Annotated in this window: 51 protein-coding genes and 1 riboswitch (2 of these 52 running past the window's edge); of the genes, 34 read left to right on the top strand and 17 right to left on the bottom strand. The window is 65.6% G+C overall.

Translation table 11 applies throughout. The features are described 5' to 3' along the window. Positions 1-364 carry the start of a LysR family transcriptional regulator gene (locus LDO54_RS07930; protein ID WP_224008924.1) on the bottom strand. It extends 623 nt beyond the left edge of the window, so 364 of the gene's 987 nt are visible here — the first part of the coding sequence; its start codon is at positions 362-364; its stop codon lies off the left edge, out of view. A 116-nt stretch (positions 365-480) separates the two neighbouring features. On the opposite strand from LDO54_RS07930, the gene LDO54_RS07925 reads away from it, so the two are divergent. From LDO54_RS07925 to LDO54_RS07860, 14 genes are all read left to right on the top strand, one after another. Beyond that, a complete protein-coding gene (locus LDO54_RS07925; RefSeq protein WP_224008922.1) occupies positions 481-2,142 on the top strand; it encodes a bifunctional 3-(3-hydroxy-phenyl)propionate/3-hydroxycinnamic acid hydroxylase in 1,662 nt (553 codons plus the stop codon). A gap of 25 nt (positions 2,143-2,167) precedes the next feature. Further along, complete coding sequence (locus LDO54_RS07920) at positions 2,168-3,334, top strand: VOC family protein (protein ID WP_224008920.1); 1,167 nt, start codon at positions 2,168-2,170, stop codon at positions 3,332-3,334. Positions 3,335-3,344: 10 nt separating this feature from the next. Beyond that, entirely contained in the window at positions 3,345-4,166 is an 822-nt protein-coding gene (locus LDO54_RS07915; protein ID WP_224008918.1) for an alpha/beta fold hydrolase, read from the top strand. After that, entirely contained in the window at positions 4,160-4,579 is a 420-nt protein-coding gene (locus LDO54_RS07910; RefSeq protein ID WP_224008916.1) for a GlcG/HbpS family heme-binding protein, read from the top strand. The genes LDO54_RS07915 and LDO54_RS07910 overlap by 7 nt, the downstream gene beginning before the upstream one ends. Then, the gene (locus tag LDO54_RS07905) at positions 4,576-5,430 is read left to right on the top strand and encodes a fumarylacetoacetate hydrolase family protein (protein WP_224008914.1); all 855 of its coding nucleotides are present in this window, start codon (positions 4,576-4,578) and stop codon (positions 5,428-5,430) included. Before LDO54_RS07910 ends, LDO54_RS07905 begins: the two co-directional genes overlap by 4 nt. Before the next feature lie 57 nt (positions 5,431-5,487). Next, positions 5,488-6,780: an MFS transporter gene (locus LDO54_RS07900; protein ID WP_224008912.1), complete on the top strand. Its 1,293-nt coding sequence runs from the start codon at positions 5,488-5,490 to the stop codon at positions 6,778-6,780. Between the two features lie 55 nt (positions 6,781-6,835). Next, entirely contained in the window at positions 6,836-7,435 is a 600-nt protein-coding gene (locus tag LDO54_RS07895; RefSeq protein WP_224008910.1) for a nuclear transport factor 2 family protein, read from the top strand. A 12-nt stretch (positions 7,436-7,447) separates the two neighbouring features. Beyond that, positions 7,448-8,539, top strand: a complete 1,092-nt coding sequence (locus tag LDO54_RS07890; RefSeq protein WP_224008908.1) for a maleylacetate reductase — start codon at positions 7,448-7,450, stop codon at positions 8,537-8,539. Positions 8,540-8,569: 30 nt separating this feature from the next. After that, the gene (locus LDO54_RS07885) at positions 8,570-9,442 is read left to right on the top strand and encodes an intradiol ring-cleavage dioxygenase (protein ID WP_224008906.1); all 873 of its coding nucleotides are present in this window, start codon (positions 8,570-8,572) and stop codon (positions 9,440-9,442) included. A gap of 102 nt (positions 9,443-9,544) precedes the next feature. Further along, on the top strand, positions 9,545-10,615 hold the full coding sequence (locus tag LDO54_RS07880; protein ID WP_253074383.1) for a porin: 1,071 nt from the start codon (positions 9,545-9,547) through the stop codon (positions 10,613-10,615). A gap of 288 nt (positions 10,616-10,903) precedes the next feature. Continuing rightward, the gene (locus tag LDO54_RS07875; protein ID WP_224008902.1) at positions 10,904-11,959 is read left to right on the top strand and encodes a TolB family protein; all 1,056 of its coding nucleotides are present in this window, start codon (positions 10,904-10,906) and stop codon (positions 11,957-11,959) included. Between the two features lie 576 nt (positions 11,960-12,535). Then, positions 12,536-14,098, top strand: coding sequence for a glycerol-3-phosphate dehydrogenase (gene glpD / locus LDO54_RS07870; protein ID WP_224008900.1), 1,563 nt, complete (start codon positions 12,536-12,538; stop codon positions 14,096-14,098). Between the two features lie 108 nt (positions 14,099-14,206). Then, on the top strand, positions 14,207-15,712 hold the full coding sequence (gene glpK / locus LDO54_RS07865) for a glycerol kinase GlpK (RefSeq protein ID WP_224008898.1): 1,506 nt from the start codon (positions 14,207-14,209) through the stop codon (positions 15,710-15,712). Positions 15,713-15,816: 104 nt separating this feature from the next. Next, on the top strand, positions 15,817-16,533 hold the full coding sequence (locus LDO54_RS07860) for an MIP/aquaporin family protein (RefSeq protein WP_224008896.1): 717 nt from the start codon (positions 15,817-15,819) through the stop codon (positions 16,531-16,533). A 69-nt stretch (positions 16,534-16,602) separates the two neighbouring features. Here LDO54_RS07860 and LDO54_RS07855 read toward each other — a convergent pair whose 3' ends face one another. The 5 genes from LDO54_RS07855 to LDO54_RS07835 form a co-directional block, all read right to left on the bottom strand. Further along, entirely contained in the window at positions 16,603-17,637 is a 1,035-nt protein-coding gene (locus LDO54_RS07855) for an ABC transporter substrate-binding protein (protein ID WP_224008894.1), read from the bottom strand. Next, a complete protein-coding gene (locus tag LDO54_RS07850; RefSeq protein ID WP_224008892.1) occupies positions 17,634-19,820 on the bottom strand; it encodes a TonB-dependent receptor in 2,187 nt (728 codons plus the stop codon). The genes LDO54_RS07855 and LDO54_RS07850 overlap by 4 nt, the downstream gene beginning before the upstream one ends. Then, on the bottom strand, positions 19,817-20,710 hold the full coding sequence (locus tag LDO54_RS07845; protein ID WP_224008890.1) for an ABC transporter ATP-binding protein: 894 nt from the start codon (positions 20,708-20,710) through the stop codon (positions 19,817-19,819). The genes LDO54_RS07850 and LDO54_RS07845 overlap by 4 nt, the downstream gene beginning before the upstream one ends. A gap of 15 nt (positions 20,711-20,725) precedes the next feature. After that, positions 20,726-21,796 carry a FecCD family ABC transporter permease gene (locus tag LDO54_RS07840; RefSeq protein WP_224008888.1) on the bottom strand — a complete coding sequence of 357 codons (1,071 nt, stop codon included), beginning with the start codon at positions 21,794-21,796 and terminating at the stop codon, positions 20,726-20,728. 254 nt (positions 21,797-22,050) lie between these two features. Then, entirely contained in the window at positions 22,051-22,341 is a 291-nt protein-coding gene (locus LDO54_RS07835) for a hypothetical protein (RefSeq protein ID WP_224008886.1), read from the bottom strand. A gap of 305 nt (positions 22,342-22,646) precedes the next feature. Here LDO54_RS07835 and LDO54_RS07830 point away from each other — a divergent pair, with 305 nt between their 5' ends. Beyond that, positions 22,647-24,035 (top strand): sensor histidine kinase, encoded by a 1,389-nt coding sequence (locus tag LDO54_RS07830; protein ID WP_224008884.1) that lies wholly within the window; start codon positions 22,647-22,649, stop codon positions 24,033-24,035. Positions 24,036-24,105: 70 nt separating this feature from the next. Here LDO54_RS07830 and LDO54_RS07825 read toward each other — a convergent pair whose 3' ends face one another. Both LDO54_RS07825 and LDO54_RS07820 read right to left on the bottom strand, forming a co-directional pair. Beyond that, positions 24,106-25,113, bottom strand: coding sequence for a sodium:calcium antiporter (locus LDO54_RS07825; RefSeq protein ID WP_224008882.1), 1,008 nt, complete (start codon positions 25,111-25,113; stop codon positions 24,106-24,108). A gap of 97 nt (positions 25,114-25,210) precedes the next feature. Next, positions 25,211-25,392: riboswitch (yybP-ykoY riboswitch) on the bottom strand. A gap of 152 nt (positions 25,393-25,544) precedes the next feature. Next, entirely contained in the window at positions 25,545-26,717 is a 1,173-nt protein-coding gene (locus tag LDO54_RS07820) for a porin (protein ID WP_224008880.1), read from the bottom strand. Between the two features lie 648 nt (positions 26,718-27,365). On the opposite strand from LDO54_RS07820, the gene LDO54_RS07815 reads away from it, so the two are divergent. The 3 genes from LDO54_RS07815 (at position 27,366) to LDO54_RS07805 (ending at position 29,731) form a co-directional block, all read left to right on the top strand. Next, complete coding sequence (locus tag LDO54_RS07815; protein ID WP_224008878.1) at positions 27,366-27,638, top strand: hypothetical protein; 273 nt, start codon at positions 27,366-27,368, stop codon at positions 27,636-27,638. Positions 27,639-27,766: 128 nt separating this feature from the next. Continuing rightward, a complete protein-coding gene (locus LDO54_RS07810) occupies positions 27,767-27,922 on the top strand; it encodes a hypothetical protein (protein ID WP_167371438.1) in 156 nt (51 codons plus the stop codon). A gap of 264 nt (positions 27,923-28,186) precedes the next feature. Continuing rightward, positions 28,187-29,731, top strand: coding sequence for a methyl-accepting chemotaxis protein (locus LDO54_RS07805; protein WP_224008877.1), 1,545 nt, complete (start codon positions 28,187-28,189; stop codon positions 29,729-29,731). A gap of 70 nt (positions 29,732-29,801) precedes the next feature. Here the strand turns inward: LDO54_RS07805 and LDO54_RS07800 are convergent, their stop codons facing one another. Beyond that, positions 29,802-30,494 (bottom strand): phosphatase PAP2 family protein, encoded by a 693-nt coding sequence (locus LDO54_RS07800; RefSeq protein WP_224008875.1) that lies wholly within the window; start codon positions 30,492-30,494, stop codon positions 29,802-29,804. A 512-nt stretch (positions 30,495-31,006) separates the two neighbouring features. Between LDO54_RS07800 and LDO54_RS07795 the strand changes: the two genes are divergently transcribed. Then, positions 31,007-31,402: a VOC family protein gene (locus LDO54_RS07795; RefSeq protein WP_224008873.1), complete on the top strand. Its 396-nt coding sequence runs from the start codon at positions 31,007-31,009 to the stop codon at positions 31,400-31,402. A 22-nt stretch (positions 31,403-31,424) separates the two neighbouring features. Here the strand turns inward: LDO54_RS07795 and LDO54_RS07790 are convergent, their stop codons facing one another. Continuing rightward, a complete protein-coding gene (locus LDO54_RS07790) occupies positions 31,425-33,287 on the bottom strand; it encodes an acyl-CoA dehydrogenase (protein ID WP_224008872.1) in 1,863 nt (620 codons plus the stop codon). 161 nt (positions 33,288-33,448) lie between these two features. Here LDO54_RS07790 and LDO54_RS07785 point away from each other — a divergent pair, with 161 nt between their 5' ends. Both LDO54_RS07785 and LDO54_RS07780 read left to right on the top strand, forming a co-directional pair. Beyond that, positions 33,449-34,402, top strand: a complete 954-nt coding sequence (locus LDO54_RS07785; protein ID WP_224008870.1) for a LysR family transcriptional regulator — start codon at positions 33,449-33,451, stop codon at positions 34,400-34,402. 432 nt (positions 34,403-34,834) lie between these two features. Beyond that, entirely contained in the window at positions 34,835-36,982 is a 2,148-nt protein-coding gene (locus LDO54_RS07780) for a putative bifunctional diguanylate cyclase/phosphodiesterase (protein ID WP_224009065.1), read from the top strand. A 31-nt stretch (positions 36,983-37,013) separates the two neighbouring features. On the opposite strand, the gene LDO54_RS07775 is transcribed toward LDO54_RS07780, so the two are convergent. Genes LDO54_RS07775 through LDO54_RS07760 form a run of 4 tightly spaced genes read right to left on the bottom strand, consistent with a single transcriptional unit; the run spans position 37,014 to position 41,661 of the window. Beyond that, on the bottom strand, positions 37,014-38,024 hold the full coding sequence (locus LDO54_RS07775; protein WP_224008868.1) for a CaiB/BaiF CoA transferase family protein: 1,011 nt from the start codon (positions 38,022-38,024) through the stop codon (positions 37,014-37,016). A gap of 31 nt (positions 38,025-38,055) precedes the next feature. Beyond that, on the bottom strand, positions 38,056-39,186 hold the full coding sequence (locus LDO54_RS07770) for an acyl-CoA dehydrogenase family protein (protein ID WP_224008866.1): 1,131 nt from the start codon (positions 39,184-39,186) through the stop codon (positions 38,056-38,058). A 40-nt stretch (positions 39,187-39,226) separates the two neighbouring features. Next, positions 39,227-40,786 carry an acyl-CoA synthetase gene (locus LDO54_RS07765; RefSeq protein ID WP_224008864.1) on the bottom strand — a complete coding sequence of 520 codons (1,560 nt, stop codon included), beginning with the start codon at positions 40,784-40,786 and terminating at the stop codon, positions 39,227-39,229. Continuing rightward, positions 40,765-41,661, bottom strand: a complete 897-nt coding sequence (locus tag LDO54_RS07760) for an IclR family transcriptional regulator (protein ID WP_224008862.1) — start codon at positions 41,659-41,661, stop codon at positions 40,765-40,767. Before LDO54_RS07760 ends, LDO54_RS07765 begins: the two co-directional genes overlap by 22 nt. Positions 41,662-42,060: 399 nt before the next feature. On the opposite strand from LDO54_RS07760, the gene LDO54_RS07755 reads away from it, so the two are divergent. The 5 genes from LDO54_RS07755 to LDO54_RS07735 all read left to right on the top strand — a co-directional run bounded on the left by LDO54_RS07755 (position 42,061) and on the right by LDO54_RS07735 (position 47,542). Continuing rightward, positions 42,061-43,263 (top strand): thiolase family protein, encoded by a 1,203-nt coding sequence (locus LDO54_RS07755; protein WP_224009063.1) that lies wholly within the window; start codon positions 42,061-42,063, stop codon positions 43,261-43,263. Between the two features lie 63 nt (positions 43,264-43,326). Further along, positions 43,327-44,094, top strand: a complete 768-nt coding sequence (locus LDO54_RS07750) for an SDR family NAD(P)-dependent oxidoreductase (protein ID WP_224008860.1) — start codon at positions 43,327-43,329, stop codon at positions 44,092-44,094. Between the two features lie 243 nt (positions 44,095-44,337). Further along, positions 44,338-44,880: a cysteine hydrolase family protein gene (locus LDO54_RS07745; protein ID WP_224008858.1), complete on the top strand. Its 543-nt coding sequence runs from the start codon at positions 44,338-44,340 to the stop codon at positions 44,878-44,880. A 178-nt stretch (positions 44,881-45,058) separates the two neighbouring features. Further along, positions 45,059-45,232 carry a hypothetical protein gene (locus LDO54_RS07740; RefSeq protein ID WP_224008856.1) on the top strand — a complete coding sequence of 58 codons (174 nt, stop codon included), beginning with the start codon at positions 45,059-45,061 and terminating at the stop codon, positions 45,230-45,232. Between the two features lie 36 nt (positions 45,233-45,268). After that, positions 45,269-47,542 (top strand): phosphocholine-specific phospholipase C, encoded by a 2,274-nt coding sequence (locus LDO54_RS07735; RefSeq protein ID WP_224008854.1) that lies wholly within the window; start codon positions 45,269-45,271, stop codon positions 47,540-47,542. A 128-nt stretch (positions 47,543-47,670) separates the two neighbouring features. Here LDO54_RS07735 and LDO54_RS07730 read toward each other — a convergent pair whose 3' ends face one another. Both LDO54_RS07730 and LDO54_RS07725 read right to left on the bottom strand, forming a co-directional pair. Then, positions 47,671-48,675 carry an acyl-CoA dehydrogenase family protein gene (locus tag LDO54_RS07730; protein WP_224008852.1) on the bottom strand — a complete coding sequence of 335 codons (1,005 nt, stop codon included), beginning with the start codon at positions 48,673-48,675 and terminating at the stop codon, positions 47,671-47,673. Positions 48,676-48,857: 182 nt separating this feature from the next. Next, a complete protein-coding gene (locus tag LDO54_RS07725; RefSeq protein WP_224008850.1) occupies positions 48,858-49,046 on the bottom strand; it encodes a hypothetical protein in 189 nt (62 codons plus the stop codon). 574 nt (positions 49,047-49,620) lie between these two features. Here LDO54_RS07725 and LDO54_RS07720 point away from each other — a divergent pair. The 8 genes from LDO54_RS07720 to LDO54_RS07685 all read left to right on the top strand — a co-directional run bounded on the left by LDO54_RS07720 (position 49,621) and on the right by LDO54_RS07685 (position 57,291). Further along, positions 49,621-50,232: a hypothetical protein gene (locus LDO54_RS07720; protein WP_224008848.1), complete on the top strand. Its 612-nt coding sequence runs from the start codon at positions 49,621-49,623 to the stop codon at positions 50,230-50,232. A gap of 301 nt (positions 50,233-50,533) precedes the next feature. Beyond that, positions 50,534-51,769, top strand: coding sequence for an ABC transporter substrate-binding protein (locus LDO54_RS07715; RefSeq protein ID WP_224008846.1), 1,236 nt, complete (start codon positions 50,534-50,536; stop codon positions 51,767-51,769). Between the two features lie 134 nt (positions 51,770-51,903). Then, a complete protein-coding gene (locus LDO54_RS07710; RefSeq protein WP_224008844.1) occupies positions 51,904-53,139 on the top strand; it encodes an ABC transporter substrate-binding protein in 1,236 nt (411 codons plus the stop codon). Between the two features lie 46 nt (positions 53,140-53,185). Beyond that, entirely contained in the window at positions 53,186-54,058 is an 873-nt protein-coding gene (locus LDO54_RS07705; RefSeq protein WP_224008842.1) for a branched-chain amino acid ABC transporter permease, read from the top strand. 13 nt (positions 54,059-54,071) lie between these two features. Then, positions 54,072-55,097: a branched-chain amino acid ABC transporter permease gene (locus LDO54_RS07700; protein WP_224008840.1), complete on the top strand. Its 1,026-nt coding sequence runs from the start codon at positions 54,072-54,074 to the stop codon at positions 55,095-55,097. Then, a complete protein-coding gene (locus LDO54_RS07695) occupies positions 55,084-55,812 on the top strand; it encodes an ABC transporter ATP-binding protein (protein ID WP_224008839.1) in 729 nt (242 codons plus the stop codon). Before LDO54_RS07700 ends, LDO54_RS07695 begins: the two co-directional genes overlap by 14 nt. Position 55,813: 1 nt before the next feature. Further along, positions 55,814-56,515: an ABC transporter ATP-binding protein gene (locus LDO54_RS07690; RefSeq protein WP_224009061.1), complete on the top strand. Its 702-nt coding sequence runs from the start codon at positions 55,814-55,816 to the stop codon at positions 56,513-56,515. Positions 56,516-56,625: 110 nt separating this feature from the next. Then, positions 56,626-57,291: a M24 family metallopeptidase gene (locus LDO54_RS07685; RefSeq protein ID WP_224008837.1), complete on the top strand. Its 666-nt coding sequence runs from the start codon at positions 56,626-56,628 to the stop codon at positions 57,289-57,291. Between the two features lie 46 nt (positions 57,292-57,337). Here the strand turns inward: LDO54_RS07685 and LDO54_RS07680 are convergent, their stop codons facing one another. Next, on the bottom strand, position 57,338 holds a 1-nt sliver of the coding sequence (locus LDO54_RS07680) for an XAC2610-related protein (protein ID WP_224008835.1). The gene runs 890 nt beyond the window's last position; just 1 of its 891 coding nucleotides falls inside the window; the start codon falls outside the window, past its right edge; its stop codon straddles the right edge of the window (only 1 of its three bases is visible, at position 57,338).

Genomic DNA, 57,338 nt, shown 5'->3' with positions numbered 1-57,338 from the left:
GATCGCCCATCGAGAGGCGGAATCGCTGCGCGGTGTGCGGCGCATCGAAGTCCGTGGGCAGCACCGTATCGTAAATGTCCTCAATCGACTGATGAATCGCGGGCCATAGCGTGAGCGCGCGCGGCGTGGGATTGACGCCACGCGCCGACTTCACGAACAACTGGTCCTGAAACAGTTCGCGCAGCCGGTTCAGCGCGTTGCTCACGGACGACTGCGTGATTTCCAGTCTTTCTGCGGCCCGCGTGACGTGCCGCTCCGTCATGACGACGTCGAATACTCGCATCAAATTCAGGTCCAGGCGCATGCGCGCCGGGTCCACACTCGCGGACTGCGGACTAACCCTGGTCGCCGGTGGCGTCGTCATGTTGTGTCTCCGATCATCATTTCAAACGATGACGATTATATTGCTAACCGCTTTGATCAATGTCGTCGACGTAAATATCCTTCGTACTCGTCGTCACACACGAAGGGTGAAGGTAAGTGAATCAAAGCAAGGAGACGGTCGCCAACCTTGAGGCGATCCAAAGCGATGTCCGGTCGGAGGACTATGACGTTGCTGTCGTCGGCTACGGGCCGGCGGGTGAGGTGCTCGCGTCGACGCTCGGTGCAGCGGGCGCACGCGTGCTGGTGATCGAGCGCTGGCCGCAGCCGTATCCGCTGCCGCGTCTCACGACGCTCGATGGCGAAGTCTGCCGTGTCGTGCAGGCGACCGGCATCGACACGGACATGGCCTTCGCCGAGACCTCGGTTCAGGACGCCTGCCATTTTGTCGATGCAGCGGGCGAGCCGCTGATGGTCGTGAAATATCCGGGCCTGCTGGGCGGATGGCCGTCGCGGGTGTCGGTGTTTCAGCCCGATTTCGAGCGATCGATCGCCGCGAAGGTGGCGACGATGCTCAACGTCGAGGTGCTGCGCGGCTGGGAAGCCACCGCGCTCTCGCAAGACGACGAGGCCGTCACGCTGACGATCGCGCCGTTCACGCAGGAGTCCGGCGCGCAGCACGACGCCGCGCGCACGGTGCGCGCGAAGTATCTGGTCGGCACCGATGGCGCGCGCAGTTTCGTGCGCAGCGCGCTCGGCATCGAGATGCGCGACTACGACCTGCACGAACGCTGGCTCAATTTCGACGCGGAAATCCTGCGCCCGATTCCCGAGGAATTCTCGAAGCTGAAGATCTATATGGACCCGGCGCGCCCGCATATGTACATGCCGATCGGCAAGCGGCGCCTGCGGCTGGAATTCCGCGTGATGGAAGGCGAGACCGACGAAGCGATGACGCAGCCCGACATCGCGTGGGACTTCCTTTCGCGTCAGCACGGACTCGGCCCCGAGGACGTGCGCATCATGCGTCAGGTGGTGTATCACTATCACACGCGCGTCACCTCGCAATGGCGCACGGGCCGCGTGTTTCTCGCGGGCGACGCGGCGCATACGATGCCGCCGTACATGGGCCAGGGCGGTTGCGCGGCGATTCGTGACGGACGCAATCTCGGCTGGAAACTCGTCGAAGTGCTCGCGGGCCGCAGCAGCGACGCGTTGCTCGACGACTATGGCGTCGAACGCGAGCCGCACGTGACCACGCTGGTCATGGCCTCCGATCGTCTCTCGCGCGTCGTCAACCTCGTGGACGCGGCGCAGGCCGCCGCGCGCGATCAGGGCATGCGCGAGAAGGGCGAAGGGCATCCGCCCGAACTGCCTGCGCTGCTCGGTGGCGTACTGCATCGCGACGCGCACGGCAACGTAGTGGCAGGCAGCGGTCTCTTCACGCCGCAAGGGCGCTTGGGTCGCGACGGCATCGAGGACCGCGGCGACGAGTTCCTCGGCGGCGGCTTCCAGCTCTGGTGCCTCAAGGACCCGGCCGCGCATCTCAGCGACGAAGCACGCGCGACGCTCGATCGCCTTGGCTGCAAAGTGGGCGTGTTCGACGACGCGGCCTCCACGCACGCGTTCGAAGATATCGACGGCACGTATCGCGCGTTCCTCGACAACCTCGATGCCGAAGTCGCAATCATTCGTCCGGACTTCTATGTATTTGGCGCGGTGAAGGCGCAAGCGTTGAACGCGCTCGTGGCCGATCTCGGCGTGCGCCTGTACAGCACGAACGCTGATCAGGCCGTGGGCGCAGTCGCGTCGGCTGCATGAACACGCTAATGAAGAGGAACACAGCATGAGTTACAACGTGGGCGGCCTGACGCTCGAACAACCCTTCCGCATTCGGCGCATCGGGCACTTCGGTTATCACTCGCCGGACATCGAAGGCACGGTCGCGTTTCTGTCGCGCAGCCTCGGCCTCTCGATCAGCGATGTGGACGACTTTTCGTCGCGCGTGCCCGGTCTGCCGAAAGAACATGCGACCGGCTATTTCCTGCGCTGCAATGCCGATCATCACACGGTGGTGGTCGGCAGCCAGATGCTCGTCGATACGCGCGAGCCGAATCGCAAAGGCTCGGTCGTCGGACAGATTTCCTGGCAGGTCGGCAGTCTGCGCGAAGTCGTCGAAGGGCTGAATTTCCTCGACAAGAACGCGAAGCTGCGCCGTGTCGGCCGCGATGCGCCCGGCTCGAACTGGCACGCCTATGCCTACGATCCCGACGGCTATATCAACGAGATCTTCTACGGCATGGAGCAGGTGGGCTGGGACGGCCGCAGCAAGCCCGAGTCGATGTACGACCGCGCCTTCACGACCACGCCGCCGCTGCCGCAGATCGCCGAGTATCAGGAAGTCGATACGGCGCTCGCGCGCGGCGACACGCTCGACGGCTATCGCAACGTCGAACAACGCGAAGCGCGCTACGAAGTCGAAGGCGTGCTGATGCCGCAACCGTTCAAGCTGACGCGTCTCGCGCGCATCACGCTTTACGTCGCGGACATGGAAGCGTCGCTCGCGTTTTACCGCGATATTCTGGGGCTCAAGGTGAGCGAGCGCGTGAAGGTTCACGGCAAGGAATGCGTGTTCCTGCGCGCCGACGACGAGCACCACACGCTCGCGCTTTATCCGCGTGAATTGCGCGAGCTTTACGGCTTCGCCGCCGGTTGCGGCTTCGCAGTGGCGAGCTATCAGCAGCTCGTCGAAGCGCGACGCTTCCTGCAGGAACGTGGCGCGCGCATTCTCGATCTGCCGCGCGAACTCACGCCCGGCATTCACTACGGTTTCTGGGTCCAGGGCCCCGATCAGGTCGCGATCCAGATTTTCTACGGCATGGATCGCGTCGACCGTTCGGGTCTCGCGCCGCAACCGCCTGTATTTCCCGCTACGCCCGACCAGTGGCCGCAAAACATCGTTCACGGTGGCGCGGCCTGGTACGAACCGCCTTTCATGGGCCCGCTTGCCTGAGGATCGAATCATGCCTTTTCTTGATGTACCCGGTGCGCGTTTGCGCTATGACGTTGTCGGCGACGGGCCGCCGATGATTTTCGTTCACGGCGCTGGCGCGAACTCGACGGTGTTCTTTCAGCAGGTCGCGTATTTCCAGCACACGCGCCGCGTGATTTGTCTCGACATGCGCGGCTTCGGCGGCTCGATCTGCGACGCGTCGACGTTTCATCCGCGCCAGTTCAGCGAAGATCTCGCGCGCCTCATGGACGCCGAATTGACCGAGCCCGCCGAAGTCGTGTGCCAGTCGATGGGCGCGTGGTCGGGCCTGCCGCTCGCGGTGCGCGAGCCGCAGCGTTTCGTCGGCCTCGTACTTTCGGGCTCTCCGACGCCCGCTTACGGTCCGCATCACAAGGTGCTCGAACAGGTGTCGGAGCGCTTTCGCCGCGTGGCGGCCGGTGAAGCCGTGCCGCCGCAGGACCTCGGTTTCAGCGAGCGCTTCGTCGCGCGGCACGCCGATCTGATTGCGCTCTACCAGATGCTCGCGCGCATGAACCAGAAGGTGAATCTCGCGACCATCACCGATGAAGAACTGCGCCTCATGCCGGAGCACTTCGCGGACTATCGCTTGCCGACGCTCGTGATGGGCGGCGTGCAGAACCGCCTGATCGGCGGCGAAACGCACCTCGCGGCGGCGCGCTGCATTCCCGGCGCGCGCACGTACACGTTCACGGAGTCGGGGCATTCGTCGTATTTCGAGGAACCCGATCACTACAACCGCGTGGTCGAAGGCTTTTTCGAAGAGATCCGGCACGAGCCGACATCGGCGGACAAGGAGCAACGCGCATGCTGAACAAGCCCTCGCTGAGTCTCAAGGACGCGCAGCAACTCGTCGATCATGCCTGCGCGCGCGCCGCGGACATGTCGATGCCGGTGTCGGTGATGGTCGTGGACGTCACCACCTATCTGCAAGCGGGCGCGCGCATGGACGGCGCGCCGCTGATGAGCGCGGAAGGCGCGCTCGACAAGGCCCGCAGCGCGGCGGAAGGCGGTCACCCGACGACTTTCTTCGAAAAGCCCCTGAATGAAGGGCGTTTCTCGATGGTGAAGCTGCCGCATACGCCGATCGAAGGCGGCGTGCCGGTATTCGTGGACGGTCTGTGCGTGGGCGCCGTGGGTGTCGCGGGCGCGCCGCCGCATATCGATTCGCAACTCGCCGAGCACGCGATCGCGGCGTTTTTGAGCACTCTGAAGGAACAACGATGAAACTGTCGAGCTTTTCCCATGCCGGCCGTTCGAGCTGGGGTGTCGTCACCGAACAGGGCATTGTCGATGTCCGCGCGCTGAGCGGCAATCGCTGGCCGACGCTGCGCGACGCGCTCGACGCCGGTGCGCTTGCGCAGGTCGAGGAATGCGCGAAGGGCGCGACGCCCACGCTCAAACTCGACGACGTGACCTTCGAACCGGTCATTCCGAATCCGCCGAAGATTCTGTGTATCGGCGTGGCGTATCACGAGCATCGTCTGGAAACGGGCCGCGACGTGACCGCCAAGCCGATGGTGTTCGGCCGCTTCGCGAACTCGCAGATCGGTCACGGCCAGGCGCTGCTGCGTCCGCCCGAGTCGGAGCAACTGGACTTCGAAGGCGAGGTGGCGGTGGTGATCGGCAAGCGCGGCCGCCGTATTGCGGTGGAAGATGCGTGGGAGCACGTGGCCGGTTACTCGGCCTATTGCGACGCGACGATTCGCGACTGGCAGCGTCATACGCAGCAATGGACGCCCGGCAAGAACTTCATGGCGTCGGGCGGCTTCGGTCCGTGGATGGTCACGCGCGACGAGATCGCTGACGGCAGCGATATCAGCCTCGTGACGCGGCTCAACGGCGCGGAAGTCCAGCGCTCGAGCACCGATCTGCTGATCTTCAGCATTCCTGAAATGATCGCCTATTGCTCGACCTTCACCGAACTGGAGCCGGGCGACGTGATCGCGACGGGCACGCCCGGCGGCATCGGCGGCAAACGCAATCCGCCGCTGTGGATGAAGGACGGCGACGTGCTGGAAGTGGAAGTCGGCGGCGTGGGCGTGCTGCGGCATCCCGTGCGCAACGAGGCGGTCTAAGCCGGCGCGGGCGAGCGCCCGCGATCCGGCCATAAAACACAAGACGCGGAGACAACGATGCAACGATACGAAAACCGGCTGCTGGTGATGCTGTTCGTCACCAATGGCCTGCTGTTCTTTGACCGGCTGGCGATCAACTTCCTCACGCCCTGGCTGCATGCCGAATTCGGCTTGAGCGGCTTGCAGATCGGCGCGCTGACTGCGGCGCTGTCGCTCACCTGGGCGACGTCGGGCATCGTGGTCAGCCGGCTCGCCGATCGTCATGCGATCAAGAAACTCGTGCTCGTCGTCGCCATCGTTGTCTTTTCGCTGAGCTCGGTGAGTTCGGGGCTGGCGGCGGGCTTTCTCTCGCTGCTCGTCGCGCGCTGTGTGATGGGCGTGGCCGAAGGCCCGGTCCTGCCCGTGGTGCAGACGCTCATGATGGTCGAATCCACGCCGCGCCGCCGGGGCTTCAATATGGGCTTCATCCAGGCGGTCGCCGCCGGTGTATTCGGCTCGCTGCTGGGACCGGCGCTCATCATTCCGCTCGCGCATGAACACGGCTGGCGCGCGGCGTTCTATCTCACGGGCGTGCCGGGGCTGATACTCGCGCTCGTGCTCTGGCGCTACGTCAAGGAGCCCACGCTGGAGCGCGTGTCGGGCGCACTCCATCGCACGGACGCGGACGCAACGCCGGACGGCGCGCAGCGCCCGCTCGCCAATCGCAACGTGCTGGTGTGCGCGGCGATGGCCTGCCTCTTTCTCACCACGTTCTACAGCGTGATGGTATTCGGCCCGCTGCACCTCGTCGTGGGCCGCGGCTATAGCGACGGCCAGATGAGCGGCTTCATGATCGCGCTCGGGTTGGCCGCGGTGGTCGGCGGCGCGTTGATGCCCGCGCTGTCCGACCGTCTCGGCCGCAAGCCGACCTTGCTGCTGGGCTTTCTTCTCGCCAGCGCCGCGCCCGCCGTCGTGGCCTTCGCGCAAGCCGATTTCGCGGTCCTCTGCGCGGGCATTTTCGTCGCGTGGCTCGGCATGGGCGTGATGCCCGTGATGCTGGCGACGGTGCCCGCCGAGTCGGTCGAAGGCGCGTTCGCCAATCGCGCGATCGGTTGGGTGATCGGCATCAGCGAAGTCGTGGGCGGCTGCGTGGCGCCGATTGTGTGCGGCGCGGCCGCCGATCATCTCGGCGCGCGTGCGCCGTTCGTGATCGGCATCGTATCGGCGCTGCTGGCGGCCTTGCTCGTGGCCGCGCTGCGCGAAACCGCGCCGGGACGCGTGGGACGCGTGGGACGTATTGGACACGAGCGCGCACCGGGCGCATCGGCCGAAGGCGCGCAATCCGCGCCGACGGTATCGGGAATCTCGTAACAGGAAGCGAGCGGATTCCGCTCGCGAAGATGCAATCCCTATTCAGGAAAACAGCATGGAAAAGGAACTCGTCGAACGACTCGCCATTCGCGATCTCATCGAAAACTGGGCGGTATGGCGCGACGCGGGCGATTGGGAACGCTTCGCGACCGTCTGGCACGACGACGGCGTGATGATGGCGACGTGGTTCCAGGGCCCCGCGCGCGATTTCATTCGCGTGACGCAGGAGGGCTGGAAGAAGGGCGTGAGCATTCTGCACTTTCTCGGCGGCTCGTCGATCGATCTCGCGGGCGACCGCGCGATCGTGCAGACCAAGATGACGATTTCGCAGCGCGGCGATGTGCAGGGCGTGCTGTGCGATGTGGTCTGCACGGGCCGCTTCTACGACTTCGTCGAAAAGCGCAATGGGCGTTGGGGCGTGGTGCTGCGTCAGCCGATCTACGAAAAGGACCGCGTGGACACGGTCGATCCGGCGGCGCGGCTCGAACTCGATCAGCAGGCGCTCGCCGAATTTCCGACGGGCTATCGTCACCTCGCGTATATCCAGACGCAGATCGGCTACACCGTGAAGCGCGACATGCCGCAACTCACGGGGCCGGAAGTCGACGCGCTATATGCACGCGGCGCGCGCTGGCTCGCCGGCGAGGCGCTGTAACGCGGAGCGGCCATGCACACGTTCACTTATTCGAGCGCGCCCGCGCGCATTCTCTTCGGCGCGGGCCGCATGGCCGATCTGGCGGATGAAGTGCGGCGGCTTGGCCGCCGCGCGCTCGTCGTCACGACGCCGGAGCAGCGCGATCTCGGTGCGCAACTGGTCGATCTGCTCGGCGAGCTTTGCGCCGGATACTTCGACGGCGCGACGATGCACACGCCCACCGACGTGACCGCGCGCGCGATGGACACGCTGCGCAACAGCGGCGTCGATTGCATCGTGGCGGGCGGCGGCGGTTCCGCGATCGGCTTGTCGAAAGCGCTGGCCGTGCGAACCGGTCTGCCGCAGATCGCGATTCCGACGACTTACGCCGGTTCGGAAGTCACGCCGATTCTCGGCGAGACCGAAGACGGACGAAAGACCACGCGCCGCGCGCCGGAGATTCTTCCGCGCGTCGTGATCTACGACGTGAATCTGACGCTCTCGCTGCCGCCGACGCTCTCGGCGAGCAGCGGGCTCAACGCGATCGCCCACGCAGCGGAAGCGCTTTACGCGAAGGACTGCAATCCCATCACGTCGATGATGGCCGAAGAGGGCATTCGTGCGCTCGGCGGCAGCCTTGGCGCGATCGCGAGCGATCCGGCTAACCTGGCGGCGCGCGCAAAGGCGCAATATGGTGCCTGGTTGTGCGGCACGTGCCTCGGCGCGGTCGGGATGGCGTTGCATCACAAGATCTGTCATGTGCTCGGCGGGACGTTCGATTTGCCCCATGCGCCGACGCACGCGGTCGTGCTGCCCTATGTGCTGGCGTATAACGCAAGGGCGGCGAGCGATGCGGTCACGCGGATCGGCCGCGCGCTCGCTTCTGATCCTAATTCCGCTGCCGATGCCGATGCTTCGCGCTATCTTCACGGCATGCTCGAACAACTGTGTCTGCCGTCTTCGCTGGCCGCGCTCGGCATGCCGGCGGGGAAGCTGGATGTCGTGGCGGACCTCGTCATGCAGCAGGCCTACTGGAATCCGCGGCCTGTCGAGCGTGCCTCGCTGATGCGGATGCTCGAAGCCGCTTTCGCTGGCACGCCGCCTTCCGCTGATCTGTCGATGTAGAGGACACACCAGGACACACCAGGACACCCCATGCGCAACTTCAACGAACACAACATCACCGACGCCGTGCTCGCGCGGCTCGAAGCGAGCGGCTCGCCGCGCGTCCACGAAATCAGCGCCGCGCTGGTCCGGCACCTGCACGCCTTCGTGCGCGAGGTCCGGCCGTCTCAGGACGAGTGGCAGCAGGCGATCACCTTTCTGACGCGCACGGGGCAGATCTGCTCGGACACGCGACAGGAATTCATTCTGCTGTCCGACGCGCTGGGCGTCTCGATGCTGGTCGACGCGATCAATCATGCGTTGCCGGGCGGCGCAACGGAAACCACCGTGCTCGGGCCGTTTTACGTGGCGGATGCGCCGGAAGTGTCGTCGGGGCAAACCATCGGCAAACCGGAAGACGGGCCGGTCATGCTGATCGAAGGCCGCGTGCTCGACACCGCAGGCAAGCCCATTGCCGACGCGATCGTCGATATCTGGCACGCGGATGCCGATGGCTATTACGACGTTCAGAAGGACGCGCAGTCGTATAGCGGACGAGGCCGCGTGCGAACCGACGCGCAGGGCAATTTCTGGCTCTGGGGCAGCGTGCCCGCCGCGTATCCGATTCCCGACGATGGTCCCGTGGGTGAGATGCTGGGCTTGCAGGGGCGTCATCCGTATCGGCCTGCTCATGTGCACTTCATGATCGCCGCCGAGGGATGCGAGACGCTGGTGACGCATCTGTTCCTGGCGTCGAGCGACTATCTGGATTCTGACGTGGTGTTCGGCGTGAAGGATTCGCTGATTGAACCGGTCATTGAAGTAGGACCGGGAAAAACGCCTTATGGCGCCGACGTGGAGACGACGGTGCCCGCCATGAGGCGTGAGTTTGTTCTCGCACCGGTGAGGCAACAGCGGGAATAGCCGGAATCCGCTGAGCCAGAAGCCGGATTTCTGGCATGACGACATAACAATAAGGATTACAAAATGAATCGGAGACAAGCGGCACATAGTATGGCGGCCGTGATGACGTTGGTGACGTCGGGCGTTGCGCATGCGCAAAGCAGCGTGACGATCTACGGATTGATGGACGCGGGCGTGACGTGGGTGAGTAATCAGGGAGGGCACGGTAACGCCATTCTGGATCAGGGGATTTATTACCCGAATATTCTGGGCTTTCGCGGTGTGGAGGATCTTGGCGGTGGTGCGCGGGCCATCTTCAAGCTGGAGAATCAGTTCAATCTCGCGAACGGGCAGACGATTGGCGATTCGTCGGCGCTGTTCGGGCGCGTGGCTTATGTCGGGCTGGCGAAGGACGGGATCGGGCAGCTGACTTTCGGCAATCAGTACGATTTCATGTGGGAGAACTTGCTGAAGGCCGATGGATCGATGACCTTCGGTGGGTATTACAACTTCCGCTCGGGGCCGTATGCGGGGCTGGGCATTCCGAACAATCCGACTGGGGCGTCTGATTTTGACCGTGTGGCGGGTTCGGCCCGCGTGCCGTCGTCGGTGAAATTTGTCAGTGACCGGCTGGGCGGATTCACGTTTGGTGCGCTGTATGGGTTTGGCGGCGTGGCGGGTAACTTCGCCAAGGACCGGTCGATCAGTGTGGGTGTGAACTACCAGGGCGGACCGCTGTATGTGGGCGCTGCGTATACGGATGTGAAGTACCAGCAGATCAATAACGGCGACGACGGTATTCGTAACTGGGGTGTCGGCGGCACGTATGCGATCGGCTCAGCGTTGCTCAATGCGCTGTTCACTGAAACCTGGAATACGTTCAATGGCGCGCGGGTGTACGCCGGACAAGTAGGCGCGCTTTATAACTTCACACCGTTCCTGTCGTTCGGCGCGGATTATCAGCTGATGAAGGGTAACGCGACGCTCGATCGAATCCTGACGCAGCAGGTAACGGCCACGTTGAGTTACCGCCTCTCGAAGCGCACGAACGTCTATCTGGAAGGCGCGTATCAGCACGCCGGTAACGGCAGTGCGCCGACGTTCGCGCAGATCAACGGACTCTATGGTCAGGATGCGGCATCGTCGAGTTCGAATCAGGCGATTGCGCGCGTTGGGATTGCGCACTTGTTCTAAGCGCAAGTGAACGATTGCTGGCGGGCTGAGCGCGGTATCGACGTGCTCACCCGCAGCCTACGCTTCTCAGCCACTCTCCGGCCATTTTCGCAAAGCAGCGGGACGTGACCAACTCTTGGCCGGTCTCCACACGGCTGATTTCGCTTCGTTGGTTATCGAACAGACTCCCAGTGAACGTGGGAGCGATTCTGCTTGCCACTTCAGGGTGTTTTGGACAGCCTACGTGCGCTCAATGGGGCTAATGACATTTGCCGTTTCGGAGTTCAGCGACAAAACCACGGGGGCGATATGTCAATCACGCTGGGTATGTTCCATTCGATCGGCTCGTGCAATCGATCGCGTGTCTTGCCGGGCGTGAAGCATTGGTCATGTTGCATCGTCCTGTTGGCGTTGGCGGGATCAGTGGGGGCGTTTCCACCGATCCCGGCACACGATCTTCCCGCTATTGATGTACTTCCCGATAAAAGTCCCGTTGTGCTGGAGATGCGAAGACTCTGGGATGCACAACCGGAAAGGTTGGAGTTCGGCGTTTTTGATCTGGAAAATGGGCGGCAATTTCTATGGAACCTTCCGTCTGAATTGATCGCTGAAACTTTTCACAACGGGCGTCCGCGGCTTGTTACACCGAATCGCGGTGAGGCCACCTGGGCGAACGGGAGCGGTGTCATGCTGGTGGCGCATTCCGCGGCGATCTACATGGTTCATCCCGACAGGTCCTACTCAAGACTCAATCTGTTAATGCCGGGGCTGCTATTGCAGTACGATGGAATGAGTCATTACGCGCTCTCCCCTGACGCGAGCGAAGTTGCATATGCGCTCTATACCCGGGACCAGAAGAACGTGCGATTTGCTGCAGAAGGCGGCAAGCTATACAGGCAACTTCTTATACAGAAAACCGACGGCTCCGAGCCGATAGTGCTCGCAAATAATGACATTGATTTTTTCCCGGCCTTTAGTCCCGATGGGAAGAAGGTTGCGTTCAAGAGAGGCTATGAAATTCTTGAAGTGAAAGACTTGGCGGGGCACAAAATCATGATGCTCGAAACCCAAATCAAAGAAGATCTTTTGAAAAATCTGATTGGGATCACCGACATTCAATGGTCTCCAGACGGTCGTCGCATCGGCTTTATCGCCAATAATCGCCTGTACACCGTTGGTGCGAATGGGCGGGGCATGGAGGCCATGCCGGGAGCAGTCGAGCGGATCGACATCAACAGTTTTGCCTGGTCACCGGATAGCAAGCGAATTGTTTTTCGCTCAGCATTTGAGGCGGGCAACGACTGCGAGTACGTTGGAGGTCGGCAAGTTTCCTTGCTGGACCACCTACTATCTCTATACGATTAATGCGGACGGGTCGGGACTCAAGCGAGTCAACAGCGATCGGGAATATCGTCCAGGGAAGTTGTTCTGGATACGTTGAGGATCATTTCGCCCGCGCTGTGCCAATCAAGTCATTCAGCGTCGGTAACTGGTGTTCCCGATAGACCGTCCTGAGTAGGGCCATCGCATCGAAACACAAACGAGCAACGCGATCGCGTGCCGCCAGGCACCATCGCGTTGCTCACATCAGTCCAAAACGAACATCAGACGAACAGATTCGAAAGCTTCGCGTGTTCGTTTTCTCGCCTGCATCGGACCGATCCGGCCCGCCTCGCTCCCCTTCCTTACCCTGTCTTTCCCCGCTTTCTTCCGGGAAAACCCCTAAATTAGCGTCGATTTATCGCCGATTCCGCCGCATTTGGCGCTTTTCACTCGCGCTCGCCAAAACGAACTTTACTTTTTCGATTTTGTTCGTTAGATTTCGGATTCGAACATTTCGGGTTCGCCCATGGCGACATGGGTCGCAAGGCGATCCGGCACTCAATCTTGCGATGACCGCATCGCGTCGGGTGCCGCATCGGCCACTATCAGGAAACGCAGGTGACTCAAGAGAATCGGTACGATCTGCTCGTCGTGGGCGGCGGGATCAACGGCGCGGGCATCGCGCGCGACGCAGCCGGGCGCGGCCTGTCCGTGCTCCTTTGCGAACAGGACGACCTCGCCTCGCACACCTCGTCGGCCAGCACCAAGCTGATTCACGGCGGCCTGCGCTATCTCGAGTACCGCGAGTTCGGTCTCGTGCGCAAGGCGCTGCAGGAGCGCGAAACGCTGCTGCGCGCCGCGCCGCATATCATGTGGCCGCTGCGCTTCGTCATGCCGCACATGCCGAATCTGCGCCCCGCATGGCTCATCCGCGTCGGCCTCTTTCTCTACGATCACCTCGCGAAGCGCGAACTGCTGCCCGGTTCGCGCGGCATCGACATGCGCCGCCACGCGGCCGGCGCGCCGCTGATCGACTCGATCAAGCGCGGCTTCGTCTACTCGGACGGTTGGGTCGACGATGCGCGCCTCGTGGTGCTCAACGCGCTCGACGCGCAGGAACGCGGCGCGCGCATTCTCACGCGCACGCAACTCGTCGACGCGCGCCGCGTGAAGGGCGAGCAAGGCGGCGAATGGCTCGCTACGCTGCGCCGCGCCGACGGCAGCACCTTCGAAGTGCGCGCGCGCGCTATCGCCAACGCGGCCGGTCCGTGGGTGGGCGAGGTGCTGCGCGGCGCGCTCGGGCAAGGCGCGCAACACAGCGTGCGGCTCGTGAAGGGCAGCCATATCGTGACGAAGCGGCTGTTCGAACACGACCACGCGTACATCTTTCAGAACCCCGACAAGCGCATCATTTTCGCGATTCCGTACGAGCACGACTTCACGCTGATCGGCACCACGGACGTGGAATATCGCAACGATCCGGCGCAGGTCGCCATCGACGGCGACGAAACGCGTTACCTCTGCGAGTCGATCAATCGCTATTTCAAGCGTAAGATCTCGCCCTCCGATGTGCATTGGACCTATTCGGGCGTGCGTCCGTTGCTCGAAGAAGAAGGTGCGAAGAATGCGTCGGCGGTCACGCGCGACTATCGTCTCGAACTCGACGAGGCCGAAGGCGCGCCGCTGCTCTCGGTGTTCGGCGGCAAGATCACGACCTTCCGCAAGCTCGCGGAAGAGGCCGGCGACATGCTGTGCCGCGCGCTCGGCAGCACGGCAGGCGCGTGGACGGCGGGCCAGCCGCTGCCGGGCGGCGATATCGCCAATGCGCGTTTCGGCGCGTTCGCGGAGTCGTTCGCGAAGCGCTTCGCCTGGCTGCCCGCGCCGCTCGCGCAGCGCTACGCGCGCGCTTACGGCACGCGCGCCGAGCGCCTGATCGGCGGCGCGGCGTCGCTCGATGGTCTGGGCGCGCAGATCGCTCCCGGCATCTACGAAGCCGAGCTGCGTTATCTGCGCGACACCGAGTTCGCGACCTGTGCGCAGGACGTGCTGTGGCGTCGCTCGAAGCTCGGCCTGCACGTGGCGTCCGGCACGCTCGACGCGGTTGCCGCCGCGCTCGAAGCGTGGTTTGCCGCGAGCCGTCAGCCGGTGTCGTCGGTGTCGACGGTGTCGATCACGCACTGATACGGCGGCTTTGCATCGGCCGTCATTGGCAGTACCGCATGGCAGTACCCCAACGCGCCGCGCCCACGCGGCGCGAATCACAACTACGTACGGACGGAGATGAGAGACATGCAGGATCAACAGTACATTCTCGCGCTCGACCAGGGCACCACGAGTTCCCGCGCCATGTTGTTCGACCGCCAGGGCCGCATCGTGTCGAGCGCCCAGAAGGAATTCGAGCAGATCTATCCGCGACCGGGCTGGGTCGAGCACGACCCGCAGGAAATCTGGTCGACGCAAGCCGGCGTGGCCGCCGAGGCCGTCACGCGTGCGGGCCTGAACGGCACCAACATCGCCGCGATCGGCATCACGAACCAGCGCGAAACCACCATCGTGTGGGACCGCGAGACGGGTCATCCGATCTATAACGCCATCGTCTGGCAGGACCGCCGCACGGCCGACTTCTGCGATCAGCTCAAGGCGCAGGGCCTCGAAGAGAAAGTGCGTGCGAAGACCGGTCTGCCGATCGACTCGTACTTCTCGGGCACCAAGATCCGCTGGATTCTCGACAACGTCGAAGGCGCGCGCGAAAAGGCGCGTCAAGGCAAGCTCGCGTTCGGCACGGTCGACAGCTGGCTGGTCTGGAACTTCACGAAACACGAACTGCACGTGACCGATGTGACCAACGCGTCGCGCACGATGCTATTCAACATCCACACGCGCCAGTGGGACAGCGAGCTGCTCGACGCGCTCGATATTCCGCGCAGCATGCTGCCCGAAGTCCGTTCGTCGTCCGAAATTTATGGGCCGACCAAGACCACGGTGTTCGCCTCGAAGATTCCGCTCGCGGGTATCGCGGGCGATCAGCAGGCCGCGCTGTTCGGCCAGATGTGCACGCATACCGGCATGGTGAAGAACACCTATGGCACGGGCTGCTTCCTGATGATGAACACGGGCGACAAGCCCATCGAGTCGAAGAACAATCTGGTCACGACGATCGCCTGGCAGATCGGCGACCAGGTGAACTACGCGCTTGAAGGCAGCATCTTCATCGCGGGCGCGGTGGTGCAATGGCTGCGCGACGGCCTCGGCATCATCAAGAGCGCGGCGGAAATCGAAGCGCTGGCCGCGAGCGTGCCGCATACCGACGGCGTCTATCTGGTGCCCGCCTTCGCGGGTCTGGGTGCGCCGCACTGGAATGCCCGCGCGCGCGGTTCGCTGTTCGGCGTGACGCGCGGCACGACCTCGGCGCATCTGGCGCGCGCGGCGCTCGACTCGATCGCGTATCAGTCGCTCGACGTGCTGGCCGCGATGGAAGCGGACTCGGGCATCAGCGTGGGCGAGCTGCGCGTGGACGGCGGCGCGAGCGCGAACAATCTGCTGATGCAGTTCCAGGCCGACCTGCTCGGCGTGGATGCGGTGCGGCCGCAGATCACCGAGACCACGGCGCTGGGCGCCGCCTATCTCGCGGGTCTCGCGATCGGCTACTGGAAGAACGTGGACGAGCTGCAGAGCCAGTGGCACGTCGATCAGCGCTTCTCGCCCGCGATGGCCGCCTCGCAGGTGGACGCCTGCCGCTCGGGCTGGCAGCGCGCGGTACGCGCCGCCAAGGCCTGGGCCGACGACGCGCAGTGAACCCGGCATGGCGCAATCCGTGTCATTGCTCAGTAACCCGAAATAAATAATCAATAATCACATCCGCGAGCGGGGAGACGCCCGCCGCGGAAGAGAGAGACGAAATGTCACCCTATATTGCAGAATTTATCGGCACAGCGATTCTCGTGCTGCTCGGCAACGGCGCTGTCGCCAACGTGCTGCTTGCCAAAACCAAGGGCCGCGGCGCGGACCTGATCGTGATCGTGATGGGCTGGGCGATGGCCGTGTTCGTAGCCGTCTACGTGACGGCCTCGTACAGCGGCGCGCATCTGAACCCGATCGTGACCATCAGCCTCGCGCTGGCGGGCAAGTTCGCGTGGTCGAAAGTGGGCGGCTACGTGGCCGCGCAGATGCTCGGCGGCATGGCGGGCGCGTTCCTCGTGTGGCTCGCGTATCGCCAGCATTTCGCCAACGAAGAAGACGCCGATCTGAAGCTCGCGGTGTTCTGCACGGCGCCCGCGATCCGCAGCGTGCGTCACAACGTGATCACGGAAGCGATCGCCACCTTCGTGCTGATTCTCGGCGTGCTCTATCTGGCCGCGCCGCAAGTGGGTCTCGGCGCACTCGACGCGCTGCCGGTCGGCCTGCTCGTGCTCGGCATCGGCATCTCGCTGGGCGGCCCCACGGGCTACGCGATGAGCCCGGCGCGCGATCTCTCGCCGCGCATCATGCACGCGCTGCTGCCGATTCCGGGCAAGCGTGACAGCGACTGGCGCTATGCGTGGATTCCGGTCCTCGGGCCGCTCGTCGGCGGTGTCGCGGCTTCGACGCTGTATCTGTCACTGCACGCGATGCATTGAGCGTCGCCTCATCGAAAAAGCCCGTAAACGTGCTGCGTTTGCGGGCTTTTTTGCTTGTCGGCGCGCGGCTTACTGAGGCGATGTCGTTGACGACGCCAGCGGCAGCGGCCGCTCGCCTGTGAGCATGCGTTGCGCGTCTTGCGTAGACAACGCGTAGCCATAGAACCGCGCGTAGAACTGCTGCGTTTGCGCGACGAGCGTATCGCTCGCGCTTGCGCCCGCGAACGCTTCGGGATGCAGCGCGCGCGCGGCCCAGCGGATCTGCAAGGCGGCTTCGGGGCCGTAGCGGTCCCACGGAAACACGCCCATCGGATTGCGATAGACGCGATGCGCGCGCACCGCGTCGAGCGTCTCCCACAGCGCGCGCTGCGGCGATTGCTCGATCGAGCCTGCATTGGCCGCGAGGATCACCACGTCGGGATGCCACGCGAGCACCTGCTCGATCGAGACTGGCTTGAGATTGCCGGTGAGGCCATCGGCGGCATTGCGCGCGCCCGCTGCGTGTATCCACTGATCGACGATCGTATCCGCGCCGTCGACCTTGAGCGGCGCGAGCGACGCCACGTGCAGCACGCGCGGCTGCGCGTGCGAGCCGTGCGCCGCGAGTGCGTGCGCCGTGTCGTCGAGCGTGCTCTGGAGATACGCGCGATAGTCTTGCGCGCGTTCACGTGCGAGCGGCGTATCGAGCGTTTGCGCGGTGAGATCGACGCAGCGGAGCATCGACGCGTAATCGTCGAAACCGACCGGCACGACGTTCAGGCCGAGACGGCGCATCGCGGCGATCGTCGGGTCGGCGGTGCTCGCGAACACGACATCGGCGTTCAGGCGCAGCAAGTCTTCGGCGTTGGCCGTCGCGCCATTCACGGGCTGCGCGTGGGCGAGCGCGGGCGCGACGCGGAACATCCACGGCAAAGCCTGCGGACGCGCGACCGTCGCGACCACATCGCTCGCGGAGCCGAGCATCGTCACCACGGCGTTGTGCGCGAACCAGAGATCGGCGATACGCGTTTTGGGCTGCGCGAATGCGGGTGTCGTCGCGAGGCTGGCGGCGCAGAACGCGAGCGCTGCGCACGCGAGACGATTGAATATGCGAGATGCGATCACAGATCGAACTCCACCGAAGCCGTGACCGTGCGCGGCGCGCCGAGCTGCGCCGTGGCGTTGCCCGATCCTGTATAGCCGTTCAGGCCGCCCGGCACGATGTTGGTCCAGTAATGGCGGTTCGTCACGTTATCGACGGACAGGCGGAATGTCACGGCGCGATCGAGAATTTCGGCGAGATAGCCCACGCCGAGATCGAGTGTCGTGTACGAGCCGACCGACCAGGTGTTCGCGTTGTCGGTCGGACGCGCGCCCACGTAGTGCACGTTCATATTCGTGAAGAGGCCCGGCACCTGCGGCACCTTGTATTGCATCAGCACGTTCAGCGCGAACTCGGGCAGGCCGACGATGCGCTTGCCTTCGGTGCTCGCGCTGCCCGTGTCGAACAGGCGCGGATCGAGCCAGGTGAAGCCGCCAAACACAGAGAGATTGCGCGTGGCGTTGCCGTCGAGCATGACTTCCACGCCGCGATTCACCTGATTGCCCGCGGTGCCGTAGGTGCCGTCCGCGAGCGTGTACGCATAGGGGCGCGTGATGCGGAACGCCGCCACCGATGCGTTCAGTCGCGCGAGCGCGAGCTTGTAGCCCACTTCCCACTGCTTGCTGCGATACGGATCGAGAATATTGCCCGCGTTGGTCGAACCGGCGGGCGCGGTATCGCCTTGCTGGAGACTGTCCGCGTAAGTCAGGTAGAGACTCTGGTTCGCGCGCGGCTTGAAGATCAGGCTCGCCGCGCCAGAGAGACCTTGATTCGCCGACTCGCTCGTCTGCGCGCCCGAGACGTTGTAGTTGTGCGTCGAGAGCCAGCTCTGGCTGCCCGCGAGCAGCACCGACCAATGCGGCGACAAGGTGATGTCATCGCTTGCGATCAGCGACTGCTGTGAGCTTTGCGCCGACTGATAGCGATGCTCGAAATCGGGCGCGCCCGTGACCGCGAACGACTGCGGATTCGCGAGGCTCGCGCTGCCGAGCGTGGCGGTGCCACCCGCGACCGGATTGAAGTTGTCCCACAGAAAGCCGCTCGTGCCGATGCTCACGTCGTGCTGGATCGCGCCGGTGTTTACGTGGCCGCGCAGATAGAGCAGGTTGCTCGTGATGGTGAAGCGGCTGGCCGTGGACGTGGAGATCGTGGTCTTGTAGTCGCCCGCGTTGTCGATCAGCGTGTTGGTGGGCGTGGTCGATTCGCGGTCGGCGATCTGGCGCAGCACGGCGGCTTCGAGATGCCAGTTCGGCGAGAAGTCGTGACGCAGACGCAGCGTGCCGGTGTCGGTCGTGTCGTCGTTGCCGCCATTGGACGAGCCGTAGGCTGAGTTGGTCGGATCGAGTGCGGCCGGGAAGTGCACGCCGCTCGCGAGCGCGAAGGTCGCCGGGAAGCCCTTCGTCACGTAGTGATAGTGGCTGTAGTTGGCCTCGATGACCGTGTCGCGCGAGAGATGGAAATCGAACGCGACGCTCGCGAGCTGGCGGCGCAGCGAACTGTGATCGGTGTAGCCCGTGCCGGTTTCGTCGAGCAGCGTGAGGCGATAGCCGATGGCCTTCGACGGTCCCACGCGATCCGAGACGTCGAGCCCGCGCAGAAAGCGCGTCTGCGAACCGTAGCCGAGCATGAAGTGAAGCTCGCGGTCGTCGGTCGGACGCTTCTGGATGAAGTTGAACGTGCCCGCCGGATTCGCCGGACCGTAGAGCGCGCCCGCGAGGCCGTTGAGCACTTCGATGCGGTCGAACTCTTCCATCGGATAGTCGGTGGTCGAGACGGCGTTGAGCCCGTCGATGCGGCTGTTCTGCACCACGCTGCCCTGAATGCCGCGGCTCTGCGGACGCGCGCCGTCACCTTGTACCGAAGGCAGCAGGCGCAGCGCGTCGGGAATGCTCTTGAGCTGCTGGTCGGCGATCACTTCCTGCGTCACCACGTTGACCGTGTAGGGCGTGTCCACGCGCTTGACGTTGCCGAGTGGGCCGAGACTCGCGGTCGTGCTGCGCGGCGTGTCGGCGGTATCGGCTTTCGCGTTCACGGCGACGGTGGGTAGCGTGGCGGTCTGGGTCGCCTTGTTCTGCGTGGGCGTGGCGGCGCTCTTTGCAGCGATATTTGTTTCGGCATCCTCTGCATGTGCGTTGCGCGCGGCGGAGAAGGCACAGGTGGCCGCGAACGCGAAGACGGCGCAGCGGGAAGGGAGACGGTGATTCATCGGGTGGAGGCTGGCGGGTGGGAAGAAGCGGGGGCGGCGCTCGCATCGGCTGCATCGGCTGCATCGGATGCATCGGATGCATCGGATGCCGCGCGAAAGAAGCGCTGGCCGTCGACGTCGATCTGTTCGACGCGCGCGCGGTAGAGCGCGCTCACGGCCTGCGCGTCGAGCACGTCGCGCGGCGCGCCGTCAGCGACGAGGCGGCCGCCGTCGAGCAGCGCCACGCGCGTCGAGACGTTGCAGGCGTCGTCGGGGCGGTGTGTGGTGTTGACGATCGCGTAGCCGTCGGCGGCGAGACGCGCGAGACGATCGAGCAGACGCAGATGGTGGCCGTAGTCGAGACCGCTGAACGGCTCGTCGAGCAGCAGCACGCGCGCGCCTTGCGCGAGCGCGCGGGCGAGCAGCGTGCGCTGGCGTTCGCCGCCCGAGAGCGCGCCGTAGTCGCGCTGCGCGAGATGCGCGATCTGCAGGGCGTCGAGCGCCGCGTGTACGGCGTCGCGGTCGTGCACGCGCGGCGCGCGCCAGAGCGCGAAGCCGGTGCCGAGATGCGGCAGGCGGCCGAGCGCCACGATCTGCTCGACGGTGTAGGGGAATTGCGGCGCGTGATGCTGCGGCACCCACGCGACTTGCCGCGCGATCGCACGGCGTCGCTGGCGGTGCAGCGCCTCGCCGTGCAGCAGCACGTCGCCGGCCTCGGGTTCGATCAGGCCGAGCAGCACGCGCAGCAGCGTGCTCTTGCCCGCGCCGTTCACGCCGAGCAGCGAGACGAGTTCGCCCGCGCGTACCGCGAAGCTCACGCCGTCGAGTACGGTGGCGTGCGCGCGCCGCACGATCACATCGCGGCAGGCGAGCGCGGCGGGCGTTGCGTCTCTGTTGGAGCGTGCGTTCATCGCGGGGCCTCGCGATCAGCGCGCACGGCGGCGCAGCGCGCGCAGCACGAACACGAAGGCGAGCGCGCCGCCCATTTCGGTGATCACGCCGAGCGGTATTTCCGCGCTCGCGACGCTGCGCGCGCAGGTGTCGGCGAGCATCAGCGCGATCGCGCCGACCAGCGCGCTCATCGGCAAGACCACACGATTCGAAGCGCCGACGAGCGGGCGCACGAGGTTCGGCACGAGCAGGCCGATCCAGCCGATCATGCCCGCGAGCGCGACGGTCAGCGCGGCGATCAAGGTGGCCAGCGCCATCACCGCGAAGCGGATCGCGTGCACGGGCACGCCGAGGCTGCGGGCTTCGTCGTCGCTGAGCGTGAGGCCGTCGATCAGCGGCGCGGCGAGGCACAGCAGCAGCGTGCCGAGCGCGAGCGGCGCGGCGGCCCATGCGAGATCGGCCCAGCCGGTTTGCGCGAGCGAGCCGAGCAGCCAGTAGACGATGGCGGGCAACTGGTTGAGCGGGTCCGCGACGTATTTGAGCAGCGAGACCAGCGCGGAGAACAGCGCATTGCTGACGAGGCCGCCGAGCAGCAGCGCGAGGATGCCGCCGCGTGAGAGCGCGCCTTCACCGTCCGCGCCGCCGAGCATCGCGGCCGCCGTCACGCCCACGGCCATCGCGGCCACGCCGCCCGCGAACGCGCCCGCTTCGATCCAGAGCCGATGCACGACGGCGCCGCCCAGCACGATCGCGAGCGCCGCGCCGAAGGCCGCGCCGCTGAGCACGCCGAGCATGCCCGGCGACACGAGCGGATTGCGGAACACGGCCTGGCAGGTCGCGCCCGAAACGCAGAGCGACGCGCCGATCAGCGCCGCCGCCGCGAGACGCGGCAAACGCGCGTCCAGCACGATCGCGTGCAAGAGCGCGGCGTGCGCGGGCGACGCATGCAGATGCAGCGCGGCGAGCACGGTCAGCGCCACTTGCGCGGGCGCGAGCGGGAAGCGTCCCGCGCACAGACCGATCAACGCAGCCAGCGGCACGCACAGGGCCGCGACGCTCAACGCGAGCGCGGGGCGCGCGCCGAATCCCGACGCGAATCCGCTCAATACGCGATAAACCCATCGCGATCCGATTCGGGCGGATTGATAAAGCGGACTAAAAGCGAATTGAAAGAATTGACGCGTCTTCGATATCGGCATTGCAGCGGGCGATATGGCGCGCGAGCGCCACGATGCTTATTTGAGGCGACAAGTCTGTCTTGCCGAAAATCGAGATATCTTATCGGATATATCGAATGACGGTAAACGAGACGTGCGACAAATTAGCACGCCAATAATCGAAGACGTTCAATAATGCCCCGTTATTGGGCGCATACCGATCGTGTGATCGCCGGGAATTCGGAAGCGGAGGGATGACCGAGCACATAACCGCAGCGCGATGCCGATACGGCCGCGCGGTCAGAAGGCGCATTCGGATATGAATCCTTTTCGTCGGCGGCGGTCGTGCCCGAAAGCCAGGCGCGATAAAGCTGCGCCTTGACCTGAATGGGCTCGACGCCGTGGCGTCCGGCGGGGTTCGTGGCGGCCAGCGCGGAGACGGCGGGCAGGGCGGTGGCGAGCGAGAGCAGGCAAAGCAGAAGCGATCGTTTCATGGCGGGTTTCCTGTGGATCGAAAAGAAAGACGGCCCGGAATACCGGACACGAAATACGAGCCGCGATGCAGGAAAATACGCGTGCGAATACCGTCTGGAATCCGCGCCGAAATTCCCATTGCCGGGCTCGTGATTCGGTATTTTGCGCGCCGGTCACGACGGCTTCATTGCCTGAGAATTAAACTTTATTTATTGTGTCGATCGCCGGAAATCGGGGCATTTACGGCCATTATCCAAAATTAAATATTTTTTCATGTTTCGGTGAGTGCGGTTTGCGATACTGGACAGCCACGCGGGGAAATACGATGAAAATGAGTCTCTGGCGCAGCACGACATTTCGGCTGCTCTCGATCTATGCGCTGGTGTTCTCGGCGTCGATGTCCGCGCTCGTCTATCTGAATTACTGGCAGTCGGCCAGCTATACCGCGCGCGAGGCCGACTACAACATCAACTGGCAGTTCGCCTACTTCTCGGCGATACCGTCGCAGCAGGTCGTGGCGCAGCTGGAGGCGCACATCCGCAGCCAGTTGCAGCGTCCCGTGAACTTCTACGGCCTGTTCTCGCCCGACCGGCGCTGGCTCGCGGGCGATATCGGCGCGTTTCCGTCGCGGCTCGCCTCGAACGGCGTGGGCGTCTGGGGCCCGCTCACGCTGATCGGTCCCACGGCGGGACGGCCGCAATATCTGCGCACGCGCGCGACGCGTCTGCCCGACGGCAATCTGCTGGTGGTGTCGCGCGACGTGGGCGAGATGGCGCGGCTGCGCGAGACCATGCTCGGCGGTCTCGCGGGCAGCGCGGCCGTGGTCATGCTCGGCGGGCTCGGCGTGGGCGTGCTGGTGTCGGCGGCGCAATTGCGGCGCGTGAAGGCGGTGCGCAGCGTCGCCCAGCAGATTGCCGGCGGCGATCTCGACGCGCGCCTGCCCGCAGGCGGCCGCGACGAAATCAGCTGGCTCTCGCAGATCGTCAATCACATGCTCGACGAAGTCTCGCGGCTCATGCATGAAGTGAAGGGCGCATGCGACGGCATCGCGCACGATCTGCGCACGCCGCTCGTGCACGTGCGCACGCGTCTCGCGCGCGTGCCGCTCGAACGGCTCGACGGCGAGCACGCGGATCTGATCGAACAGGCCTCGCACGGCGTGACCGACGTGCTCAAGCGTTTCTCGGCGATGCTGCGTATTTCGGAGATCGAAGCAATGCGGCGGCGCGCGGGATTCGGCGACGTCGCGCTCGACACCTTGTGCCGCGAAGTCGCGGATCTCTATCAGCCGCTCGCGGCCGACAAGGGCGTCGATCTTGCGCTGCAACTGGCGCGGGTGCCCGCGGTGCGCGCCGACTACGCGCTGATGTTCGAGGCGCTCGCCAATCTGCTCGACAACGCCATCAAGTTCACGCCGCCGGGCGGCCGCGTGGAATTGCGTCTCGCGATGGGCGCGCAAGGCCCGAGCGTGCACGTGAGCGACGACGGCCCCGGCATTCCCGACGCCGAACGCACGGCGGTATTCCAGCGCTTCTATCGCAGCGAGCGCACGCGCGAGGCGCCGGGCTCGGGCCTGGGCCTCTCGCTCGTGCAGGCCGTGATGCGCATGCACGGCTTCGGCCTCGTGCTCTCGCACGCGCGGCCGGGGCTGCGCGTGACGCTCGATTGCTGGACCTATGCGGCGGCGCGCCCGCGCGATCAGGAGACGATCTGAGCGCGGCGGGCGCACGCATCGGCAGGCTATTTGCCGCGCGCCATTTACAACGTGCTTTAGAGCGCGTTTTTTACAGCGGAATCACGAACAGCAGCGCCGCGAACACCGCATAGAGCGCGCCCACGTACGTGAGCTGGCGGCTCTTGACCTGCGGCGCGCGGAACGACCATTGCAGGAACAGGATCGCGATCATCGTCATGGTGGCCGCGAGAATCGACGGCGAGCCGAGATGCCACGGCGTGAAGAACAAACCGAACGCCGTGGGGATGGTCGCCTGGATCATCATCGCGCCGCTGATGTTGGCGAGCGCGAGCCGTTCCTTGCCCTGACGCACCCAGATGATCGCGTTCATGATTTCCGGCAGTTCGGTCGCGATCGGGCTGAACAGCAGCGCCGTCAATTGCGGGCTCAAGCCGAGCCACGGACCCACGGCGCTGATCTGCTGCACGAACAGATGCGAGGCGAAGAAGATCACCGCGAGCGCGCCGATCACCTGCACGCCGATCCAGAACATCGACGGATTCGCGTCGCGCGGGCGCAGCTTGAGCGGTTCGAGTTCGATGCTGTCCTCGTCGCCGCCGCCTTCGTCGCTCAGCTCCTTCCAGCAATAGAACGCGTAGGCCGCGAGAAACGCGATGCCGAGCAGCGGCTTGAACTGGAACACCACGAGGCCGAGGCCGATCTTCACGACGAAGATCGCGAGGAACCAGAGCTGGTCGCGGCGCAGGCGGCCGGTGTCGGCGTCGACGGCGGCGGCGCGCGCGCGGCCCACGCGTTTGGCCGTGGCGAGCAGCGCGAAGCCGACCACCGCGTAGGCGATCGTGCTCAGCGCGAGCGGGCCGCCGATGGCGGCGCCGACGCCGATTTCCTTATGCGCCGCGTCGGTGCCGAACGCCACCGCGACGAGCGTGACCACGCTCTCGGGCAGCGCCGTGCCGAACGCAGCGAGGATCGTGCCGGTGGCGGTCTGCGTGATGTTGAGTTTCTGGCCGAGCCATTCGACACCGTTGACGAAGGTCTCGCAGGACAGATAGATGATGCCGGCCGCGGCAATGAGCAGGGCGAACGTCCAGATCATGACGTGCGCTCCGATGCGGACATGCGGCGGCGCGTGCTGCGATTCGTACGGTGAATTGTGCGGGGATGCGGGGGCATTATTGTTTTGACATTCCACGGGCCGGACGTTTCTGGGACCAATGACGCAATCCTCCCGCCCAGCCCGGGTACGGAGGAAGACGTCATAGGTCTCGTCAGGCCGAAGAACGGCTGCCGGCGCCATGGCATTGGGTGCCAATTATGTTGACGGCGGCGCTTCGCGCATCGCGCGCAAAGCAGACTACTCCCCTAAGACCCGCGCATTATAACCGAGGTTGAGGCGCGTGCCGAGTCGGCGGCTTGCGAATGAAAAAACGCGCAGGGCGTCGCGTGACGCACTGCGCGTGAAGGCAGCGCCACGCCGCCTCGCCTGATGCAGCGGGGCAGCGAGACGGCGCGTGCGGCAAGCCGAGATCAGAAGTGGTGGCGGATGCCGACCATCGCCATGGCCTGCTTGTTGGTCGATGCGTCGTTGCCGAAGTCGCCGAACGAGGCGGTCGCGCCGACGAGCGCGCCCGTGTCCGCGTCGATCGTGCGGCCCGACGCCTGCTGGTAGCCCGCGAGCGCGTAGATGTCGGTGCGCTTCGAGAGGAAGTAGTCGCCGCCGAGGCTGAACTGGTTGTAGCTCGCCGTCACGCCGTTGCCGCTGCCCTTCGTGTAGTTGTAGCCGAAGCCGACCACCGCCATCGGCGTGACCTGGTAGTTCACGAAGAACTGGCCCGTGTTGAACTTGGTGTCGCTGTTCGAACCGGCTGCGCTCTGGTAGTTCGCGTAGTCGACATTGCTGTACGCGAGGCCGAAGGTCATCGGGCCGTAGCTGTAGTCGCCCACCGCGCGGATGATCTGCAGCGAGTTGGCCGACACGAAGCCGCCCGTGATCGCCGGCGAGTCGACGTTGACGTCGGTGTTCGGGTTCAGGCCGTCGAAGGTCGCGGCCGTGCCGCTGTCGCTGTTGGCCTTGAAGTAGCCCGCGCCGAAACCGAACGGACCGTGGTTGTACGCGGCCGCGATGGCCCACGTCTGGCCCGCGCCCATGCTGCCCGCCTGGCCGCCGAATGCGTACATCGCGCTGACCTGCAGGCCCGCGAAGTTCGGGCTCGTGTACTTGATCGAGTTGCTCGTGCGGTAGCTGTTGTCGTAGTTGTCCATGTCGCCCGGCGTGGCGAACGCGGAGCCGAACGTGACGTCGTCGGTCATCGGCTGCAGCAGGTCGATCAGCGGATCGTACTGACGACCCAGCGAGACCGTGCCGCCTTGCGTCGAATTCAGGCCGACCATCGCGGTCCGGCCGAACAGACGGCCGCCCTGGCCCGACTTGCCGTTATCGATATTGAAACCGCTCTCGATCTTGAAGATCGCGGAGAGGCCGCTACCCAGATCTTCCGTGCCCTTCAAGCCCCAGAGGTTCGGCGACACGTTGCCGGACATCATCTGGAAGGTGTTGCCCGATCCATGGGTGCCCTTCTGATTGCCGAAGAAGGCGACGGACGTGTCGAGCGCACCGTAGAGCGTGACGCTGCTTTGCGCGTGCGCGACGCCGGCGATCGAAGCCAGCGTGGCGGCGAGGGCGAGAGCGGTTTTTTTCATTGATGGATCTTCATTAAAAGGTTGCGTGTGAGAGCGTGTGCTTCATGTATTTGAATGACGGCCGGGCAGGCAATCCCGCCGAATTCAGGGGCGATTATGCGTAACGTGTCCGTTTGACGAATTTGAAAAACGGAAAGACTGAGTTTCAGAAAACGCATCCGCGCGCAGAGGCCGTGTTCACGGCGTTGCAAGGCATTCACTCATGCAGGTGTTGTTTTTTTGCGGCTGTTTGCGGGGCGTTCGCGCGCAAATCATGCTGCTTTTCAAGCCTCGTTTGCGCGGCGGCGATCGGTGCATACGCACAGATCGAGACGGATCGAGGCGAATCGAGACGATGTGCGAGCGCGACGTGTTCACGTTTCGTTGATGTTTCGATCGCATTTTTGAATATCGCCAGGCACGCGCGCGGCGCGCCTTCGCCTGAAAGCCGGACGCAAGCGCAGTGCTAGCGCAGTTTCATCCAGGTGTTATCGAAATACGGCTTCGTGTCTAAACATTTCTTCATTTTCCTGCGGATATTCGCGCAGGTTCGCGCCTCTATCCTTGCCGCATGAATCGCGTTGCAGCAGAGCAATGCATCGGGAACCGGCGCATGACGCGCGCGGAACAGATCCATGTCGACGGCGAGATGCCGCAGAGGAGTGCGAGATGAAAAAGAGCTGGAGTCGCGCGGGTGCCGCGCTGATGTTGTCGTTGTCTGTGTCGATGGCGTTGTCGACGTTTGCGCATGCCCAGGACGCGAGCGCGCCGGCCGCGGCGAACGCGCCGGTTCAGCAGACGCAGGCGGCAAGCACGAACGCCGCCTGGAATAACGACGGCACGGCGCACATCACGCGGGCGCAGGTGCGTCACGAACTCGTGCAGGCGCAGCAGGACGGCGAACTGAAAACGCTCAATAGCACGCTCTACGCGCATCACTGAGCCGGACGACCGACACGCGCTATCGAGCGCGCGTTGATCGAGCGCACTTCATGCAGCGTCACGGCAAACCAGGCCGCGCGTCGTGACGGCAATTCGCAAGCGCGGCCACTAATTCGAGTTTCGATCCCATGAAATCACGCATTGTCACTTATGTTGTGCGCGCGGCGCTGTGCGTCGCGGCCGCCGCCGCCATGTCGGGCTGCGCCAGCCTGCATCCGCAGCCGAACGGTCCCGGCGATTGCGTCGGTCCGCCGGACTACTGCGTGCCGTTCTTCGGCTCGTAACGAAGTCACGGCCGTTTCATCGCTGTTCGGTGACTGGCGCGGCGCGCGGGGAAAAATCCCGCGCGCCGCGCGCGTTTTGGGTGTGTTGTTTCGTCGGACAAATAACGCGCTCAGTCACCTCTTTCTCCGCTTACTGTCCCCTTTCCACCGAGCTTCAGTTCGCCGCCAGCAGGCCGTTAACCAGGAAGGCGCGGCGCACGCGCCGTTACCCCATCCCTGTTATTCGATAAACGTCGCCCCACAAAGGCGTCTGGAGCTCTCGCAGTGTTTGCCCGACTCTCTATTTCGGTTCGCCTGCGCATCGCGGTCGGCGTGCTGGCTGCGCTGATCGTGGCGGCCGGCGTCGCCGGCCTGATCGGCATGTCGCATTCGAACGCGGCACTCGGCTATGCCTATTCCAATCAGCTTGCCGCCGCGATCGACATCGGCAAGTCCAATCTCAATCTGACCATCGCGCGCACCACGCTCGACCGCATTCTGCTGCATCCCGATTCGCCGGACGTGCCGCAATTGCTCGACAAGGCGCAGACCTATCTCGACACCTCGCACAAGGCCTGGGAGGACTATCGCGCGCTGCCGCACGACGCCGACGAGCAGGCGCTCGCCGAGCAGGTGCAGACGGCGCTCGGCGCGATGTTCGATCAGGGCATTCATCCGCTGATGGCGTCGGTCAAGCAGGGCGACCGCGCCGCGCAGGACGAGATCGCGATGAAGCGCATTCCGCCGCTCTCGGTCGCGCTCACGAAGGCGTCGTCGACGCTCGAACAATGGCAGAAGTCACACGGCCAGCAGACCTTCGACGGCGCGCAGGACTTCTACGCCGCGCTGCGCGCGGGCAGCATCGCGCTGATCGCGCTCGGTCTGGGCGTGGCGCTGATGTGCGCGATTGGCCTGCATCGCGCGATTGCCGTGCCGCTCGCGAACCTGCTGGGCGCCTTGCAGCGCATCGCGGCGGGCGACCTGACCGCGCGTCTGGACGTTCGCACGCGGGACGAAATGGGCCGCCTCGTCGCGGGCTTGCAGACCATGCAGGACGAACTCGCGCGCACGGTGCGCAAGGTCTCGCATAGCTCGGCGTCGATTGCGTCGGCGACGCGCCAGATCGCGGCGGGCAACGACGATCTCTCGCAGCGCACCGAGGAACAGGCCGCGTCGATCCAGCAGACCGCGGCCAGCATGGAGCAACTGACCGCGACGGTGAAGCAGAACACCGAGCACGCGCGCACGGCGCAGTCGCTCGCGGGCAGCGCGCAGGAAGTGGTCGAGCGCGGCGCGCTGGTGGTCGGCGACGCGGTGCAGACGATGGACCGCATCGACCGCAGCTCGCAGAAGATCGCGGAGATCACGGGCATCATCGAAGGCATCGCGTTCCAGACCAATATTCTCGCGCTCAACGCGGCGGTGGAAGCCGCGCGCGCGGGCGAGGAAGGTCGCGGTTTCGCGGTGGTCGCGGGCGAGGTGCGTTCGCTCGCGCAGCGCTCGGCGGCGGCGGCGAAGGACATCAAGACGCTGATCGGCGAGTCGGTGGAGCACGTCGCGACGGGCGCGCAGTACGTGCGTTCGGCGGGCATGACGATGACCGAGATCGGCGAATCGATCGGCCGCGTGACGACCATCATGACCGAGATCGCGCACGCGTCCGAGGAGCAGCGCGACGGCATCGAGCAGGTCAATCTGGCCGTCTCGCAGATGGATCAGGTCTCGCAGCAGAACGCGGCGCTCGTCGAGGAAGCGGCGGCCGCGGCGATGTCGCTGACCGAGCAGACCGATGCGCTGCGCGAAGCCGTGGGCGTGTTCAAGGTGGCGTGAGTTTCTGCGCGCTCGCGCTTCGATTGTGCTTCGATTGTGCTTCGGTCGCGCTTTAATCACGCGGCGGTTATCACACCGCCTTCGCGACCGAATGCGCGAGCCGCAGCAGATCGTCGAATTGCGTGACGAGTTCGAAGCAGACGAGAAACGCGCACATCGCGGCGGGACCGGGAAAGCGCATCGTCCACGCGAGCACGGGCGCGGCAGTGTGCTTTCTCACGGCGTCGCGCGTCATCGCATAGGTGATCGCGACGCCGATCGCCGCGCCCGCCAGCAGATCGGTCGGATAATGAAAGCCGAGATAGGCGCGCGGCAAACAAATAAACAGCGCGGCATAAAGCAGCGCGAGCGCGCCGATTCCGCGCCACACCAGAAATATCCCCATTGCAATCGCGATCCACAGCATCGCGTGATCGCTCGGAAACGAACTCCAGTCGCTCAATGCCGCTTCGCGCAACGACGACGAAGCGAAATGCAAATGGAGTTCGGGATTGAAAATCGGCCGTTCGCGAAACGGTAAAAAGCGCGCGAGCAATCGTCCGGCCGCGAGCGCGATCAATCCGCTCGCGAGCGTGGCAATCGCCATCTCGCGCCGCCATTCGCGGCGCTCGCCCGGCTCGAACCAGATCCACAGCAGCAAGGGAATCAGCAGAAAACCCTTGAATGTATAGAGTCCCGCGATCGTGCGGATCGCGTGGTTCATCAGCGGCGTGAGATGGATCTGGGTGAGCCAACCCAGAATGACGGTGTCGAAACTGTTCATTGTTGTGGGGCCATCTCGCGGTTTTCCTTATCGTCTTGCCCGAAATACAGCGCTTTTTTGCGTGGATTCTGCGTGGATTCCGTCTGGAGCGCAGGGCGTTTCGCATCGTAGATTTCGTGCGTCAGCGAATCGGTAAAGAATCGAAAGCAAATGTAAGTCGTGGCGTGGTGGCATGAATCACGCGTCGGTGTGTTCGATTAAGTGACGCAAGGCGCTGATGGTGGCGTGCGAATTCGCGGCGGTTACGAACCGACACAGTTCGTTTCGTTTGCGAACGAATGCGTGCCGTGCGAATTGTCGGAAGAAAAGGGCGCTGGCCGTAGCGGTTTATTCGACGCCGCGAATTTGGGCCGGAACGACTTTTAGCCCTCGCGTCGGAAGCGTCGAGCTTCGTGAACGGCATTTTTTTGCGGGCCTGGTGTGTCGATCCGCTGCGTGTCAGACTCGGGGCGATGCGCGTGACAACACGCACCGTTCGCACCAAATGCCCCCGACAAGGAGCCGCCCGCACGATGCTTTCCCACCTCTATATTGGCGTGAACGACTTCGACCGCGCCTTCGACTTCTACGCGCCGATCATGCAGGCGCTCGGCCAGACACTCAAGTTCTGCGAACGCGAGCATCCCTGGGCGGGCTGGATGACGCCGGGCGTGGCGCGTCCGCTCTTTATCGTCGGCGCGCCGTTCGATGGTGCGCCCGCCGAAAGCGGCAACGGTCAGATGGTGGCGCTGCTCGCGCCCACGCGCGCGGCGGTCGACGCGGTGCACGCGCTGGCGCTCACGCACGGCGGCAGTGACGAGGGCGCGCCCGGCCTGCGCCCGCGTTACCACCCGAACTACTACGGCGCGTACTTCCGCGACCCCGACGGCAACAAACTCTGCGTCTGCTGCCACGATCCCGCGCCGTGAACCCGCCGACCCAACGCGCGCCTCAGAACCACGCGTCCCGCATATCCAGCGTCGTCCGGTCGAGCGACGCGAGCAGATCGAATTGCGCGCCCGTCTTCGGCAGTTCCCACGCGAAGAAGTACTGCGCCGCCGCGAGCTTGCCGCGATAGAAGTCGGCATCGTCGCCGTGTGCCTGCGCGTTTGCGTGCTTCAACGCCGCGCGCGCCGCGAGCGCCTGTTCGAGCCACACCCACGCCACCACCACATGCCCGAACGCTTCGAGATACACCGAGGCGTTCGCGAGCGTCACATTGGCATCGCCCGCGGCCCACAATTGCTGCGTGACCGTGAAGAGGCGCTTCATCGCCGCGTCGAGCGCGCGCGCGTGCGTCGCGTCCTGCGCGTCGCCGCCCGAATGCGCGCGGTCGATCGTGGCCTGCACGCGCTGCGCGAACAGCTTGAGCGCCGCGCCGTCCTTGATGACCACCTTGCGGCCCAGCAGATCGAGGCCCTGAATGCCGTGCGTGCCTTCGTGAATCGGATTGAGCCGGTTGTCGCGATAGAACTGCTCGACGTTGTACTCGCGCGTATAACCGTAGCCGCCGTGCACCTGGATCGCGAGATCGTTGGCGGCGAGACACCATTGCGACGGCCAGCTTTTCGCGATCGGCGTGAGCAGATCGAGCAGCAGTGTGAGCGGCGCGCGCGTGGCGTCGTCGGGGGCGCCGCCCGCTTCGTCGACGAGCTTCGCGCACCACAGATTCAGCGCGAGCGCGCCTTCCACGTAGCTCTTTTGCGCGAGCAGCATGCGGCGCACATCGGCGTGCTCGACGAGCTTCACCTGCGGCGACGCCGGGTCCTTGCCCGCCGCGCCGATGCCGCGTCCCTGCGGACGATTGCGCGCGTAATCGAGCGCATGCAGATAACCGGTGTAGCCGAGCATCGTCGCGCCCAGACCCACGCCGATGCGCGCCTCGTTCATCATGTGGAACATATAGGCGAGGCCCTTGTGCGGCTCGCCGACGAGATAGCCGATCGCGCCCGCGCGGCCGCCCGGCGCGTACTTCGTGCCTTCGCCGAAATTGAGCAGGCAGTTCGTGGTGCCGCGATAGCCCATCTTGTGATTGAGGCCCGCGAGCACGACGTCGTTATGCTCGCCGCGCGAGCCGTCGTCGTTGACCAGATACTTCGGCACGATAAAGAGCGAGATGCCCTTCACGCCGGGAATCAGCTTGCCGTCCGGGCCCGGAATCTTCGCGAGCACGAGATGGACGATGTTCTCCGAGAGTTCGTGCTCGCCGCCCGAAATCCACATCTTGTTGCCGCGCAGCCGATACTGCGCGCCGAGCGCCGAGTCGCCCTCGAAGTCGGCGCGCGTGGCGACGTCGGACAGCGACGATCCGGCCTGCGGCTCCGAAAGACACATCGTGCCGAAGTAGCGGCCTTCGAGTTCGGGCTTCACGAAGGTGTCGATCTGCTTCTCGCTGCCGTGCGCGAGCAGCAGATTCGCGTTGCCGATGGTGAGGAACGGATACGCGCTCGACCCCACGTTGGCGGCCTTGAACCAGGCGAAGCCCGCTTTTTCGACGACCAGCGGCAACTGCATGCCGCCGTACTCGTAATCCTGGCCCGCCGCCATCAGGCCCGCTTCGCAGAACGCCTTCAGCGCGGTCTTCACTTCGGGGATGATCGTGACGGTCTCGCCGTCGAAATGCGGCTCGTGCTGATCGTTCTTCTTGTTGTGCGGCGCGAACAGGTCGGTGGCGATCTTCTCGCAGGTGTCGAGCGCGGCGTCGAAGGTCTCGCGCGAGTGATCCGCATAGCGCGCAATACGCGTGAGCCGCTCGACGTCGAGCCATTCGTAGAGCAGGAAGTTCAGGTCACGGCGGGAGAAGATCAGCGACATGGCGGGCGGGCCCTCGGTTGGGAAGGTGCCTAGACTACAGAAAATAGAACGAGCGTGCTATTGGTGATTTCTCCAGCCTCTCTATATAGAGAGGAGGCGCTTCCGCGTACAGGGAGAATCCGGCATCATCGGCGCTCATCCTCCCGAAATGCGAGATGCCGATGGATCGACTCGACGCCATGTCCGTGCTCGTCGCCGTGGTCGAGGCGGGCAGCCTCTCGGCGGCGGCGCGCCGGCTCGGCATGCCGCTCGCCACGGTCAGCCGCAAGGTCAACGAACTGGAAGCGCATCTGCGCACGCGCCTGCTCACGCGCACGACGCGCCAGCTTGCGCTGACCGAGGCGGGCGCGTCCTACGTGGCCGCGTGCCGGCGCATTCTCGAAGAGGTTGGCGAGGCCGAGCGCGCCGCGACGGGCGAGTACGCGCAGCCCAAAGGCGAACTCGCGCTGACGGCGCCGGTGGTGTTCGGGCGGCTGCACGTGCTGCCCGTCGTCACCGAATTCCTCGCGCAGTATCCCGAGATCGACGTGCGGCTCTCGCTGGCGGACCGCGTGGTCAATCTGATGGAGGAGCGCGTGGACGCGGCCGTGCGCATCGGCGCGCTGCCGGACAGCGCGCTCGTCGCCGTGGGCGTGGGCGCGATTCGCCGCGTGGTGTGCGCGAGCCCGGCCTATCTGGCGGCGCACGGCGTGCCGCGCCAGCCGCGCGATCTGGCCGCGCATCAATGCGTGACGTTCGAGGGTGTCGAAGGGCGCACGTGGGCCTTTCGGGACGGAAAGGAGCCGTCCAGGGATGCGGCGAAAAACGCGCTCGTGCCGCAGCCGGTGACGTCGCGGCTCGCGGTCAATACCGCCGAAGCCGCCATCGACGCCGCGCTGCAAGGCGTGGGCGTGACGCGCGTGCTGTCTTATCAGGTGGCGCAGGCGGTGCGCGAGGGGCGGCTCGACCTGCTGCTCGAAGCGCACGAGCCCGCGCCCTGGCCGGTGAGCCTCGTGCACGGCGGGCAGACGCCGCTGCCGCTCAAGCTGCGCGCGTTTCTCGACTTCGCGACGCCGCGTCTGCGCGCGCGGATCGAGGCGGCGCGCATCGGCCCCGACGCGGGCTCGCAGGTCTGAGCGCCCTGGCGAGCCAGGCATTGCCGATGCGCGTGATTTCCGCAAAGACGGCAAAAAAGCTGCGGAAACGAGCGATCAAGCGAGCGACCTGACAAGCGGCTCAACCACGCGCGTCGACCAAAACGCCAGCAAACGTTTGCAAATGCTGATCAGAAACGGGGTTTATAAGGATTTCGCGCGATTGTGCCGTAGACTTGCGCGCGGGACGCGCGCGACGTTTCGCGTTCCTTTGTTTTTCGAAGGTCCGATCCGCCCGCTCCGACACTCCTGGTTCGCTGGCGCGGCTCTGACGGCCCGGCGCCCGCACGCGACGGCGTCGCCGTCCGGTCCCTGAGAGACCGCCGCGCATGGCCTGAAGCCGTGCTATTGTCCTGCCGCCTCATGCGCTATGCATGACGCGCAAATTTCAGGCTCAAAGGAGGCCGACCTGTGATGAATGTGCTGGGCTGCATCGTCTACAAGCACAATCCGTGGCTCGTGATCGTGGCGGTGCTGATTTGCTGCGGCGGGTCGTGGGTCACCGCGAGGCTGGTGCGGCGCGTGTTCGCGACGCGCGGCCTGCAGCGCGCGGGCTGGCAGTTCCTCGCGGCCGTCACGGCCGCCGTCGCCATCTGGTGCACGCATTTCGTGGCGATGCTCGGCTTCGAGCCCGGCGTGCCCGTGAGCTTCGACCCGGTCCTCACCATCGTTTCCCTGCTGATCGCGCTCGGCGGCAGCTTCGCCGCCTTCGCCGTGGCGGGCAGCGGCTTCACGCGCGCGGCGCCCGCGATCGGCGGCGCACTGGTCGGGCTCTCGATTTCGCTGATGCACTACACGGGCATGATGGCCTATCGCGTGCAGGGCATCGTCGCGTGGAATCACACGTATCTGATCGCGTCGATCGTGCTCTCGGTCGTGTTCGGCGCGCTCGCGCTCGACCGCGCGGCGCGCGGCACGAACGCCGCTGCAAAGCAGCCGAGGCACGCGGCGCAAGGCGGCGCGACCCTTCAGGCCAATCTGCAGGCGACCGTGCAAGGAAGCCCCGCCCCGAAAGACACGGGCTCGGTGGCCAGCGTCACGCTGCTGCTCGTGCTCGCCATCGCCACGCTGCACTTCACGGGCATGTGCGCCTTCACGGTCACGCCGGTGCGCATCGCGGGCGAGTTCTCGAATCCGGCCGCGTTGCAGGCGCTCGCGCTGTCGGTCGCGGGCATGGCGTTCATCATCGCGGGCGCGGGGCTCGTGAGCTATCTGCTCGACGACACCGTGCGCGCCGAATCGGTCGAGCATCTGCGCACCATGGCGATGAGCGACATGCTCACGGGCCTGCCGAACCGCGCGAGCTTCAACGAGCGGCTCGACGTGGAGATCGCGCGCGCCGCCGCCGAGGACGGCAAGCTCGCGCTGGTCGGCATCGATCTGAACCGCTTCAAGGACATCAACGATCTGCGCGGCCATCACGCGGGCGACGAGGTGCTGCGCATTCTCGCGCGCCGCTTCACGAGCCTCGTGCGCGAGGGCGAGTTCGTCGCGCGCGTGGGCGGCGACGAGTTCGTGGCGCTGCAGCGTTTCGCCGACCGCGAGGCGCTCGACGATTTCCTCGGTCGTCTCGAAGACGCGCTGTTCCGCCCGATCCGCTACGACGACTGGGAAGTGGTCTCGGGCGCGAGCCTCGGCGTGGCGATCTATCCCGACGACGCCAGCAGCAAGGCCGTGCTGATCAATAACGCCGACCTCGCGATGTACCGCGCGAAGGCGGCGCTCACGCGCTCGGTGTGCTTCTACGAGCCGACGATGGACGAGACGGCGCGCGCGCGCCGCACGCTCGCGGCCGACCTGCGCGACGCCATCGCGCGCGGCCAGTTGAGCGTGCATTACCAGGTGCAGACTTCGGTGAATGGCGGCATTTGCGGCTACGAAGCGCTGCTGCGCTGGGAGCATCCGCGCCACGGTTTCGTCTCGCCGGGCGTGTTCATTCCGCTTGCGGAGGAAAACGGGCTGATCCTGAGCATCGGCGCGTGGGTGCTGCGCGAGGCGTGCACGCGCGCGGTCACGTGGCTGCCGCCGTACAAGGTGGCCGTGAATCTCTCGCCCGTGCAGTTCGCGCACGCCGACCTGCCCGCGCTCGTGCGCGAGGTGCTGGCCGACACCGGCCTGCCGCCCGAGCGGCTCGAACTCGAACTGACCGAATCGACGATCTTCGCCGACCGCGCGCGCTCGTTCGAAGTGCTTCAGCACATCAAGGCGCTGGGCGTGAGTCTCGCGCTCGACGACTTCGGCACCGGGTATTCGTCGCTCGACACGCTGCGCAGTTTTCCCTTCGACAAGATCAAGCTCGACCAGTCGTTCATCAGCGAAGCCGAATCGAGCCGCCAGGCGACCGCGATCATCCGCGCCGTGCTCGCGCTCGGCAAGAGCCTCGGCATTCCCGTGCTGGCGGAAGGCATCGAAACGCAGGATCAGTTCGATCTGCTGGCGGGCGAGGGCTGCGACGAGATGCAGGGCTTCCTGCTCGGCCGCCCCGCGCCGCTCGCGCAACTGGTGGAAAGCGGGCAGATCCAGTTGACGGAGCCGCGCAACCGTTACGCCCCGGCGAACTGAGGTTCGCCCGGCCGATCAACGAGTCGTCCCGCTAATCAAAGGCCGTAAAACGCGGCGCGCATTCCGGCATCCACGCGCCGTCCGAGTGCGTGAACGCGCCGCGCGCCGCGTTATGCGGATGATGCGGCGCCTCCGCGAGTCCGAGCACCGGCGAGACGCACGCATCGCTGCCCGCGAACGCATCGACCCACGCATCGCGCTCGCGCGTGGCGATAATCCGCTCGATGCGCGCCGCGATCGCCGGCCAATGCGCTCGATCGCGCTGCGGCAGATCGAGCAGATCCTCCGCGCCGATCCCCTTCAGAAACGCGGCATAGAACGGCGGCTCGATGCAGCCCACCGCGATCCAGCCGCCGTCGCGGCAGCGATAGGTCCGATAGAACGGGGCGCCGCCGTCGAGCAGATTCTCGCCGCGCGCGTCGCGCCACTGACCCGCCGCGTGAAAGCCGTACATCATGCTCATCAGCATGGCCGCGCCGTCGGTCATCGCCGCATCGACCACACAGCCCTTGCCGCTTGCCCGCGCGCGCAGAATGGCGGCGATCACGCCGAACGCCAGCACCATGCCGCCGCCGCCGAAGTCGCCGACGAGATTGAGCGGCACGACCGGCGCGCCGCCCGTTTCGCCGACCGCGTGCAGCGCGCCCGAAATCGCGATGTAGTTGATGTCGTGACCGGCCGTATGCGCGAGCGGGCCGTGCTGGCCCCAGCCCGTCATGCGTCCGTAGACGAGCGCCGGATGGCGCGCGCGGCACGCCTCGGGACCGAGGCCGAGCCGCTCCATCACGCCCGGACGAAAGCCTTCGATCAGCGCGTCGGCCTGCGCGATTAGATCGAGCGCGCGCGAAACGTCGTCGGCGCGTTTGAGATCGAGCGCGACGTGCTCGCGGCCGCGCGCGAGCGGGCCGTCGGGCAGCGCCTCGCCCGCGCGGCCGATGCGCGTCACGCGCGCGCCCATCTGCGCGAACAGCATGCCGCAGAACGGCGCGGGCCCGAGACCCGCGAACTCGACGACATGCACGCCTTCCAGCGGCTGGATCATGCGCGGTCTCCCCGTGAGATGAGCGCGCGCATCAGAGCGTGCGCGCGATGATTTCCTTCATGATCTCGTCGGTGCCGCCGTAGATGCGCATCACGCGCGCATCGACCCACGCGCCGCCGATCACATACTCCGACATATAGCCGTAGCCGCCGTGCAGTTGCAGGAATTCGTCGAGCAACTGGTTCTGCAGTTCGGTGGCATTGAGCTTGGCCATGGCCGCGTCGACGGGCGACAACTCGCGGCGCAGATGCCGCGCGATGCAGTCGTCCACGTAGATGCGCACCATCTCCGCTTTCGCGCGCGCGTGCGCGAGCTTGAAGCGCGCGTTCTGAAAATCGAAGATCGCCTGGCCGAACACCTTGCGCCCGCGCGTGTACTCGATCGTGCGCGCGAGCATGCCTTCGATCGACGCGACGGCGCGCACGGCGATCACCAGACGTTCCTGCGCAAGCTCGCGCATCAGATACGAAAAGCCCGCGTTTTCCTCGCCGAGCCGCTGCGTGACGGACACGCGCACGTCCTCGAAAAAAAGCTCCGACGTATCCTGCGCGCGCAGGCCGATCTTCTCGAGCTTGCGGCCTTTTTCGAAACCCGGCGTGCCTTCCTCGATCACGATCAGCGAGACGCCCTTGCCGCCGAGTTCCGGCGCGGTCTTGCAGACCACGATCACGAGACTCGCGTTCTGACCGTTCGTGATGAAGGTCTTCTGACCGTTGATGACGTAGTCGTTGCCGTCGCGGCGCGCGGTCGTGCGCACGGACTTCAGGTCGCTGCCGGTGCCTGGCTCGGTCATCGCGATTGCGCCGATATGCTCGCCGCTCGCGAGCTTCGGCAGCCACTCGCGCTTTTGCTCCTCGGTGCCGTAAGCGTGGATATACGGCGCGACAATGTCCGAATGCAGCGGGAAACCGATGCCGCTCGCATTCACGCGCGCGAGTTCCTCGATCAGAATCGCCGCGTGGCCGAAGTCGCCGCCGCCACCGCCGTATTCCTCGGGAATCGTGCAGCAGAGCAGGCCTTCCTCGCCCGCGCGCCGCCACACCGATTTCGGCACGATGCCGTCTTTCTCCCACTGCTGATGAAACGGCGCGATCTCGCGCTCGACGAAACGGCGGACCTGCTCGCGGAATAATTCGTGGTCGTCGCGGAACACGTTACGCATGGGTTGTCTCCTTTCTTATGGTGATATTCTGGATGCCGAATTAAATTGCGGCGCCAGGATTTTCTGGGTTGCGATAGCGTTCCTTCAGCAGCCGGCGCAGCAGCTTGCCGTTGTCGTGACGCGGCAGCGCGTCTTCGAAATCGACGGAACGCGGCACCTTGATATGCGAAAGACGCTCGCGGCAGAACGCCATCAATTCGTCGGCGAGCTGCGGGCTGGCGGCGTCGCGCTCGCGCAGTTGCACGATGGCCTTCACGCTCTCGCCAAACTCGGCATGCGGCACGCCGATCACGGCGGCGTCGGCCACGGCCGGATGCTCGCTGAGCACATTCTCGATTTCCTGCGGATAGACGTTCACGCCGCCGCTGATGATGAGGTCCGCGCGGCGGTCGCTCAGATAGAGGTAGCCTTGCGCGTCCACATGGCCAATATCGCCATAGGTGGCCCAGCCGTGCCGATTGCGCACGCTCCGGGTCTTCGCGGGATCGTTGTGATACTCGAACGGCGGCCCGCCTTCGAAGAACACGCGGCCGATCTCGCCCACGGGCAGATCGCGGTCGTCCTCGTCGACGATATGCAGCGTGCCGAATTTCGCGCGCCCGACCGAGCCGCGATGCGCGAGCCATTCGTGAGAGTCGATCGCCGTGAGCCCGACGCCCTCCGAGCCCGCGTAATACTCGTAGATCACCGGGCCGAACCAGTCGATCATCTGTTGCTTGACGAGCGGCGGGCAGGGCGCGGCCGCGTGGATCGCCACTTTCAGGCTGCTCACGTCGTAGCGTCGGCGCACCGCTTCGGGCAGCGCGAGCAGGCGCACGAACATCGTCGGCACCCATTGGCTGTGCGTGACGCGATAGCGTTCGATGGCGGCGAGCGCGGCCTCGGGATCGAACTTCTGCATGACGATGCTGCGCCCGCCCGTGCGCAGCATGCGCACGAGATAGCGCAGCGGCGCGGCGTGATAGAGCGGCGCCGTGCTCAAATACACGGAGTCCTCATTAAATCCGAAACTCTTGCGCCATGAGGCCGTTTCGGTGTCGTCGATCGTGCGGCGCTCCCACGGCACGAGCGGCTTGAGGATGCCCTTCGGCAGCCCCGTGGTGCCCGACGAATAGAGAAAGTCTCGGCCCTGATCGCACTCGGGCAGCGGCGCGCGCGTGTCGGTGTCGTCGAGCGCGGCGTCGAGCGAGGCGAAGCCGGGCGGCGTGACCGCGCCCGTCATATAACAGGCCACGCCGTTCAGCGCGCCTTCGTCGGCGAGCGTCTGCGCGAGTTCGCGCATCGTCTGCGAGACGATCAGCACGCGCGCGCCGCAGTCCTGGAGGACGTGCGCGACTTCGCGCGTTTTCAACTGGATGCTGATGGGGGTGAAATACAGACCGGCGCGCTCGGCGCCGACGGCCGCGATGGCCAGGGCGGGGTGATTCTCGAACAACAGCGCGATGCCGTCGCCGGGTTGCAGGCCTAGCTGGATCAGCCAGTGCGCGACCCGGTCCGCGCGTTCGTTCAGTGTGGCGTAGGTGAGGACCTCGTCGGTGCCGGCAAGGCGCAGGGCTTCCTTGCCGGGTGCTGCGGCTGCTAGTTCGCGGACACGCTCCACGGTCTCGTCTCCATATCGTGCGCGGCGCCAGTCATGCTGCCGAGCGCTGCCTCCACGCGCCTGACCAGCGACATCAACCGCGGGGCGATGTCGTCGGTCAACTGGTTGCCGCTGATGTTGAATACCGCAATGGAACAGCTGAAAACCCAGTACTCGTCGTCGATGGGCGACGCCAGCGGAATCGCCACCGAGTGAATCTCGCGCTGCATGTCGCCGTGCGACACCGTGCAGCCCTGCTCGCGCAATTCCTGCTGCGCCTGCGTGAGGCGCTGCGCGAGCAGCTCGCCCTTGGCCGGATCGCGCGTGAGCGTTTCCTGCAGATAGCGCTCGCGTTCGGCGCCCGGCACCGTCCACAGATACGCGCGGCCCGAGGCCGTGCGCGACAGCGAAAGCCGCGTGCCGATCTCCGAGCGATAGACCGCGCTGCCCGCGCCCTGCGCGACTTCGGCGTAGGCGAGGTTCAGGCGGTAACCGACGGCGAGCGTCACCTGGCCCTGACAGTAATCGGCCAGCTCCTGCATCATCGGCCGCGCGATCTGGCGGATCGTCATGCGGCCGAGCGCAGGCGCGGCGAGGCTCAGCATCTCGGTGCCGAGCACGTATTTCGAAATGCGCTCCGAGTAGCGCAGCATGCCGAACTCGCACAGCGTGTTGATGAGCCGCAGCGCCGTGGGCTTGGGCAGGCCGGTGCGCTCCACCAGCTCGCGCGCCGACAGCTCGGACGCGCCCATCGAATAGCACTGCAGGATCCGGATGCCGCGCGCGAGTGCGCTCACGAGCTGCGATTCGTTGGTCGACTCGTTGGTCGACTCGTTGCTCGAGTCGCTGGACGATTCAGCGGCGTCGTCGGTGCGTGAGGTGGCCTGGTCGGTCATGTCGGATTCCTTCTTCGGGGGATGGGCGCGCCGGGTCAACACGGGGCGCCTTTTGGCAAACCCGGCATTCTAGCTTTCCCCTTCGTGGCGGAACAATTTTTCAAGACGACTGGCTCATTTTTCGTGAAATTGCGACGCTTTGCCGCGCCCACGGCCCGTCTGGCCGGCTCGGTGGACGCGTTCAGCCGCGCGCAACTTCGGGAATTCGGACTCTCAGGCTCGCTTGGCCGCTTTCGATATGTGGCTATCGTCGCATGAAACGGTTTAAATGATCCTGATGGATCGAAAAATGTTTACCACTATTGAAATTGTGAGATGGGTCGGTGTATTTTGATTCGCGAGATTCATTTTTCCGTCATTCGGCAGCATCAACCCATCTCCAACACTGAGCGAACCATGATCCAGAGCGCGGTAATCGTCGATGCGGTGCGCAGTCCCATGGGCCGGACGAAGGCGGGCGGCGCCTTCGTCGACCTGCATCCGGCCGACCTGCTTTCGCAGTTGATCCAGCAACTCGTCGAGCGCAACGACCTCGACCCCGGCACCGTCGACGACGTGATCATCGGCTGCGTGAGCCAGGTGGGCGAGCAGGCGACCACGCCGGGCCGCGTGGCGTGGCTCGCGGCCGGTTATCCGCAGCACGTGCCGTCGACCACGGTCGAGCGCAAGTGCGGATCGAGCCAGCAGGCCGTGCATTTCGCGGCGCAGGCCATCATGGCGGGCGTCAACGAGATCGTGGTGGCGGGCGGCGTGGAGTCGATGAGCCGCGTGCCGATGGGCAGCTCGCGCCTCGATCGCGATCAATATGGCGCGCGCTTTCATGCGCGCTATCCGCAGGGGCTCGTGGGCCAGGGCGTGAGCGCCGATCTGGTGGCGCAGAAGTGGGCGCTCACGCGCGAGATGCTCGACGCGTATTCGGCCGAGTCGCACCGCCGCGCCGACGCCGCGCGCGCCGCCGGTCACTTCGCGCGCGAGATCGTGCCGATCGAGGTCCGCGACGAACAGGGCACGCGCGGAGGCACGCGCCGCATCGACGCCGACGAAACCATCCGCGCGGGCACCACGGTCGAGCGTCTCGCGGGCCTCGCGCCTTCATTCGAAGACGCCGCGCTGGCCGAGCGTTTTCCGGGCATCCGTTTCAACGTGACGGCGGGCAACGCCTCGCAGATTTCGGACGGCGCGGCGGCGCTGCTCGTCATGAGCGAGAAGAAGGCGGCGCAACTCGGCTTGAAGCCGCGCGCGCGCATCGTCTCGTTCGAGGTGCGCGGCGACGACCCGCTCATGATGCTGACCGCGCCGATTCCGGCCACCGAGCATCTGCTGCGCAAGGTCGGTCTGAAGATCGACGACATTGCGCATTTCGAAGTCAACGAAGCGTTCGCTTCGGTGCCGCTCGCGTGGCAAAAGGCGCTCGGTGCCGATGCCGCGCGTCTCAATCCGGCGGGCGGTGCGATTGCGCTCGGGCATCCGCTGGGCGCATCGGGCGCGCGTCTCATGACGACGATGCTCAACGCGCTCGAACGCAGCGGCGGCCGTTACGGCTTGCAGACGATGTGCGAGGCGGGCGGCATGGCGAACGCGACGCTGATCGAGCGGCTTTGAACGCGGCATCGACGACGGCATCAACGAACGTAACGAAAGCTGAATACGAAAGGAGACGAACGAATGGACCTCAAGGGAGCTGTGGCGGTCGTAACGGGTGGCGCATCGGGGCTGGGCCTCGCGAGCACGAAGCAGTTGCTGGAGAAGGGCGCACAGGTCGTGATCTGCGATCTGGCGGGTTCGCGTGGCGCGGCGGTGGCCGACGAACTCGGCCCGGCGGCGAGCTTCGTGGCCGCCGATGTCACGAACGGCGACGAGATGGCTGCCGTGATCGACGCGGCCACGCAGCGCGGCACGCTGCGCGCGCTCGTGCATTGCGCGGGACGCGGCGGCGCGGTGCGCCTGATCGAAAAGGACGGCTCGCCGGGCTCGCTCGAAGCCTATGAAAACGTGGTGCGCGTGAATCTCGTCGGCACCTTCAACGTGCTGCGTCTCGCGGCGGCGGCGATGGCGCGCAACGCACCGAACGCGGCGGGCGAGCGCGGCGCGTGCGTGCTGACCGCGTCGGTGGCCGCGTACGAAGGGCAGATCGGGCAGGTGCCGTATGCGTCGTCGAAGGCGGGCGTGGTGGGCATGACGCTGGTGGCCGCGCGCGATCTCGCGAGCAAGGGCATTCGCGTCTGCACGATCGCGCCGGGGCTGTTCGATACGCCGATGCTCGCGCGTCTGCCCGAGGAGATTCGCGACTCGCTCGGCAAGATGGTGCCGTTCCCGCCGCGTCTGGGCGCGCCCGACGAGTTCGCCGCGCTCGCGATGCATATCCTCGAGAATCCGATGCTCAACGGCGAAACGATTCGTCTCGATGGTGCGATTCGCATGCAGCCGCGTTGAACGTCACGATTCGCGCGCGTTGAATTTTGCGTTGACGCGCGCCGCGCGCGTGTTGCATCATCGTCCACATGAACTTCATCGCGCGCCCGCTCACTACGACGACCACGACCGCCTCTGGCGGGTCGTGAGGCCGATACGCGCGCAAGTCACCGAGCATCATCGTATCGATCCCAAGGCCCCGCCGAATACGGACGGGGCCTTGTCGTTTCTCCGTCCGCCATCGGCTCTTTATGGAGAAACGTTGTGTCCGACCTCGCCCCATCCCGCCGTGCATTGTTGATCATCGACATGCAGAACGGCCTGTTCAACGGCGCCGAATCGCCCCACGAAGGCGCACGCGTGCTCGACAACATCAACCTGCTGATCGCCCGCGCGCGTGTTGCGAACGCGCCGATCTTCGCCGCGCGCCACACCGGCCCGAAGGGCTCGCCGATCGAGCCGGGCAGCGCGCTCACGCAACTGCTGGCGGACCTGCACGTGGATGCCGCGCACGATGTCACCTTCGATAAAACGCGTCCGAGTTGTTTCGCAGGCACCGATCTCGCACAGTGGCTGCGCGACGCGAAGGTGGACGAACTCGCGATTGTCGGCATGAAGACCGAGTATTGCGTCGATACGACCTGCCGCGCGGCGAGCGAACTGGGCTGGCGGCCCGTGCTGATTGAAGACGCGCATACGACCATGGACTCGCCCGCGCTTTCCGCGCAGGCCATCGTCGCGCATCACAACCGCGTGCTGAGCGGGCCGTTCGTCAAGCTGGCGCGCGCCGCCGACTACGTGTTCTAAGGCTTCGCACCGTGCAGCGAGGTGTCGTCATCGGTCCCTGACTGACGCCTTTCATAATATTGCAAAGAATTACGCCGAGAATCTGTGCCGATCTCCACGCGAACGTTGTGACGACAACGTTTGCGTGTCGGCTTTTTATCGCACCGATTTAATTCGTACTCTTGAGCAAACAAGGACCATGAGAAATATCTTGCCGGATGTATCGAGGTTGGGAAGACGCCTGCTCGGCGGCGGCGCACTGTGTCTCACGGTGCTGATCGCGGCGTGCGGCGGCAACGACGACAAGACGCCCGTCGCCAACGACGCGGCGAACGCGGTCTGCACGACGGCGCATTGCGCGCCCGCGCCCTGATCCCTTCCTTTCCCTCACTCGAACACCACGACCCGCATGACTTTCAGCCCCTCGAAGCGCAATTTTCTGCGCACCTCGCTGGGCAGCGCCGCCGCGATGGCCGCGCTGTCCACGTTCCCGCCCGCGATTCGCCGCGCGCTCGCCATCGACGCGAACAACGTCACGGGCACCATCAAGGACGTGCAGCACGTCGTGCTGCTGATGCTCGAAAACCGCTCGTTCGACAGCTACTTCGGCACGTTCCAGGGCGTGCGCGGTTACGGCGACCGCTTCCCGATTCCCACGCCGAACGGCGCGAACATCTTCTATCAGAGCTACACGAACGCGGGCGCAACGAGCACGCTGATTCCGTATCACCTCGACGAAACCCAGGGCAACGCGGTGCGCGCGGGCAGCACGCCGCACACGTGGAGCGACGCGCAATCGGCATGGGACAACGGCCGCATGAACGCGTGGCCCACCTCGAAAAAGCCCTTGTCAATGGGCTATTACAACACCGCCGAAGTGCCGTTCCATCGCGCGCTCGCCGACGCCTTCACGATCTGCGATTCGTATCACTGCGGCATGCACACGGGCACCATCGCCAACCGCCTGTTCTACTGGACCGGCACCAACGGGCCGAACGGCCTGAGCCCGTCCGACAACAGCCGCGTGGGCGTGGCCGCGCTCAACAACGAGTTCAACGGCGGCAACGACATCGGCCCTTCGACGGCGGGCTGGACGTGGACCACCTACGCCGACCGCCTGCAAGCCGCAGGCGTGAACTGGAAGGTCTATCAGAGCCTGATCGACAACTTCGGCTGCAACGAGATGATGGGCTTTCGCCACTGGCGCGAGGCCATCGAGCAGATGCCGTCCGCACGCCGCCCGCTCTACGTGGCGACCGAAAGCATCACGCAGGACGTGTCGAACGCGGGCCCGTTCTACGACGCGTCGATCGACGATGCGCTGAGCCCGCTCGCGAAGGGCTTCGGCAACACCATGCCGCAAGGCTTCCTCGAAACCTTCCGCGACGACATCCAGAACGGCACGCTGCCCTCGGTCTCGTGGATCATTCCGCCGTCGACGTACACCGAGCATCCGGGGCCGTCGAGCCCGACGCAGGGCGGCTGGTACATCCAGGAAGTGCTGGACGCGCTCACGGCCAATCCCGAGGTGTGGAGCAAGACCGTGCTGATCGTGAACTACGACGAGAACGATGGCTTCTTCGATCACCTGCCGCCGCCTTCGGCGCCGTCGCACAACGCGGATGGCACGCTCGCGGGCGCGAGCACGCTGGCCGATACGGACATGGCCGTCGAGTATCACAACTACACGCCGGCGACTTCGAATCAGCCGGCCATCGACGGCCGCCCGTATGGTCCCGGCCCGCGCGTGCCGATGTGGGTGATCTCGCCGTGGAGCCGCGGCGGCTTCGTGAATTCGCAGGTCTTCGATCACACCTCGACGCTGATGTTCCTCGAAAAGCGCTTCGGCGTGAGCGAGCCGCAGATCAGCAACTACCGGCGCGCGGTGTGCGGCGACCTCACGTCGTGCTTCGATTTCGTGAACCCGAACAGCGCCGCGTTGCCGACGCTCTCGGGCCGCACGAGCAAGACGAGCGCCGACGATTTCGCGGCGGCGCAGGCGGCATCGGCGGCGATTGCCGTGCCGTCGGCGACCACGAGTTCCGCGCTGCCCGCGCAGGCCACCGGCACGCGGCCCTCGCGCGCGCTGCCCTACGAGCTGCACACGACGGCGCAGGCGAACGCCAGCGCGGGTACGCTGACGCTGCAATTCGCCAACGACAGCAGCAGCGGCGCGGGCGCGGTGTTCCATGTCTACGACCGCAAGCATCTCGACGCCGTGCCGCGCCGCTACGTGGTGGAGGCGGGCAAGACGCTCGCGGGCGTGTGGACGCTGCCGTCCGCCGATAACGGACATTACGATTTCTGGGTGCTCGGGCCGAACGGTTATCACCGCGAATTCGCGGGTAATCTGCATGAGCTGGGCGCGGCCAACGCGCCGGAGATTCAGGTGTGCTACGAGCCGTGCGCGAGTTCGGCGGTGCTTGTGAAGCTGCACAATCGCGGCAGCCAGGCCTGCACGTTCACGGCGGCCGCGCAGGCGTATCGCGCGGACGGCCCATGGAACGTGAAGGTGCAGCCGGGCGCGGTCGGCGAGCTGCGCTGGAACGTGAGCGACGCGGGCAACTGGTATGACTTCGTGGTGACGAGCAGCGCGTCAGTGTCGTTCAAGCGCCGCTTCGCGGGGCGGATCGAGACCGGCAAGGATTCGGTTTCTGATCCGGCGATGGGGATGGGGGTTTGAGGCGCGTCGGGATGCGCGTCGAACTTCGGTAGGTCTGCGCGCTTCGGCAAAACGCAACGCGCCCCTCGAAAGGGGCGCGTTTTTTCATTCGGACGCGTGCGAGGAGACGGCGCGTACCAGCGAGCCCCCTAATGCGCCGCCGTCGCCACCTCATCCAACGCATCGAAAATCCCGCTCGTGTCTTCGGCGATGCCTTGCGAGCGGCCTTGCGTGTGCGTGCAGACGATTTCGTCCCAGAACGATTCCGAGCCGAATTGCAGGCGCTGCGCGTGCAGCCGCCGCGTAAACAATTGCAGATCGAACGCGGGCACGATGCCGAGCGCGCCGGCGAGGCCATGCGCGCCGTTGGCGACCAGCGGCGCGGCGCGGCTCGCGCGCGCCTTGGCGATCGCGCTTGCGAGGCGCTGCTCGCCGCTGCGATGCGCGGCGCAGCCCTGCTGCGCGGCGGCGCGCGTGGCGGCGACGTGTCCGGCGATGGCGTCGAGCTGGCGTTGGGTGGCGTCGCGCGCGGCCTGGGCGGCGGACGACGGCGTGCTCTCGCGCACCCACGCGGTGGTCACGTCGAGCACGCGCTGCATCGCGCCCGCCATCGTGGCGGCCGTGATCATCGCGCCCAGTTCGGCGATGCTGCACGCAGGCAGCGCGCGCGCCGAGCGCGTGCTGAAGCAGACGGTGGCGTCGAGCCCGTCGCCGTGCTTTTCCACGCGCGCGGTGTCGAGCGGGACGAGCCAGACGCCCTGGGCGTTTTCGACCACGACGGCGTCGGCGACCTGTCCGTAGGGCACGAAGGCCGTGCACTGCGAGGCGTCGGCGATAGCCAGCGCGATCGGGCCGCGCGGTGCGTCGAGGCGCGCCGCCGCGAGCAGGTGGCGCGCGATCATCGTGTGCGCGGCGGGCAGCGGCAGCGCATGCTGGCCGAACGCGAACAGCACGCCGGCGGCGGCGGCGAGCGGCAGGTCCGCGCCGCCTTGCGCGCGCGGCACGAGCGCGTCGAGCAGGCCGCGTTCGTCGAGCTGGCGCCAGAGCGCGTGACCGGCGCGGCGGTCGTGCGTCGTTTCCACGCCGCGCACGAATTGCGGCGTGCAGAGATCGGCCAGCACGGACTGCGCCGCGCGGGTGAGCGTGTCGTTCATGGTGTTTGCCTCCGCATGGAGCGCGCCGAGCGGCGCGAGGCGCGAACGCGGGCGCTCGTGGCGGCTGCGTTCGGGCTTGTCGGGCGAACCTGTTGAACCGGGCAAAGTGGCGCGCGACGTGCTGGAGCACGTAGAGGCGCAGCGCGCCGCATCGAAGACGCCGGACGAGTGCGACTGGCGCGTCATGGCCGGGCCTGGGCGCAAGGGCGGCGCAGCGCGAGCGTCATCGCGCGCGTCGGCGCGAGGCCGGCTTCGCCTTCCGGGCGGCGACACGTGGAATACGTGCGAAACGTGCGTAGGCCCAGGCCTGCGTCGGCGTCGTGCGCCTGCGCGTTGCGGCCAGGCTGCTGCGCATCGTGCGCGGTGTTCATGTGTCGTCCTCCTGAAGTCTTTGTCTCGCGCCACGCGAGCGAGCGCGGGCTGCGCAGAGCGGTTTCGCGCCGATGGCGAAGACGCGCTCGAAATCCGCTCTGATTCTAGAAGCGCCTTCCAGGTGAGGCAACCCGAAAAAAACCCGAGATTTACGCGCTTATTCGATCGGCGATTTTTTACGCCTTTTTTTTCAGGCCTCGCCGCGTTGATTCGAAACGGGAAATCGCCCGCTGGGCGTGGGCCTCGCGCGCCGGCTTGGGGGTATACGCCAGGCGTCGCCGCGCGGCGGGCCGCTTTGTTCCGCTTGGCGAATCAGTTCATTGCCGGAACCGAAATGCCGGGCCACGCATCGATCAGGCGCGGCGCGATCGCATCGCGATGAACACCGCAAACGCAGCGCCCGCGCCGCTGCCACGGCGGAACAGTTGCGTATGCAAGTATCGAACGGCAGCCGTTTGAACGGCGGGCATGCCGACGACGCGTTTCTCCGGTGGTGTTCCGTCCCCGACTCGCGCCCTGGCCGACACAATCCGGTGTTACCCTGCATGCCTCCACGCATTCCGAGGCCGTCCGTTGAAACGTATTACCGCCCTGTCGCTGCTGGTTTCGGCCAGTCTGTTGCACGCCGCCGCGCAGGCGCAGGAGTCGTCCGCGAGCGCCGCGCCGCCGTTGCCCGACGAGATCGCGCGCCAGTTGCCGAAGGGCGAGACCGTGATCACCTATGCGGCCGGCCAGCTCACCGATTCGCCGCGCACCGACTATCTCGTCGCCGTGCACGGCGCGGGCGATTCGCGCGAGCAGCCGACGCCGCGTCCGCTGCTGATCTTCGTCCAGAAGCCTGACGGCCATTACCGGCTGGCGGCGCGCAACGACGTCGTCATCATGCGCGCCGACGACGGCGGCCAGTGCGATCCCTTCAACGACAGCGCCGACGGCCTCGTCATCAAGGATCGTTACTTCACGGTGCAGAACGAAGTGGCGTGCGGCGCGCACTGGACCGACTACATCACGTTCCGCTTCGATCCGAAGCGTCAGGACTGGATCTTTCACAAGGAGATCTCGCAGGCCTGGCGTCTGAACGACAAGCCCGACGGCGACGCGCTGATCGCCGATCCCGCCACCGTGAGCAACGCCGATCCGAAGCGGCCGGTCACTTTCTCGACGTGGCGTCCGCACGAGCCCTGAGCGAGTAAGCGCGACCACGGCGCGGGTTTTCCCGTAGACCGTCCCGAGCGCGCTCGCCCAGCGCGAGCATAGGGACAAATGCCGACTTCCACCGCGCCGAACGCTGGCTTCTCCGAAAACAAATTGTTAGCTTTCGGGCGCTCACCCACACTGGCACCTGCCCGATAAGTCCGATCGACCCGAGACAGCGCCAAGGCGCGTCAGCCGGATACCGATCGCGGCCAATTGATTCGTCATCCGAATCATTTTTCGAGGCAGACAAGAAAGACCTCGTAAAAAGCCTGAAGGCCACGGAGGAGACATGACTCGCATCATCAAGCGGCCCATCGCGCCGCTAACCCGCGGCCAGAACGCCGGGCGTCCGCGCGCACGCGCGCTGTGCTGTGCGCTCGCACTGGCGCTCGGCGGCGCGTTCGCGTCCGCTGCCGCGCAAGCCGCCGAATGGAAAGTGGGCGTCGAGTTGCCGCTGACCGGCCCGCTCGCGCAAGCCGGCACGGAGATGTATCGCGGCATCCAGGTGGCCGCCGACCTCTATAACCGCCGCCATCCGCAAGACAAGATCACGCTGGTCGCCGTCGACGACGAATCGAATCCCGCCAAGGCCGTCGCCGCCGTCGAGCAGCTCGCCTCGCAGCATGTGGTGGCCATTGCGGGCGCGGCCAACTCGAACTGCGCGGGCCCGGCGTCCGAAGCGGCGAGCAAGGCGGGCATCGTCTACGTGACCTCGGGCGGCACCAGCGACGACATGGTCTCGCGCGGCCTCAAGAACTTCTTTCGCGTGAGCAACACGCCGGGCTACACGAAGGGCATGACGGGCCTGTTCGACTCGCTCGGCGTGAAGTCGGTCGCCATTCTCTATTCGACGAAAGACGCCACCAGCGATCTCGCGCGCCAGCTCGACGCCGCGCTCAAGGCGAAGGGCGTGAAGACGTATCTGCACGCCTACGATCCGTCGATCAGCGACTTCAAGCCGCTCATCAACAAGGTCAAGCTGCAGGACAAGCCCGACGCGCTCGCGATGCTCGGTTACGAGAACGATTATGTCGGCATCCTGCGCGCCGCGCGCGTGCTCAAGCCCGACCTCAAGGCGATTGCCGCGCCGTGGGCTTTCGCGAGCCCGAAGATGGCGCAGTCGTTCCCCGATCTCGTGCCCAACGTGTATGGCGCGACGGTGCTGGCGTCGCCGGCCGATTACCGCTCGGCGGATCAGCGCGACTTCTCGGAGACTTATCAGCGCCTCTTCAAGACCGTATCGAACTATCAGTCGCAGACCTCGTTCGTCTACGCGCAGGTCTTGTTCGACGCGATCGCGCAGGCGCAGAAGGCCGGCACGCTCGACAAGGGTGGTCTCGCGGATACGCTGCGCGCCACGCAGCGCGACGATACCTTCCTCGGCAAGGTGAGTTTCGATGCGCGCGGCGACAACCCGCACTACGTCGCGCACATGGGCCAGTTCGCGCGCGACGGCAAGCTCGCGCTGGTCTGGCCGCAGCAGGTGGCGACCGCGAAGCCCGCGTATCCGGGCGTGCCGTGGTGAATCGTCACCGATAAAAAATAATCGGGTATCCGAAATAAAAAATAAGCGCGCACTACAACCATCACGACGCGCAACGAACGACGCGCCCACGCACAGGGCGCGCATCAAACCATAAAAGCCGGTTTGGAGGCACGATGGATCGCAGCACTGCACACAACGCTTCTCGCCAGCGGCGCGCCGGGTCGGGCGCCGCGATCCGCTTTTTCGTCAACCTGAGCGTCAGCGCGCTCACGCTGCTGGGCGCCACGCCCGCCGCGTTCGCGGAAGTCCTGCCGGTGGGCGTCGAGTTGCCGCTCACCGGCTCGATGGCGCGCGCGGGCACGGCGCAGCTCGAAGGCATCAAGGTGGCCGCCGATCTGTTCAACAGCGGCAAGCTCGGCGGCACCGGCAAGCACAAGGTCACGCTCACCGTGCTCGACGACGAGGCGCAGCCCGCCAAGGCCGTCTCCGCCGTCGAAAAGCTCGCCTCGCAAGGCGTGCTCGCGATCACGGGCGGCTACGGCTCGAACTCGGTCAGCCCCGCCTCGGAGGCCGCCGACAAGGCCGGTCTCGTCTACATCACCTCGGGCGCCGTGGACAGCGGCATCACCTCGCGCGGGCTCAAGCGCTTCTTCCGCGTCGGGCCTGCGTCGGGCTATTCGAAGGCGATGCTCGGGCAGCTCGACGCGATGGGCGCGAAGTCGGTGTCCATCGTCGCCTCGACCAAGCAGGCGACCGCCGACGTGAGCAACGACGTCGCCACGAAGCTGCGCGCGCAGGGCGTGAAAGTGACGCTGCACATGTTCGAGCCGTCGATGACGGACTTCAAGCCGCTCGTCAACAAGATCCGCCTGCAAGACAAGCCCGACGTGATGCTGATGATCGGCTACGAGAACGATTACATCGGCATCCTGCGCGCGGCCAAGGTGCTCAAGCCGCAACTGAAGGCGGTGATGGGCGCATGGTCGCTCGCCACGCCGAAGATGGCCGGCGAATTTCCGGACCTCGTCAACAACGTGATCGGCTGCGCGATGCTGCCGCATCCGGCGCAGTTCGGCTCGGCCGAGGGCAAGGCTTTCGTCGATGCCTACGTGGCCGCCTACAAGAAAGAGCCCGACTACGTGGCCGAATTCGCCTTCGTGCAGTCGGTGCTGCTGTTCAACGCGATGGCGCGCGCCGCCGACGCGGGCACGCTCAAGAAGGACGGCATCGCCGCCGAATTGCGCGCGAAACCGCAGGACACGCTGATCGGCAAGGTCAGCTTCGCGGCCAATGGCGACAACCCGTCGTTCGTCAACAACATGGCGCAGATCCAGGGCGACCGCATCGTGCTCGTGTGGCCGAAGGAACGCGCGACCGGCAAGCTCAATTATCCGGCGCTGCCGTGGTGAGCGCGCGCATCGCGCTTCGTGTGCTGTTATCGAAAGGGAGATCGCGATGAGCGAACTCGTGTTGCAGTCGCTGTATTCGGGCGTGCTCGTGGGCGGCGCGTATGCGCTCGTCGCGCTCGGGCTCGCGCTGGTGTTCGGCTCGATGCGCATCATCAATCTCGCGCACGGCGAACTCGTGCTGCTGGCCGCGTATATCGCCTACACGTTCGAGACGCGCCTCGGCATCAATCCGGTGTTCGCGATTCCCGTGGCGATTCCGGTGGTGTGCGCGGCGGCCGCGCTCGCGTGGTATCTGGTCAGCCGCATCAAGCGCGACCGCGAGCTGAATTCGCTGATCCTCACCTACGGCATCGGCATCGTGCTGACCAACGCCGTGCTGCTGGGCTGGGGCGCCGACGTGCGCTCGACCAACGACGCCTGGCTCCAGGACAGCGTGATGCTCGGCAATCTGCTGTCGATGCGCAGCGAGGTGCTGTCGTTCGGCATCAGCGTGCTGCTGATGCTCGCGCTCTGGTGGTGGCTGACGCGCTCGTGGTACGGGCGCGCGGTGCGGGCGATTTCGAGCAACCGCGACGCGGCGCGCCTGATGGGTATCGATCCGCGCAAGGTGGAGCTGGTGTCGTTCGTCGTCGCGGGCGTGCTGGCGTCGTGCGCGGGCGTGTCGATCTATGCGTCGAGCGCGGTGCAGCCCGCCATCGGCGAGGCGTTGACGGTGAAGGCCTTCATCATCACCGTGCTGGCCGGCGTGGGCTCGATTCCCGGCGTGCTCGCGGGCGCGCTGCTGCTCGGCGTGGCGGAGGCGCTCACGGTCACGCTCGCGAGTTCGGCGCTGCAGGAACTGGCCGGCATGCTGCTGTTCCTGGTCGTGCTGTACGTGCTGCCCAACGGCCTGTTCGGCGTGGCGAAAAGACGGGGATAAAGGGGCAATTGCAATGAACACCACTACCAACAACCCCGGCGTGGCGGCCAACGTCGCTGCGCGCGCGAAGCCGGGCTGGTCCGCGCAGCGCATCGCCGTGCTCGCCGTCACGCTCGTCGTGCTCTACGCGGCGGTGCCGCTCGCGCTCGGCCAGAACCTCTATCTGATGAGTCTCGCGGTCGCCTCGCTGACGGTCGCAGGCGTCGCGCTCGCGTGGGCGCTGCTCGGCAATCTCGGCGGCATGGTGAGCTTCGGGCACAGCGCGTTCTTCGGCGTGGGCTCGTACATCTCCGCGCTGCTCACGATGAAGGCGGGCTGGCCCGTGTTTCCCGCGATGCTCGCGGGCGGCGTGGGCGCGAGCGTCGCCTCGCTCGCGATGGCGCCCGCGCTGCGCCTGAAAGGCCCGTACTTCGCGCTGGCGATTCTCGCGTATGCGCAGATCTTCCGCATCGTCGCGACAGAGTGGTCGGGGCTCACGGGCGGCGCGAGCGGCCTCTCCAGCATTCCGGCGCTGCCGACACTGCTGGGCGTGGACTTCGGCAGCAAGAGCGGCGGCTATGTCGTGATTCTCACGCTCGTGCTGGTTTTCGCGCTGCTCTACGCGAAGCTGCGCGGCTCGAACGTCGGGCTCGCGCTGCGCGCGATGCACGAATCGGAGGACGCCACGCGCGTGGTGGGCGTCAACAGCGTGATCCTCAAGCTCGCGATGTTGATGCTCTCCGCGCTCATGACGGGACTCGTCGGCGCGTTCAACGCGCACTACATCAACTTTCTCGAACCCGACTACGCGTTCAACGCGAGCTGGGCCGTGGTGCCGATCATCGCGGCGATCTGCGGCGGCTATCGCACGATACTCGGGCCGCTGGTGGGCGCGGTGTCGGTCTATCTGATCGATCAGCTCGTGCTCAAGAGCCTCTTGCCGACGGGCCATCAGATCGTGCTCGGCATGCTGCTGGTGGCGATGATCATCGTGAGTCCCGCGGGGCTGACCGCGCTGCGCTTCAAACGGACCGGACGAGGTGCTCATGCAGCAGGCTGAACTGGAATTGAAGGACGTGTCGATCCGCTTCGGCGGACTCACGGCCGTGAGCGGCGTCTCGCTCACGCTCGGCACGCACGACGTGGTGGGCCTCGTCGGCCCGAACGGCGCGGGCAAGACCACGCTGTTCAACGCGATCTCGGGACTCGTGCGGCCCACGAGCGGCACGATCCGCTTCGAGGGCATCGACCTGCTCAAGACGCCGCTGTACCGGCGCGCGCGACTCGGCATCGGACGCACGTTCCAGGTGCCGCAGCCGCTGCACGAACTCACGGTGCGCGAGAACCTGATCGTCGCGCAACGCTTCGGCGCGGGCCGCGTGGACGAGGCGCGCATCGACGAGATCCTCGACTTCATGGGGCTCGCGGGCAAGGCGCAGCGCGACGCCGCGACCGAACTCGCGCTCACCGAATTGAAGGCGCTCGAAGTGGCGAAGGCGCTGGCGACCGGCCCGAAACTGCTGCTGCTCGACGAAGTGCTCGGCGGGCTGGAGACGGCCACCAAGCGGCGCTTCATGAAGACGCTGATCGACGTGCACGAACGCTATCGTGTAGGCATCCTGATCATCGAACACGACATCGAAACCGTGATGAACCTGTGCCGCCGCGTGGCGGTGCTCAATTTCGGCAAGCTGATCGCCGACGGTCCGCCCGCCGAGGTGTTCCGCGATCCGGAAGTCGTGCGCAGTTATACGGGGGAGGCCGCTCATGCCTGAGATGCTGGAAATCCGCCACGCGCGCGCGGGCTATGGCGCGATCAATGTGCTCTGGGACGTCTCGCTCGCGATCGCGAAGGGCGAGGTGACGACGATCGTCGGGCCGAACGGCGCGGGCAAGACCACGCTGCTGCGCGCGATCATGGGGCTCGTTCCGCTCGCGCACGGCGAAATCGTGTTCGATGGCGCGCCGCTCGCGGGCGTGCCCACGTGGGACATGGCCCAGCGCGGCATTGCGATGGTGCCGGAAGGGCGCATGATTTTCCGCGACATGTCGATCGAGGAAAACCTCATGCTGGGCGCGTTCGCGAAGTCGCGGCGCGCGGGCGCGGCGCAGCAGCTCGAAGAAGTCTACGGGCTGTTTCCGCTGCTCAAGGAGCGCCGCGCGCTGCCTGCGGGCACGCTTTCGGGCGGCCAGGCGCAGATGCTCGCGCTCGGGCGCGGGCTGATGTCGTCGCCGCAACTGATGCTGATCGACGAGCCTTCGCTGGGCCTCGCGCCCGTGATGGTGCAGGAAGTGTTCGCGATTCTCGAACGGCTCAAGGCGGCGGGGCGCACCATCGTGCTCGTCGAGCAGAACACGCATATGGCGCTGCGGCTCGCCGATCAGGTCTATCTGATGCAGGGCGGCAAGGTCACCTTCGAGGCGCGCGCGCAGGACGTGAACGTCGACGAACTGCACGACATGTATTTTGCCCGCTGATTTCGCTCGCTGAACCCGGACGCTCTGCGCGCGCGATGCCGCCCATGCGATGGACATGTGCGGCATCGCGCGATATATTCGAAAAGATATATCGAAGCGGAGAGACCACGGTGAGCACGGCAACGAGCCCGAAAGAAGCGGTAGGCAGCAAGTATGTGAAGGAGCGGATGCAGGCGGCGCGCGAGCGCACCTGGGAAGTGATCGAGCGCGTGGCGCCGCGCATCGTGCCGGGCATGCGCGAGTCGGAGGCGGTGGCGCTGTGCACCGCGGAGATGAAAGCGCTGGGCATGGACCGCATCTGGCATCCGACCATCGTGCGCTTCGGCGAGAACACGCTGCGCATTTTCAAGGAGCGCTCGGTGGGCGATCCGGTGCTCCAGGCCAACGACATCTTTTTTCTCGATCTCGGCGTGGTCTGGGATGCGCACGAGGGCGACTCGGGCGCGACCTTCGTCGTCGGCGACGATGCCGAGATGCAGGCGTGCGCCGCCGCCGCGAAGACGCTGTTCGACGAAGTCGAGCAGCACTGGCGCACGACGGGTTCGGCGGGCACGGCGCTCTATGCGTTCGCCGAGGAGCGCGCGCAGGCGCTGGGCTGGCGTCTGAATCTCGACATCAAGGGCCATCGCGTCTCGGACTTTCCGCACGCGATTTATCGCGCCGGCGATCTCGGCGACTTCGATGCGTGCCCGAACACCGGCCTGTGGATCCTCGAAATCCAGATCGCGCATCCGACGAAGCCGTACGGCGCGTTTTACGAGGATTTGCTGGTTTGAATTGAAGCGCGAAGGCGCGGGCGGGTGACGCCGCGCCTTTGCGCTCT

Source organism: Paraburkholderia tropica (assembly GCF_914484835.1).
In the GTDB taxonomy this organism is placed as follows: domain Bacteria; phylum Pseudomonadota; class Gammaproteobacteria; order Burkholderiales; family Burkholderiaceae; genus Paraburkholderia; species Paraburkholderia tropica_A.
Note: the sequence above shows the minus strand (reverse complement) of the source record. Positions and strands in the feature narration are given on the sequence as shown.

Bases quoted from the DNA above. Each gene is read 5' to 3' on its own strand.
- LDO54_RS07920 (WP_224008920.1), top strand. From the start codon at position 2,168: ATGAGTTACAACGTGGGCGGCCTGACGCTCGAACAACCCTTCCGCATT.
- LDO54_RS07915 (WP_224008918.1), top strand. From the start codon at position 3,345: ATGCCTTTTCTTGATGTACCCGGTGCGCGTTTGCGCTATGACGTTGTC.
- LDO54_RS07910 (WP_224008916.1), top strand. From the start codon at position 4,160: ATGCTGAACAAGCCCTCGCTGAGTCTCAAGGACGCGCAGCAACTCGTC.
- LDO54_RS07905 (WP_224008914.1), top strand. From the start codon at position 4,576: ATGAAACTGTCGAGCTTTTCCCATGCCGGCCGTTCGAGCTGGGGTGTC.
- LDO54_RS07900 (WP_224008912.1), top strand. From the start codon at position 5,488: ATGCAACGATACGAAAACCGGCTGCTGGTGATGCTGTTCGTCACCAAT.
- LDO54_RS07895 (WP_224008910.1), top strand. From the start codon at position 6,836: ATGGAAAAGGAACTCGTCGAACGACTCGCCATTCGCGATCTCATCGAA.
- LDO54_RS07890 (WP_224008908.1), top strand. From the start codon at position 7,448: ATGCACACGTTCACTTATTCGAGCGCGCCCGCGCGCATTCTCTTCGGC.
- LDO54_RS07885 (WP_224008906.1), top strand. From the start codon at position 8,570: ATGCGCAACTTCAACGAACACAACATCACCGACGCCGTGCTCGCGCGG.
- LDO54_RS07880 (WP_253074383.1), top strand. From the start codon at position 9,545: ATGACGTTGGTGACGTCGGGCGTTGCGCATGCGCAAAGCAGCGTGACG.
- LDO54_RS07875 (WP_224008902.1), top strand. From the start codon at position 10,904: ATGTCAATCACGCTGGGTATGTTCCATTCGATCGGCTCGTGCAATCGA.
- glpK (WP_224008898.1), top strand. From the start codon at position 14,207: ATGCAGGATCAACAGTACATTCTCGCGCTCGACCAGGGCACCACGAGT.
- LDO54_RS07860 (WP_224008896.1), top strand. From the start codon at position 15,817: ATGTCACCCTATATTGCAGAATTTATCGGCACAGCGATTCTCGTGCTG.
- LDO54_RS07850 (WP_224008892.1), bottom strand. From the start codon at position 19,820: ATGAATCACCGTCTCCCTTCCCGCTGCGCCGTCTTCGCGTTCGCGGCC.
- LDO54_RS07845 (WP_224008890.1), bottom strand. From the start codon at position 20,710: ATGAACGCACGCTCCAACAGAGACGCAACGCCCGCCGCGCTCGCCTGC.
- LDO54_RS07835 (WP_224008886.1), bottom strand. From the start codon at position 22,341: ATGAAACGATCGCTTCTGCTTTGCCTGCTCTCGCTCGCCACCGCCCTG.
- LDO54_RS07830 (WP_224008884.1), top strand. From the start codon at position 22,647: ATGAAAATGAGTCTCTGGCGCAGCACGACATTTCGGCTGCTCTCGATC.
- LDO54_RS07825 (WP_224008882.1), bottom strand. From the start codon at position 25,113: ATGATCTGGACGTTCGCCCTGCTCATTGCCGCGGCCGGCATCATCTAT.
- LDO54_RS07820 (WP_224008880.1), bottom strand. From the start codon at position 26,717: ATGAAAAAAACCGCTCTCGCCCTCGCCGCCACGCTGGCTTCGATCGCC.
- LDO54_RS07815 (WP_224008878.1), top strand. From the start codon at position 27,366: ATGAAAAAGAGCTGGAGTCGCGCGGGTGCCGCGCTGATGTTGTCGTTG.
- LDO54_RS07810 (WP_167371438.1), top strand. From the start codon at position 27,767: ATGAAATCACGCATTGTCACTTATGTTGTGCGCGCGGCGCTGTGCGTC.
- LDO54_RS07800 (WP_224008875.1), bottom strand. From the start codon at position 30,494: ATGAACAGTTTCGACACCGTCATTCTGGGTTGGCTCACCCAGATCCAT.
- LDO54_RS07795 (WP_224008873.1), top strand. From the start codon at position 31,007: ATGCTTTCCCACCTCTATATTGGCGTGAACGACTTCGACCGCGCCTTC.
- LDO54_RS07790 (WP_224008872.1), bottom strand. From the start codon at position 33,287: ATGTCGCTGATCTTCTCCCGCCGTGACCTGAACTTCCTGCTCTACGAA.
- LDO54_RS07785 (WP_224008870.1), top strand. From the start codon at position 33,449: ATGGATCGACTCGACGCCATGTCCGTGCTCGTCGCCGTGGTCGAGGCG.
- LDO54_RS07780 (WP_224009065.1), top strand. From the start codon at position 34,835: ATGAATGTGCTGGGCTGCATCGTCTACAAGCACAATCCGTGGCTCGTG.
- LDO54_RS07775 (WP_224008868.1), bottom strand. From the start codon at position 38,024: ATGATCCAGCCGCTGGAAGGCGTGCATGTCGTCGAGTTCGCGGGTCTC.
- LDO54_RS07770 (WP_224008866.1), bottom strand. From the start codon at position 39,186: ATGCGTAACGTGTTCCGCGACGACCACGAATTATTCCGCGAGCAGGTC.
- LDO54_RS07760 (WP_224008862.1), bottom strand. From the start codon at position 41,661: ATGACCGACCAGGCCACCTCACGCACCGACGACGCCGCTGAATCGTCC.
- LDO54_RS07750 (WP_224008860.1), top strand. From the start codon at position 43,327: ATGGACCTCAAGGGAGCTGTGGCGGTCGTAACGGGTGGCGCATCGGGG.
- LDO54_RS07740 (WP_224008856.1), top strand. From the start codon at position 45,059: ATGAGAAATATCTTGCCGGATGTATCGAGGTTGGGAAGACGCCTGCTC.
- LDO54_RS07735 (WP_224008854.1), top strand. From the start codon at position 45,269: ATGACTTTCAGCCCCTCGAAGCGCAATTTTCTGCGCACCTCGCTGGGC.
- LDO54_RS07730 (WP_224008852.1), bottom strand. From the start codon at position 48,675: ATGAACGACACGCTCACCCGCGCGGCGCAGTCCGTGCTGGCCGATCTC.
- LDO54_RS07725 (WP_224008850.1), bottom strand. From the start codon at position 49,046: ATGAACACCGCGCACGATGCGCAGCAGCCTGGCCGCAACGCGCAGGCG.
- LDO54_RS07715 (WP_224008846.1), top strand. From the start codon at position 50,534: ATGACTCGCATCATCAAGCGGCCCATCGCGCCGCTAACCCGCGGCCAG.
- LDO54_RS07710 (WP_224008844.1), top strand. From the start codon at position 51,904: ATGGATCGCAGCACTGCACACAACGCTTCTCGCCAGCGGCGCGCCGGG.
- LDO54_RS07705 (WP_224008842.1), top strand. From the start codon at position 53,186: ATGAGCGAACTCGTGTTGCAGTCGCTGTATTCGGGCGTGCTCGTGGGC.
- LDO54_RS07700 (WP_224008840.1), top strand. From the start codon at position 54,072: ATGAACACCACTACCAACAACCCCGGCGTGGCGGCCAACGTCGCTGCG.
- LDO54_RS07695 (WP_224008839.1), top strand. From the start codon at position 55,084: ATGCAGCAGGCTGAACTGGAATTGAAGGACGTGTCGATCCGCTTCGGC.
- LDO54_RS07690 (WP_224009061.1), top strand. From the start codon at position 55,814: ATGCTGGAAATCCGCCACGCGCGCGCGGGCTATGGCGCGATCAATGTG.